The following is a 57,671-nucleotide window of genomic DNA, read 5'->3' as shown; positions in this document are numbered from 1 at the left end:
AAGCAGGCGCAGGAGCTGGCCTTCTTCCCGGTGTGGAGCTACGCCCACCCGAAGGCCGTCGAGCTGGCGGAACGTTTGGCCAACCACGCGCCCGGCGACCTCAACAAGGTCTTCTTCACCACCGGTGGCGGCGAGGCCGTCGAGACCGCGTGGAAGCTGGCGAAGCAGTACCACAAGCTCACCGGCAACCACACGAAGTACAAGGTCATCTCGCGCGCGGTCGCCTACCACGGCACCCCGCAGGGCGCCCTGTCCATCACCGGCCTGCCCGCGCTCAAGGCCCCCTTCGAGCCGCTGGTCCCCGGCGCGCACAAGGTCCCGAACACCAACATCTACCGCGCCCCGATCCACGGCGACGACCCCGAGGCCTTCGGCCGCTGGGCCGCCGACCAGATCGAGCAGGAGATCCTCTTCGAGGGCCCCGAGACGGTCGCCGCGGTGTTCCTGGAGCCGGTACAGAACGCGGGCGGCTGCTTCCCGCCCCCGCCCGGGTACTTCCAGCGCGTGCGCGAGATCTGCGACAAGTACGACGTGCTGCTCGTCTCGGACGAGGTCATCTGCGCCTTCGGCCGCCTCGGCACGATGTTCGCCTGTGACAAGTTCGGCTACGTCCCGGACATGATCACCTGCGCCAAGGGCATGACCTCGGGCTACTCCCCGATCGGCGCCTGCATCATCTCGGACAAGCTCGCCGAGCCGTTCTACAAGGGTGACAACACCTTCCTGCACGGCTACACCTTCGGCGGCCACCCGGTCTCCGCCGCGGTCGGCATCGCCAACCTCGACATCTTCGAGAAGGAGGGTCTCAACCAGCACGTCCTCGACAACGAGGACGCGTTCTACCAGACCCTGCGCAAGCTGCACGACCTGCCGATCGTCGGCGACGTCCGCGGCAACGGCTTCTTCTACGGCATCGAGCTCGTGAAGGACAAGGCCACCAAGGAGACGTTCAACGACGAGGAGACCGAGCGCGTCCTGTACGGCTTCCTCTCCAAGGCGCTGTACGAGAACGGCCTGTACTGCCGCGCCGACGACCGTGGCGACCCGGTCGTCCAGCTCGCCCCGCCGCTGATCTCCACCCAGGAGACCTTCGACGAGATCGAGGGCATCCTGCGCCACGTCCTCACGGAGGCGTGGACGAAGCTCTGATCCCAGGAAACCCATGGAGCTGCTTACGGCTCCACAGGGACCCATAGTGTGATCGAGTGATCAACACCGGCCCCGGGGGCGCCCGTTCGAGTGAGAACGGACGCCCCCGGGCCGCGTCTTTTCCAGGCAGCACGGCCTGGATCCCTAGCGTGCCCAGTGACCGATCGGCCCCGCCTTCGTTCCCCCGTACGGGGGAGGCAAACTGATCTGAACCGAGGTGTACGTGATGGTGGCCCCGCCGGACAACGACGTGCTGTGGGCACGCGCCTTGCACGTCACGCACAACGGCTCACCCGCGCTCACCGGCGTATCGCTCGGTGTCCGCGAGGGCGAGATCCTCGCCGTCACCGGCCCGCGCGGCAGCGGCAAAACGACTCTTCTGCGCTGTCTCTCCGGCCAGCTCCTGCCCCAGCAGGGCGAGGTCTGGTTCAACAGCGCGCCGGTGCACACGATGAGCCCGGCCATCCGCGAGCGCCTGCGCCGCGACCGCTTCGGCTGGATCGACCCGGAGCCGCACCTCGTCCCCGAGCTCACCGCCCGCGAGAACGTCGCGCTGCCGCTGATGCTGCGCGGCTCGTCGCACCGGGCCTCCAAGGCAGCGGCCCAGGAGTGGCTCGACCGCCTCGACATCGGTGACTGCGCGCGCAAGCGGCCGCACGCGCTGCTCCAGGCCCAGCGACAGCGCATCGCCATCGCCCGCTCCCTGGTCACCATGCCGTCCGTGATCTTCGCGGACGAGCCGACGGCGCCCCTGCACCGCGCCGACCGCGCCCACGTCCTGCGCACACTGACGACCGCGGCCCGCTCGCACGGCATCACGGTCGTCCTCGCCACGCACGACGCGGAGATCGCCACCCTCGCCGACCGCACGATCACACTCCTCGACGGACGCCGCGTGAACACGGTGCATCTGCCGGAGGCGGGTGGGGGTGTGGTGGGGGATGCGGGGGTTGCAGGGGGAGCGGGGAGAGCGGGGCACGCAGGGAGAGCGGGGGAAGCAGGGAGAGCGGAGGAAGCGGGGCAAGCAGGGAGAGCGGGGGAGGCTGAGGGGGGCGGGCAGGCAGAGCAGGCAGGACGGGCCGGGCAGGCAGAGCAGGGCGAGCAGGCAGGGCGGGCAGGGGATGACGCCGGTGCCGGTGCCGGTGCCGATGCCGACACCGCCTCCGCTTCCACCCCCGCCTCCGCTTCCTCCCCCGCTGGCGCCTCCGCCTCCGCTGGCGTTTCCACCCCCGCGGGCACCTCCGCCCACGCGGGCACCTCCGCCCCCGCTGGCGCCCCCGCTGGCGCCTCCGCCTCCGCTGGCGCTTCCGCCTCCGCTGGCGCTTCCACCCCCGTGGGCGCCTCCGCCCCGGCTGGCGTTTCCACCCCCGCGGGCACCTCCGCCCACGCGGGCACCTCCGCCCCCGCTGGCACCTCCACCCCCGCTGGCACCTCCACCCCCGCCGGCGCCTCCACTCCCGCTAGCGCCTCCACCCCCGCTAGCGCTTCCGCCCCCGCCGAGGGCGAGTCCGACGACGCGGAAGGCCGGGCCGCGTGCTCGCTCTCCGTCTAGCCCGCGGGGCCCACCCCCTGGTCCAGCTGCGCAGGCTGCTCGTGGCCGCGGCCTCGGCCGGCACCGGCTTCCTGCTGCTGTGCACGCTGGGGTACGCGATGGGCCACCCGGACGCGTCCGGCGGGGCCGCGCTGCGGCTCGCCTGGTGCGTCGCCCCGATCGCCGCCACCGTGTACTTCGCCTCCACCGTCGCGCGCACCGACCCGGCGACGAAGCCGCGCTCCGGACTCTCCGCCGTGGGGCTCGGTCCCGCCAGGCTCACCGTGCTCGCCACGATCTCCACGGCCGTGGCCTGCACGCTCGGCTCGATGGTCGCGCTCCTGTTCTTCCTGCACCTGCGCGGCGATCTGACGGGCCTGCCGTTCGACGGCGCCGCGTCCGAACTGCTCGCCGCCGGGCAGCCGTTGCCCCTCGCCGCCGCGCTCACCCTGCTCTCCGTGGTGCCGCTGGCCGCCTCCGCCGCGAGCGCGGCGGCCCTGCGGCCCCGGACGACCGAGCGCCGCGGCAAGCCGGGGAGCGAGCGGAAGGAACCCGCGGACCCGGACGCACCCGCCGCCCCGCCGAGCGGGCTGCCGTGGGGCATCGCGCTCCTCGCGGCGGGCCTCGCCGTCGAGGCGTACGCGAGCCGCGCCTCCGGCACCTCGAATCTGACGCTGCCGGGCGGTCTGACCGGCAGCCCCGCGGGGGTGCTCGCCGGCTGGGCGCTCACCGCGGTCGGCCTCGCCCTCGCGGGACCCGGCCTGACGTATCTGTGCGGGCGGATCCTGCAGACGGCAAGGCCCGGGGCGATGCGGCTCCTGGCCGGGCGTGGGCTGCAGGAGGAGGCCCGGCGGATCGGGCGACCGCTCGGGGTGCTCTGCGTGGTGGGGTCCGCGGCGTACGCGGCGCTCACGCTCTACTCCGGCGACCGGCCGGCCGTCGGTCCGCTGACCGCGCTCGGCTCGCTGCTGGTCGCGGGCTGCGCGGTCCTCACCCTGGCCACGGCCGCCGTCGAGGCCAAGCACGCCCGCTCCGAGACGACATCGGCGCTGCTGCAGCTCGGGGCGCCGACGTCGATGCTGCGCGGTACCGCCGCGCTGCGGGCGGGCGCGCTCGCGGCCGTGTTCGGGCCGCTGACCTGGGTGGTCGCGCAGTTGGCGGCACTGCCGCTGACAGGCTGAGGAGCCTTCGCCCCACCCGTGGGAAAAAAGTTCCGCGAGGGGCGATGAGTTCCGTATCGAACGTGCGTCTACCCCTCCGTAAGCCACGGAACGACGCACGCACCAGGCGAGATCCGCGCAGACTCGCGCAGAACTCGCTCGGCCGTCGCGTGCGCCTCACAGCATCGGGAGACACTCATGTACCAGCAGATGATCTTCGTGAACCTCGCCGTGAACGACGTCGACAGCTCGAAGAAGTTCTTCACGGAGCTCGGCTACGCGATCAACCCCCAGTTCACGACGGACGACTGCGCCTGTGTCGTGATCAGCGACACGATCGTCGCGATGCTGCTGAGCAAGAAGCACTACCAGCAGTTCACCGAGAAGCAGATCGCGGACGCGCGGACGACGAGCGAGACGCTGCTCTGTCTGAGCGCCGAGAGCCGCGAGAAGGTCGACGAACTGGTCGACAAGGCGGTGGCGGCGGGCGGCACGGCGGGCAAGACGCAGGACTACGGCATGATGTACGGCCGCGCCTTCGACGACTTGGACGGCCACACCTGGGAAATCATGTGGATGGACCAGTCCGAGGTGCAGGGCTGAGGTACGGGGCTGGGGCCCACCCTCCAAGGAGCATCCCTAGCATGGCCGAATGCAGCCAACTCCGGAATCCACCTCCGTGCCCACTGCCACCCCCTCCTTCGCCCATGGGCCGTCACCCCGACTCCCCGGCGGCGACCGCGAGATCGAGTCGCTCGCGGAGTTCGACGAGATCGCCGCGGGCGGCTCGCTCGCCGGATGCCGCGTCCAGGCCATAGACCTCATGGCGCGTACGTCCGTGCTGCGGGCCTGCGACGCCACGGGCGCGGTGTTCCTCGGGTGCGCGATGGAGCAGAGCGCGGTGGACGCGATGCGGACCGCGGGGGCGCTGGTGTTCCCGCCCGTCCCCGGCCTGCCGTTCGACCCGTACCGCGGTCTTCTCTACACGCCGGACGAACTCTTCTCCGGACTGTCCGAGGGCGGGTACGAGGCGACTCCCGACGCCGGCGCGTACGCGTGGTTCCAGGAGACCAAGGCGGACGGCGACGTCTTCTCCTCGATGCTCCGGGCGATCCACGACGACTCGATCTCGGACGCCCTGGACGAACTGCTGGTCAGCGCGCGGGTGGTGGGCGTGATGGGCGGTCACGCGATGGCCCGTGGAACGAAGGAGTACGAGGGAGCCGCCCGGCTCGGCCGCTCGCTGGCCCGAGCCGGGTTCACGGTCGCCACGGGTGGCGGACCTGGCGCGATGGAGGCGGCGAACCTGGGCGCGTACGCGTCCGTCTTCCGCGACGAGATGCTGGACGAGGCGCTCGAACTCCTCGCGAAGGCCCCGTCCTTCACCCCCTCGGTCACCGAGTGGGCGAGGGCGGCCTTCGACGTGCGTGAGAGGTGGCCGTCCGGTGGCGCGTCGGTGGGCATCCCGACGTGGTTCTACGGCCACGAGCCGCCGAACGCCTTCGCCACGCACCTGGCCAAGTACTTCGCGAACGCCACCCGCGAGGACGGCCTGCTGGCCCGCTCGAACGCGGGCGTGATCTTCCTGCCGGGGGCGGCGGGCACGCTGCAGGAGATCTTCGACGCGGCAACGCCGAACTACTACGAATCCCGCGGCGAACCAACTCCCATGGTCCTGGTAAACCACACGCACTGGACAAGGGACCTCCCGGCGTGGCCGCTGCTACAGGCACTGGCACGGGGCCGCACGATGGAACAAAGGATCGCTCTGGTGGACAGGGTGGAGGAGGCCCCCTCAGCACTGACATCCCTAACGACAACTGACTAAGCGTTTAACACCCACCCACCCGATGACCGCACCAACGCCCCACCCGCCGCACCGACGGCCCACCCAGCCCATCCGACGCACCGACGGCTGATCAAGCCCGTCCGGCGTTTGAGGACGAACTCGGCGAAGCCGGTGACGACGGCCACCATGACCCCCGCGCGCAAACGCCCACCCGCCCGAGAACCCATCCAGCCCGTCCGGCGTTTGAGGACGAACTCGGCGAAGCCGGTGATGGCGCCCACCAAGGCTCCCGCCCGCAACGCCCACCCGCCCGAGAACCCATCCAGCCCGTCCGGCGCTTGAGGACGAACTCGGCGAAGCCGGTGACGACGCCCACCAACGCCCCCGCCCGCGAACCCGCCCCACCCCACCCCCAAGGCCCCCGCGCCGAGCGGGTTTTCGGGAAGGGGCGGGGTTGGGGAAAAATCACCCAAACGACGCCCGCTCCAACCAGAATTCCATCAACCCCCGCTCCCCCAAAACCTCCACACCCCCACCGTCCAACCCCCGCCGCCGATAAAACGCAAGCAACACCTCAGTCAACGGCCCCCGCACAGCAACCGACGCCTTCTCATGCCCCCGCCGCCAAGCAAACCCCTCCGCCCCGAACTCGATAAGCCACTCAGCCTCCAACGACGGCACCGCATCAGTAGCGTGTAGATGAATGCTGCGCCCGTCCCCGACCACCGCAGCACACAACTCCCCAGCCGAATCCCCCACCTCACTCCGCTGCACGAACTGCACAATCTCCAGCCACTCGTCAATCGCATCGGCGGCAACATCCGCCGCAACCACATACGGCACCCCCGCCGCAATGGCCGCATCGGCCCGGTGCACAGCCACCTCATGCGTCATGCGACGCGCCCAGAACCCGGCATGGTGCTGATCGGACCAGGACCACACCGGGGTGTCGGCGTCCACACCGCCCCACGCAGCCGCGACAAGCTCGGCGGTCTCCGCGAGCCACGCGTCGAGAGCGGCGGGATCGTCCCCCTCCGGCCCGCGGATCCCGGGAACGTCCTCCTCCGGAATGTCCTCCGTGGCACGGGTCGCCACCAGCCGCGCGGCCCACCGCACGGCGCCACCCACATGCCGGGCGAGGTACCCCAGCGTCCACTCGGGACAGGTCGGCACGGTGGCCGACAGATCCGCCCCGGCCAACGTCTCCCTCAACAGGCCGAGCTGTACGGTGATTTCGGCGCAATGGCGGTCGTACTCCAACGTCGTCATGCGCCAGACCCTGGCAGACCCCCGCGCACCGCACACCTCATTAACGCCCACCCCCATGGCGGGCCCCCCTCCCCTCAGCCCAAAACCACAACATCCCCCACGTCAAACACAACCCCCACCGACTCCCCCACCCCAGGCGCATCCCGCAACGCACAGGCCGCCTCAAGCCGCGGCCCCGTCCGAGGCTCCAGATGGACGGCGACATGCGTACCCCGGAACGTACGCGCCGTCACCACACACGGCAGCCCCTCATCGACGGGCACCAACCGCACCCCGGCCGGCCGCACCAACAACCGGCACCGCCCACCTTCCCCGCCAGCGTCCCCCGGCACGGGAGCCGGCACCGGAACCGGCACCTTGCCCCAGGCGGTATCGGCCACCTCACCCACCACCGTCGCGTCGACGACGTTATCGAAGCCCAAGAACCGCGCCACGAACTCGTCCGCCGGCTGCCGCCAGACCTCGAGCGGCGTGCCGGACTGGGCGATCCGCCCATCCCGCATCACCACGACCCGGTCCGCAAGCGCGAACGCCTCGCCCTGGTCATGCGTGACCGCAAGGACCGTCGTACCCAACTCGTCGAAAAGCTCACGGAGTTCGACGACAAGGCGCTCCCGCAGCGAACGGTCGAGCTGCCCGAGCGGCTCATCGAGCATCAGCAGCCGCGGCCTCGGCGCAAGCGCTCGCGCGAGAGCGACCCGCTGCTGCTCGCCGCCCGAGAGCGAGGCGACGGCCCGCCGCTGGGCCCCCGGCAGCCCGACGAGTTCGAGCAACTCGGCGACCCGGTCGGCCTGTTCGCCCCGCGAAGCCCCGTGCATCCGCAGCCCGAAGGCGACGTTGCCGGCCACGTCGCGCTGCGGGAACAGCTGGTGGTCCTGGAACATCAGGCCGACCCCACGCTTGTGCGCGGGCACGCCTCGCTGGTCACGGCCGTCCAGCAGGACCTGCCCGCCGTCGAGCTCCTGCAGCCCGGCGACCGCGCGCAGCAGCGTCGACTTGCCGCTGCCGCTCGGCCCGAGCACGCAGACGATCTCGTGCTCGTCGACCGCGAGACCGACGCGGTCGAGCACGGCCCGCCCTCCGAACCGCACGGTCGCATCCACCAACGTCAACAACCCCGCACCCGCACCCCCACTCAAAGCACCAGCACTCACACCCATCAGAACTCCCCAGTCGTCCGGTCGGTACGGAGCCGTTCGAGCAGCAGCAGCGACACCGCGCACACCACCATCAAGATCGTCGAAAGTGCCATCGCCTGCCCGTAGTTGAGCTCCCCGGCCCGCCCCAGAAGCCGCGCCACGGCGACCGGAAGCGTCGGGTTGTCCGGCCGCGCGATGAAGACGGTCGCGCCGAACTCCCCGAGCGACACCGCGAAGGCGAACCCGGCGGCGATCAACAGCGCCCGCCGCACCATCGGCAGATCGACCTCACGCCAGGCCCGCAGCGGCGACGCCCCGAGCACGGCGGCCGCCTCACGCAGTCGTCCGTCCACCGCGCGCAGAACGGGAAGCATGGTGCGTACGACGAAGGGCACGCCCACGAGGGCCTGCGCGAGCGGCACCAGGATCCACGTCGACCGCAGGTCGAGCGGCGGTTCGTCCAGCGTGATCAGGAAACCGAAGCCGACCGTCACCGCGGACACCCCGAGCGGCAGCATCAACAGCGCGTCGAAGCCGCGCACCAGGCGCCCGGCCTTGCGGGTGAGGGCCGCCGCCGCGAGCCCGCCGATCACCAGGGCGATGGCGGTGGCGGCGAGCGCGTACTGGAGCGAGTTCCAGACGGCGTCGATCGGCGGGACGAGGAACGCCCCGCCCTCCGCGGACGTCAGCTCCCTGAAGTACGCGAAGCCATAACCGCCAGGACCGCTCAGCGACCGCTCGATCAGCACGCCGAGCGGCAGCAGGATCAGTGCGGCGACCGTCAGCACGACCCCGCCGAGCAGGGCCCACTGCCCCGCGCCGCGCGGCCGCCTGGCCACGGCGGCGGCGTCGACCAACCGCAGCGCGCTCTCGCGCCGGCGCACGGTCCACGCATGCACGGCGAGGATCAGGCCGACGGCCGCGAACTGCACGATCGTCAGGACGGCGGCCGTCGACAGGTCGAGCAGCTGGGCGGTCTGTCGGTAGATCTCGACCTCGAGCGTCGAGTACGCGGGCCCGCCGAGGATCTGTACGACGCCGAAGGAGGTGAACGTGAACAGAAAGACCATGAGAGAGGCCGCGGCGACCGCGGGCCCGAGCGCGGGCAGCGTCACCGTCCGCCAGGCGGTCCACCGCGAGGCGCCGAGCATCCGCGCGGCCTCCTCCTGACGCGGGTCGAGCTGCGACCAGAGCCCGCCGACCGTCCGTACGACGACGGCGTAGTTGAAGAAGACGTGCGCGAGCAGAATGGCCCACACGGTCGTGTCGAGCCGTACGCCCCACATCTCGTCGAGCAGCCCGCCCCTGCCGAGCAGCGCGAGGAACGCCGTCCCGACGACGACCGTCGGCAGCACGAACGGCACCGTGACGGCCGCCCGCAGCACCTGCTTGCCCCTGAACTCGAAGCGCGCGAACACATACGCGCCGGGGAGCGCGATCAGCAGCGTGAGCGCGGTCGAGGCGAGCGCCTGCCAGGTGGTGAACCACAGCACGTGCCGCACGTCGGACTGCCCGATGACGTCGGCGATCCGCCCGAACTGCCACTGCCCGCCCACCTTCAGGCCGCGCGCGACGATCGCGGCGACCGGATAGGCGAAGAAGACCGCGAAGAAGGCGACGGGCACGGCCATCAGGCCGAGCCGCGCCGCACTCCCTCGCGCCAGCCCCGTACGGGACTGGCGTGACTTCTTTACTTCAGTACGAGCGAGGTCCACGACTTGACCCACTGCTCACGGTTGTCGGCGATCTTCTTCGGATCCATGGTCTGCGGGTCGTCGATCTTCACCCCGTGCTTGACGAACAGCTCGGGCAGCTCGACGTTCTCCCGCACCGGGTTCACGAACATGTTCAGCGGCATGTCGCCCTGGAACTTCTCGCCGATCAGGAAGTCGAGGAGCGCCTTGCCGCCCTTCTCGTTCTTGGCGTTGGCGAGCAGACCCGCGTACTCGACCTGCCGGAAGCAGGTGCCCTTCGCGACGCCGGTCGGCGCCTCCTTGGGCTGCGGCTTGGCGTAGAGCACCTCGACGGGCGGCGAGGAGGCGTACGAGACGACGAGCGGCCGGTCGCCCTTGGCCTTCTTGCCGCCGGCGGACCCGGAGAACTCCTCGTCGTAGGCCTGCTCCCAGCCGTCGACGACCTTGACGCCGTTGGCCTTGAGCTTCTTCCAGTAGCCCTGCCAGCCCCCGTCCCCGTACTCGGCGGCCGAGCCGAGCAGGAAACCGAGACCGGGAGAAGAGGTGGCGGCGTTCTCCGTCACCAGCAGATTCTTGTAGGCGGGCTTGGTCAGATCCCCGAGGGACTTCGGCGGCGCCAGCTTCTTGTCGGCGAAGTACTTCTTGTCGTAGTTGACGCAGATGTCGCCGCTGTCGACGGGCGTGACCCGGTGCTTGTCCCCGTCGACCCGGAACTCCGACTCGACCTTCTCCGAGCCCTTGGCCTCGTACGACTGGAAGAGGCCGTTGTCGAGCGCGCGTGAGAGCAGGGTGTTGTCGACGCCGAAGAAGACGTCTCCCTGCGGGTTGTCCTTCGTCAGGATCGCCTTGTTCACGGCGGCGCCCGCGTCCCCGTCCTTGAGGACGTCGACCTTGTAGCCGGAGCTCTTCTCGAACGCCTTCAGCACGTCCTTGGAGACACTGAAGGAGTCATGGCTGACCAGCGTGACGCGCTTGGAGTCGGCGGCCTTGTCGCCGCTGTCGGACGAGCCGCACGCGGAGAGCGCGACAAGTCCGATGGCCGCCGCGACCGCGGTGACCGTGACCTTCTTGGTGGTGCTCACTGAGTTCATTCCTCCTGGAGTGACCAGGAAGAGACGCGGCCCTGCCCGCGGACCGGAGGGTCCGCGGGCAGGGCGCAACAGCTTGAGTGGTGTCCGAACTTCCTACCCGGAATGACCCGGGCAAGGTTCAGAGGGTCTGCGGCCAACCTGTCCTTGGCTGCCGCACTCTCAGCGCTGTGGCGCTCCCCTGTCGGAATATGAAGATGTGTTCCGGCTATGAAGTTGCGTTCAGTTGTGTTCCGGCCAGACTAACGCTCGGAAGCGGCGAGCTGACCGCACGCCCCGTCGATCTCCTGGCCACGGGTGTCACGAACCGTGACAGGTACCCCATGAGCGGCGATGGCGTTCACGAAGGCCTTCTCGTCCTCCGGCCGCGATGCCGTCCACTTCGAGCCCGGCGTCGGGTTCAGCGGGATCAGGTTCACGTGGACGGGCTTGTTCTTGAGCAGCCGCCCGAGCCGGTCACCGCGCCAGGCGTGGTCGTTGATGTCCCGGATCAGCGCGTACTCGATGGAGAGGCGGCGCCCGGACTTGGCGGCGTACTCCCAGCCCGCCTCGAGCACCTCGCGCACGTTCCACCGCGTGTTGACGGGTACGAGGGTGTCGCGGAGCTCGTCGTCGGGCGCGTGCAGCGAGATGGCGAGCCGGCACTTGAAGCCCTCGTCGGCGAACCGGTGGATGGCGGGCACGAGCCCCACGGTCGACACGGTGATGCCACGCTGCGAAAGGCCGACGCCGTCCGGCTCGGGGTCGGTGAGCCTGCGAATGGCCCCGGTGACGCGGTTGTAGTTGGCGAGAGGCTCACCCATGCCCATAAAAACGATGTTGGAGAGCCGCGCGGGCCCACCCGGGATCTCCCCGTCCCGCAGCGCACGCATCCCGTCGACGATCTGATGCACGATCTCGGCGGTGGACAGGTTCCGGTCGAGCCCGGCCTGCCCCGTGGCGCAGAACGGACAGTTCATCCCGCACCCGGCCTGCGACGAGATGCACATCGTCACGCGGTCCGGGTAGCGCATGAGCACGGACTCGACGAGCGTGCCGTCGAACAGCCGCCACAGCGTCTTGCGGGTGGTGTCGTCGTCGCAGCTGATGTGCCGCACCACGGACATCAGCTCGGGAAGCAGCGCCTCTTGGAGCTTCGTGCGCGAACCGGCGGGAATGTCGGTCCACTGCTCCGGGTCGTGCGCGTACCGCGCGAAGTAGTGCTGCGAGAGCTGCTTGGCGCGAAACGGTTTCTCGCCGACAGCGGCAACGGCTTCCTTGCGCTCGGCGGGCGTGAGGTCAGCGAGATGCCGCGGCGGCTTCTTGGCTCCACGGGGCGCGACAAAGGTGAGTTCTCCGGGTACAGGCATGGTCCACCCAGTGTCGCAGACATACGGCAAGGGGCCCGCCGCCCTGTGGACGACGAGCCCCTGGTGTGCGAAGACGCAGGTCAGCCGGATCCTACGAAGATCACGAGGAGCAGCCAGACCACCGGTGCCGTCGGCAGCAGGGAGTCGAGGCGGTCCATGATGCCGCCGTGGCCCGGCAGCAGCGTGCCCATGTCCTTGATGCCGAGGTCACGCTTGATCATCGACTCGCCGAGGTCCCCGAGCGTCGCGCTCGCGGCGACCGCGAGGCCGATGAGCAGGCCCTGCCACCACGTGCCGCCGTCGATCAGGAACTCCATGCACAGCGCGCCCCCCGCCATCGCGAACGTCACCGCTCCGACCAGGCCCTCGCGGGTCTTGCCGGGGCTGATGCGCGGGGCGAGCTTGTGCTTGCCGAAGCGCCAGCCGATCGCGTACGCCCCGGTGTCGCTGACCACGGTCAGGAGCAGGAACGTGAGCACCCGCATCGCGCCGTCGTCGGCGGTGAGCATCATCGCCACGAACGTCGCGAGGAACGGGACGTAGAACGCCGCGAAGACGCCCGCCGTGACGTCCTTCAGATAGCCCTCGGGCGGCTCGGTCATCCGCCAGACGAGCACCGCGAGCGCGGTGAGCGCCATGGCGACCCAGGCGCCCTCGGGCCCGCGGACGTACCCGGCGACGACCATCGCGGCGCCGCCCACCGCCAGCGGGACCAGCGGCGCCTTGATCTCCTTGCGCTCCTGGAGCCGCGAGGTGAGTTCCCAGAGACCGACCACGACGGCGACCGCTATGACGCCGATGAAGACGGCCTTCACGATGAAGAGCGACGCGACGATCACCGCGCCGAGCCCCACGCCGACTCCTATGGCCGCCCCGAGATCACGGCCCGCGCTCTTCTTCTGCGGCGCTTGAGGCGCCTTGGGCGCTTGAGGCGCTCGCGGCGCCTCGGGGGCGGGCTGTGATGCGCTGGGCATGGGCTCCCGGGGTACTTCAGGCATGTCAGGCACGATGGGCATGGGCTGCGTCTCTGCTGGATACAGGGCGTCATGCGCATCGTACGCGGGACCTGCCGGGGCAGCCCCTTGAGCAGGGCCCTGGTCGGGCGGCCCCCAGTACCCGGCTCTGGGAGGCGCCCCCCAGGAAGAGTCGTTCACGGATCGGATTCCTCAGTCCTCAGACCACGAGCCCTCAGACCTCGAGCAGCTCGGCTTCCTTGTGCTTGAGCAGCTCGTCCACCTGAGCGACGTACTTCGCGGTGGTGTCGTCGAGCTCCTTCTCCGCGCGCCGGCCCTCGTCCTCGCCGATGTCGCCGTCCTTGATCGCCTTGTCGATCGCTTCCTTGGCCTTGCGGCGGATGGAGCGGATCGAGATCTTGGAGTCCTCGGCCTTGGTCTTGGCGACCTTGATGTACTCCTTGCGGCGGTCCTGCGTCAGCTCGGGGAACGTCACCCGGATGATGTTTCCGTCATTGCCGGGGTTGACGCCGAGGTCGGAGTCGCGGATCGCCTGCTCGATGTTGCGCAGCGCGCTCTTGTCGAACGGGGTCACCACGGCCATCCGCGGCTCGGGCACCGAGAACGAGGCCAGCTGATTGATCGGCGTAAGGGCGCCGTAGTAGTCGGCCACGATCTTGTTGAACATCGCCGGGTGCGCACGGCCTGTGCGAATCGCGGCGAAGTCCTCCTTGGCGACCACGACGGCCTTCTCCATCTTCTCCTCGGCCTCGAGGAGGGTCTCTTCGATCACCACTTGCTCCTGCGTGTTGTGAGTGGGCTGGGGGCGCCCCCACACGGTGAAGTAGGGGGAGTCCATGGGGTGTCGGCTGCGTCGCGTCTCTTTCCCTGCACCGTGTCCGACCGGCAGGGCTTTGTCCATCCCTCGTGGCCCTCGGTGGGCTCGGGGGGCGCCCCGGATCAGGCGCGGGTGCCCTCGTCGCCCACGAGTGTGCCGATCTTCTCACCCTTGACGGCACGCGCGATATTGCCGGAGGAGAGCAACTCGAAGACCAGGATGGGCAGCTTGTTGTCGCGGCACAGCGTGATCGCGGTCATGTCGGCGACCTTCAGGTCGCGGGTGATGACCTCGCCGTAGCCGAGCGCGTCGTACTTCACCGCGTCCGGGTTGGTCTTGGGGTCGGAGTCGTAGACCCCGTCGACGCCGTTCTTACCCATGAGCAGGGCCTCGGCGTCGATCTCCAGGGCGCGCTGGGCCGCGGTGGTGTCGGTGGAGAAGTACGGCATGCCCATGCCGGCGCCGAAGATGACCACACGGCCCTTCTCCAGGTGCCGTACGGCGCGCAGCGGGATGTAGGGCTCCGCGACCTGGCCCATCGTGATGGCGGTCTGCACGCGGCAGTCGATGCCTTCCTTCTCCAGGAAGTCCTGGAGGGCGAGGCAGTTCATGACCGTGCCGAGCATGCCCATGTAGTCCGAGCGGGCACGGTCCATGCCGCGCTGCTGGAGCTCCGCGCCACGGAAGAAGTTGCCGCCGCCGATGACGGCCGCGATCTGGGCTCCGTCCCGGACGACCGCGGCGATCTCCTTGGCGATCGCGTGCACCACATCGGGGTCGACGCCAAGGCCGCCCCCGCCGGCGAATGCCTCACCGGAGAGCTTCAGCAGGAAACGACCGGGGACTTTATCGTCGCCGCTGTTTGTGTCGGCCTTGGTGGTCATGGAGTTCTCGCTTCTTTTTGCTCGGCGCACATACGAAGAAGGCCACTGCCGGTGGGGTGTCGTTCGCATCCCATGCTCGGCAATGGCCTCCTCGTCAGATCCTGCGGTCGTACGTCGCGTACGCGTGGGTACGCGGGCGACCGCTGTCGACCCTAGCGGGGTCTACCGTCGATCGCGGTACGGACTCAGATGCCGACCTTGATGCGCGAGAAGCGCTTCAGGGTGACACCGGCCTCGTCCAGGACCTTCTGGACGGACTTCTTGTTGTCGAGCGCGTACGGCTGACCGAGGAGGGTGGCCTCCTTGAAGAAGCCGTTGACGCGACCCTCGACGATCTTGGGCAGCGCGGCCTCGGGCTTGCCCTCGGCGCGGGTGGTCTCCTCGGCGACGCGGCGCTCGGACTCGACGACCTCGGCCGGGACGTCCTCGCGGGAGAGGTACTTCGGCGCGAAGGCGGCGATGTGCTGGGCGATGCCCTTGGCCAGGTCGGCGTCGGCCTTGTCCAGCTCGACCAGAACACCGATCTGCGGGGGCAGGTCGGGCATGGTGCGGTGCATGTACGCGGTGACGTACGTGCCCGCGAACTGGGCGAAGCGGTCCAGGACGATCTTCTCGCCGAGGTTGGCGTTGGCCTCGTCGACGTACGCCTGGACGGTCTTGCCGGCCTCGATCTCGGAGGCGAGCAGCGCGGCGATGTCGGCGGGCGACGTCTTGGCGATGTGCGCGGCCAGCGAGTTCGCGACGGCCTGGAACTTCTCGCCCTTGGCGACGAAGTCCGTCTCGCACTTCAGCTCGACGATCACGCCGGAGGTGTTGTCGTCGGCGATGAGGGACACCACGGCGCCGTTCTCGGCGGAGCGGCCCTCGCGCTTGGCGACGCCCTTCTGGCCCTTGATGCGCAGGGCCTCGACGGCCTTGTCGACGCTGCCGTCGGCCTCGTCGAGCGCCTTCTTGCAGTCCATCATGCCGGCGCCCGTGAGCTCACGGAGCTTCTTGACGTCAGCGGCGGTGTAGTTCGCCATGATCCTGAAATTCTCTTTCGGAGGTCTGAAAGATCTACGGGTGAACGGCGGGGGCCTGTGGGCCCCCGCCGTCAACTACCGAACCTGTGAAGGTCAGGCCTGCTCGGTCTCCGCGGCGGGGGCCTCGGCAGCAGCAACCTCGGCGGGGGCCTCGGCCTGCTCGGCGTCGGCGGCCTTCTCCGTCTCGGCGGACTTCTGAACCTCGGCCTCGGCCTCGGCGGCCTTCGGCTCGTCGGCCTTCTTCTCGCCCTCGAGCAGGTCGCGCTCCCACTCGGCGAGCGGCTCGCCGGCGGCCTTCTCGCCCGGCTTCTGGTCGCCCGTGGCGACGCCGGAACGGGCGATGAGGCCCTCGGCGACGGCGTCGGCGATCACGCGGGTGAGCAGGGTGACGGAGCGGATCGCGTCGTCGTTGCCCGGGATCTTGTAGTCGACCTCGTCGGGGTCACAGTTGGTGTCGAGGATGGCGACGACCGGGATGTTGAGCTTCCGGGCCTCGCCGACCGCGATGTGCTCCTTCTTGGTGTCCACGATCCAGACGGCGCTGGGCACCTTGGACATCTCGCGGATACCGCCGAGGGTCTTCTCCAGCTTGGCCTTCTCGCGGGAGAGGACGAGCAGCTCCTTCTTGGTGAGGCCGGACGCGGCCACATCCTCGAAGTCGATCTGCTCGAGCTCCTTCAGGCGCTGCAGGCGCTTGTAGACGGTCGAGAAGTTGGTGAGCATGCCGCCCAGCCAGCGCTGGTTCACGTAGGGCATGCCGACGCGGGTCGCCTGCTCGGCGATGGCCTCCTGCGCCTGCTTCTTCGTGCCGACGAACATGACCGTGCCGCCGTGGGCGACGGTCTCCTTGACGAACTCGTAGGCGCGGTCGATGTACGACAGCGACTGGAGCAGGTCGATGATGTAGATGCCGTTGCGCTCCGTGAAGATGAAGCGCTTCATCTTCGGGTTCCAACGACGGGTCTGGTGACCGAAGTGGACGCCGCTTTCCAGCAGCTCCCGCATCGTGACGACGGCCATGGCCGTACTCCTTGGTGTTCTCGGTTGTGCCGCGTCCGCCGGATGGCAGACGCGCCTGACGCCCGCGATGCGCCGTGCCGCAAAGGACCGAGAGGCGCTGGCACCTGGCTTTTCATGGCCTGGTGTCGGGGCGTGCGAAGTCGACCCGGTGACCCGGATCGCCACAAGAAGTGTACGGGACCCGCGAGGCAGCGGGTGACGCCGATGTCCACAAGCGGCTGGTCATCCACAGATCCGCGCCATGATCCCCGCGGGCCGGCCCGGCGCGGGACGGTTCTGGCATGTCTCACATGCGAAGAAACCTGAGTGCTGTTCCGCGTCCGCTGCTGGGTCTCGTGCTGCTGTGCGTGGCCCTGATCACCGTGGCGGGGGTGCCCGCCGGGGCTGCCGAGGAGCCGGTGCCGAAGGTGCCGAAGGTCGGCCGCGCTTGGCCGGTGGGGGTGCGGCCCGCTGTCGTACGGGGCTGGGAGCCGCCGGCGACGGAGTACGGCCGGGGACACCGGGGCGTGGACCTCGCGGCGCCACCGGGCTCGGTGGTCCGGGCGGTGGCCGCGGGCAGGGTCTCCTTCGCGGGCCGGGTGGCAGGGCGGGGAGTGGTCGCCGTGGAGCTGACGGGCACCGGCGACCCGCCCCTGCGCACGACGTACGAGCCGGTGCGGGCCACGGTCGAGAAGGGCGCCGAGGTGGCGGCGGGCGGAACGCTGGGGGTGCTGGAACCGCCCCGCGCCCACTGCTCGGGCAGCTGTCTCCACTGGGGGCTGCTGAGGGCCGAGGCGTATCTGGACCCGCTGTCGCTGATGCCGCCGTGGCTGCTGCGACGCGGGGCCGCCCGCCTGCTGCCGGTGATCGATGTGCCGTTCCCGCGGCCGTACCCGCCGTGGGCGGGCGTTCTGCCGGGCGGGGCAGGGGGCCTGGACGCCCCGCTGCCGGGCATTGTCGTGCGAGGCCTCAGCCCCGGACCCCTCGCAGGGCCATGGCCACGGCTGCTTCGGTGATGGCGGACGGGTCCTCGGCGGCGCCCAGCTCGATGCGCCGCACCGCCGCGTCCACGACACCCTGCAGGAGCATCGCCGCGAGCCGTGGCTCGTCGTGCCCCAGCTCGCACAGCGCCTCGCCGATCATGGCGACGAGCCCGCCGTGCGCGGCCCGGATCTTCTCGCGCGCACCCGCGTCCAGCTCGGCCGCGGAGATCGCGACGACGGCCCGGTGGCGGCGGTCCCCCACCAGGTCGAGCTGACGCCTGACGTACGCCTCGACCTTGCCCTCGGCGGAGTCGGCGCCCTCCATCGCGGCGGACACCTCCGCCGCCCAGACGGGGAAGTCGACCTCGCACAGCTCCTCCACGACCGCGGCACGCGACCGGAAGTACTCGTACACGGACGACCGCGCGAGCCCCGTGCGTTCAGCGAGGGCGGGGAAGGTCAGCGCCTCCGTACCGCCCTCGGACAGCAGGGACCGTGCGGCGTCCAGGAGGGCGCCGCGCTGCATCGACCGGTGCTCGGCCACAGAGGCCGCTCGAATCCTTGGCACGCCCTCCACTCTACGGACGTGACCGCGCGGACGGGAGTCGATGCACTCGGCAGAACCGCACGCCCTGGTCGCACGGCACATGCCCGGGGCAGGGACGATTCAGCGCTTTCAGCGGCCGAAACTCGCCAGCTTCGCCCGCAGCTGGAGCACCGACTTCGTGTGGATCTGGCTCACGCGGCTCTCCGTCACGCCGAGCACGTTGCCGATCTCGGCGAGCGTCAGACCCTCGTAGTAGTAGAGCGTGACGACGGTCTTCTCCCGCTCCGGCAGCGTGTTGATCGCGCGCGCGAGCAGCCGCCGCAGCTCGCGGTCCTCGGCGACCTCCACAGGGTTGTCGGCCGCGGTGTCCTCGAGGGTGTCCATCAGGCTCAGGCGGTTGCCGCCCTCGCCGCCGACGTGCAGCAGCTCCTCGAGGGCCACCACGTTCGCCAGCGACAACTGGCTGAAAATGGCGTGCAGTTCCTCGATGGCGATGCCCATCTCGTGGGCGACCTCGCCCTCCGACGGAGTACGCCGCAACTGCGCTTCGAGCGTGGCGTAGGCCCGCTCGACGTTGCGTGCCTTCTGCCGCACCGACCGGGGGATCCAGTCGAGCGCGCGCAGTTCGTCGATCATCGCGCCACGGATGCGGGTGATCGCGTACGTCTCGAACTTGATGGAACGCTCGATGTCGAACTTCTCGATCGCGTCGATCAGACCGAACACCCCGGAGGACACGAAGTCCGCCTGCTCGACATTGGGCGGAAGGCCCACGCTGACCCGGCCCGCGACATACTTCACCAGCGGCGAGTAGTGCAGGATCAGCTGTTCGCGCAGCCGCCCGTCCCCCGTGTCCTTGTACGACCGCCACAGCTCGTCCAGCGACGAGGGGGCGGGGGGCCGCTCCCGCTCTCCGCTCCGGGCGGCGGGAGGAGCCGCCGCCCGATCGGACCCTGAGGTGTGCTGGGGCATTTGTTGCCTTGAGCCGTTCTGCCGTGAACCGGTGAGGTCGTGCGGGCCGATGGATGCGCCCGCGCCCGCGAGGTGGTGAGTGTGCGTGAAGTGAATGAGGTTGTCCGTCTGCTTGCCTGTGGTTGCCTGTCCGCGTCGGAATCCTTGTGAGCGTAGCGTGACTGAAGAGTCGCAGTGTGCGAACAGCGGGGGATCCCGCGTACGCAGATACGTTCCGCTGGGCGCCCCACCGAGTACCCTCCGTCGCCGTCCGTGACGAGCTTGAAGCGTCAACTGCGGCCGCTCCCAAGGCCATCGGGGGTTCATCCAGACGGCCGAACACGGTCGGTCACGAACCGCCTCCCTCCGGCGAGACCGACACAATCGCCTGGCGTGTCAACTGCCAGCCCTCGCCGTGTCGTTCGACGAACCCGAGAGAGCGCAACTCGTACAACCGACCGATCGCCAGGTCCACCACCGTGCCCGCCCCGAGTGCGATCTCCCGGGGCGACGCACTCCCCCGGCCGGGCACCGCCGCCAGGACGCGCGCGGCATCCGGGGCGAGCAGATCGCGCGGCACGACGGGTCCGCGCCGCTCCGGGGCCAGCTCGCCCATGTCGCCCACCAGCTCGACGACGTCCGCCGCGTCGGTCACCAGGACTCCGTCCCGCCGCAGCAGTTCGTGCACCCCCGCCGAGAGGCCGCTCGTCGCGGGGCCCGGCACCCCCATCGCGAACCGTCCGAGCTCCTGGGCACTGCGCGCCGTGGCGAGCGCACCACTGCGGTAAGCGGCCTCGACGACGACACTCCCCCGGGTGAGAGCGGCGATCACACGGTTCCGCAGGATGAACCGGCTCGGCGTGGGATGGTCCCCGGGCGGCAACTCCCCCACCAGCAGCCCCTGTTCCGCGATCCTCCTCAGCAACTCGGCGTGACCGCGCGGATAGGCCTGATCGACCCCGCAGGCGAGCACCGCGACCGTGGCCCCACCGGCCCCCAGCGCTCCCCGGTGCGCGGCACCGTCCACCCCGTAGGCGCCCCCCGACACGACCACCCACCCCCGCTCGGCAAGACCCGCGGCGAGACCGGCCGCCATGTGCGCCCCGTACTCCGTGCAGGCCCGCGCGCCGACCACGGCCACCGACCGCAGCGCCCATATCCGCAGGCTGGGCTGCCCCCGCACCCAGAGCCCCACGGGCCGAGCGTCCCCGAGGTCGTCCAGCTGGGCGGGCCACTCCGACTCCCCCGGACACACGAAGCGCACCCCCGCGTCCCGTGCCACCGCCAGGTCCCACCCAGGCCGTGCCTTCGCGGCCCGCGCCCGCAGCCCTTCCCACCGCACCGGAGTCACCCCGGCCAACCGCTCCTCCCCCTCGACCAGCCGCCGCACCACTTCCGCGGCCCCGGTCTCGCGCAACCACCGTCCGCCCACCGCGTCCCCCGGTTCCAGAATCCGGGTCAGGGCGGCCCTCGCCAGCCGCTCCTCCTCCGGGGCGCCGCCCTGGTCCGAGGTCATGTCACCGCCCCGATCGCCATCGGCACTCCCCGCGAGATCCCCGTACGCAACTGCAGTGCCAGGGCGACGTCCTGCACCCCGGGCCGGCCCCGTCCAGCGAGGTCGGCGACAGTCCAGGCGACCCGCAGGACGCGGTCGAGCCCCCGGGCGGTCAGGAAGCCACGCTCCAGGTCGAGTTCGGCGGCGTCCAAAGCGCCCGGCTCCGCGGGCCATCGCGTGCGCAGCGCGTGTCCCGGGACCTCGCTGTTCGTGCGCCAGCCGGTGCCGGTCAGCCTGGCCGCGGCCCGCTCCCGGGCGGCGCGCACCCGGTCGGCGACCGTCTGCGTGGAGTCCCCCGGAGTGCCGTGCCCGGCCAGCTCGGAGCGCGTGACGGGCTCCACCTCGACCTTCAGGTCGACCCGGTCGAGCAGCGGTCCCGACAGCCGCGCCTGATAGCGGCGGATGACGGACGCCGGGCACTCGCAGCCGTCACCCAGCAGGGTGTGCCGGCCGCAGGGACAGGGGTTGGCGGCGAGCACCATCAGGAACTTCGCGGGCAGGCGCACCACTCCCGCGCTGCGAGCGATCACCACGTGCCCCGATTCCAGGGGCTGGCGCAAGGAGTCCAGGGTCTGGCCGCTGAACTCCGGCGCCTCGTCGAGGAAAAGCACCCCGCGGTGAGCCAACGACACCGCCCCCGGTCGCGCGATTCCCTTGCCGCCGCCCACCAGCGACTGCATCGTCGCGGAGTGGTGCGGCGCGCAGTACGGCGCGGTGTCCACCAAGGGCTTGCCCGGTGGCAGCATGCCCGCCACGGAGTGGACGGCCGTCACCTCCAGGGACTCCTCCCGGGTCAGCCGGGGCAGGATCGCCGGCAGCCGCTCCGCGAGCATCGTCTTTCCCGCGCCCGGCGGTCCCTGCAGAAAGAGGTGGTGTCCGCCCGTCGCCGCCACCTCCACGGCGGTCCTGGCCGAGGTCTGGCCGACGACATCGGCGAGGTCGAGGGCGAGGGCGTCGTCCAGACCGCCGCTGAGCCCTGTGCCCACACCGGTCCCGGGCACGCAGAGCCCCGCGAGCATCGGGTCCGGACGCCCGGGCTCGTCGGGCTCCTCCTGGGGCACCGGCTCGTCGGTCAGCACGGCGATCAGCTGCCGCAGGCTGCGCACCCCGAGGATCGAGATCCCCGGCACCAGCGCGGCTTCCGCCGCCGTGCACTCCGGGACGACGACCTGCTCATAGCCCGCGTCGGCCGCCGCGAGGACCGCGGGCAGCACTCCCCTGACCGGCCGCACCCGCCCGTCGAGCCCCAGCTCGCCGATCATCACGATGTCGGTGAGGGTCCGCGGATCGATGCGCTCCGCCGCGCCGAGCACCGCGCAGGCGATCGCGAGATCGAAGCCGCTGCCGCCCTTGGGCACCGACGCCGGGCTGAGGCCCACCGTGAGCTTCTTCTGGGGCCACTCCGCTCCGGAGTTGACCACCGCGGCCCTGACCCGGTCCTTGCTCTCCGTCAGGCTCTTGTCCGGGAGTCCGACCAGCGTGAACGCCGCGACGCCCGGCTCCAGGTCGGCCTGCACCTCGACGACCACGCCCTCGACGCCCACCAGAGCCACGGAACACGTACGCGCGAATCCCATCAGGCCACCCCCCGCGCGTGCTCCACGACCGGTGCCCCGCGGCGTGGGATCAGGACGCCGACGAGATCGATCCGCACTCCGCCCGGCGGTGGGCCGCCACGTTCGTCGATCCAGCGCTCGGCGAGACGCCGCAGCCGCTCCGCCTTGGCCTGGCCCACGGCGGCCATCGGGTGCTGATAGATCCCCGAGCCGACCAGGGCGGCCCTGCGTGTCTTGACCTCACAGACGACCAGCGCTTCGCCGTCCATGGCCACGATGTCGATCTCGCCGGTCCTGCCGCCGCGCCAGTTGCGCTCCAGAACCGTCATCCCGGCTTCGCCCAGCCGCCGCGCGGCCAGATCTTCGCCGTACCGCCCGAGTGCCCCACGTGCGTTCATGTCGGAACCACCTCCGACACCCACACTGGGGCTCAGCCCGAAGCGCTGTGGATCTTGGTGGACGACTCACGCGTTGTGGAAAACTCGCTCACCCGTGACGGTGAACCGCGTGGCGAACCGAGCCGTGGTGGTGAACCGAGCCGTGGTGGTGAACCGAGCCGTGGTGGTGAACCGAGCTGTGAACTCAGCCGCCCGGCAGCTCGAGGTCGCTCTTGTTGAGCTCCTCGATGTTTACGTCCTTGAACGTGAGGACGCGCACCTGCTTCACGAACCGGGCGGGCCTGTACATGTCCCACACCCAGGCGTCCGCCATGGACACCTCGAAGAAAACCTCACCCTGGACCGAGTGCACCTGCATCTCGTAGTCGTTGGTGAGGTAGAAGCGCCGTTCGGTCTCGATCACATATTTGAACAGACCGACGACATCGCGGTACTCCCGGTAGAGCTTCAGCTCCATCTCGGTCTCGTACTTCTCGAGGTCCTCGGCGCTCATGGCATGTTCCCCTTCAGCCTTGCGTCCCCCTATTGTGCGTCAGCCCCTGGAGCCTCTACACGATTTCCGTGTCGAGGGTCTCGGGCCGGCTCGGGGGACCCTCGTCGAGCAGCCTGCGAAGCAACTCGGCGAGCCTGGTCGGATACACCGTCTCATGTGCCTCGGTCAGTTCCTGGCACGTCCACCATCGCGCTCCCGCGACACTCCGCCGTTCCAGCTCCGTCAGCCCCGCGGCCCGCGTGTACGTCTGCGACGTACGCGCCAGGAAGTACCGCTCGTCCTGGTCCCAGCGCCGTCCGGCGAAGGGGAAGGAGCAGAACCGCTGCCACAGGGCGGGGCCGAGCTCGACCTCGGTGATGCCCGTCTCTTCCATCAGTTCACGCAGCGCGGCCTGTTCATGCGTCTCCTCGCCTTCCAGACCGCCGCCCGGCGTGAACCACCAGTCGTCCGACGTGTCCTCCGGCTCATGGCCGTGCAACAGGAGGATGCGGTCCTGCGGGTCCAGGAGCACCACCCGTGCGACCTTGCGCAGCGCTTCCGGCTCCAGACGCGGCCGGGACTGGTGCGGCGGCTGCGGCTCCTCAGCCGACATGGGCGCTCTCTCCCGACCGGTCGCGGCTCCGCGGACGCTCGCGCCCGCGCCCGCGCCGAAGCCGCTTGGCCACCGGGCCGTACGCCGCGCCGCCCAGGACGAGGACGGCGCCGGCCACCACCGCCCACACCATGAGCCCGACGGGCCCTGGCTCGGAGATTCCGCCCGGCATGTCCGCGAAGCCCTCGGGACGCTCCAGCGTCCCGAGCCGCTCCGACGGCCAGGCCACCGCGTCGACCCGCCCCTCCACCGCGCCGCGCGGCACGGAGCCGCGGTTGGAGTCCTCCAGGTGCACGGTGGAGTCCAGGGAGCCGCTGCGCTCGTCACCGAGCAGGAAGAGGTTGCCCTTGGGGACCGTGGTGGCCGGGATTCCGGTGGCCGCGGCTCCCGTGCCCTTCGGAAGATACGGTTCTGCGACGGGCTTGCCGTTGACCATCAGCTTGCCGTCGGTGCAGCAGGAGATGCGGTCACCGCCGACGCCGACCACGCGCTTGACCATCGGCAGGTCGCCCCAGCTCGCCTGCCGGAAGACGACGACGTCCCCGCGGCGCACCTCGCTGCCGTCGATCCGCTCGGCAAGGACCCGGTCGCCCGCGCCGATCGTCGGCGTCATCGACCCGGTGGGAACGGTGTAGGGCTGGTACAGGACGGCGCCCCAGACGAAGCCTCCCAGGAAGAGCACACAGCCAAGGGCCACGGCCAGTCCCGACAGCACGCTGCCGAGCCGTCCGTGGCCCTCGTCCGTACGTTGTGTCCTGCTCATCCCAGTGCTCCCCCATTTCGGAGACGACCCCGCGCCCCTACGAACAGGAGCGCGGAAGATCGGCGATCTGGGACGGCACCCTACCCGGCGGTACCTCCGCCAGAAACCCTCGCGGCCTGCGCGGCAGCCACCGTCAGCCGGCGCCGGCGCCAGAGCACGACCGGCACCGCACCCGCGAGCCCGAGGGCCGCCGGCGCCGCGCTCATGGCGGTGTTGATGCCCTGCTGGTCGAAGGTGTCCGGCTTGGGCAGCGTCGCCCAGCGGGTGGGCGGCCAGGCGATCACGATGGCGCGGCCCACGACGTTGTCCACGGGGACGGCGCCGCCGCCGGGCTGGTTCTGGTGGTAGCGGGAGTCCAGCGAGTTCTGCCGGTGGTCGCCCATGACCCAGATCTTGCCCGCGGGGACGGTCACCTTGAACTGGCCGCCCTGGTCGTCGACCGTGCACGGGGTGTTGCCCTCGAAGACGTACGGCTCGTTCAGCGCCTTGCCGTTGACCTTCACCGGGCCCGTGCCCTTGCACTCCACCGTGTCGCCGCCGACCGCGATGACCCGCTTGATCAGGTCCTTCTCGTCGGCGGACGGCATCAGGCCGACCCAGCCGAGGACCCGCTGAAGCGCGTTCGGATCGGGCGTCGGCTCACCGTCCAGCCAGTGGCCGGGGTCCCTGAAGACGACGACCTCGCCGCGCTCGGGCTCCGAGCCGAACCACGGGGTCAGCTTGTCGACCAGGACGCGGTCGCCCTTCTGGAGCGTGTTCTGCATCGAGTCCGAGGGAATCGAGAACGCCTGCACCAGGAAAGTCTTGATCACCAGGGCCAGGATCAGCGCGATGCCGATGAGGAGGGGAAGCTCCTTCCAGAAGGAGCGGGGCTTCTTCGCCTCCCTGGTCTGCTTGCCTTCCGGCTCGCCGGGCGCAGGACCGGCACCCGCCGTGTCACTCCCGGGGCTCACGCCGTCCGCCGCGGCCTCCGGCTCGTCTGAACGCCCCGGCTGTTCTTCGGGCCCACCGTGTCCGGACCGTGCGCCGACCGCCACATCCCCCACATCCACTCCTCAGTCCGTGCCGCTGCCCGCTCCTGATGCGATGCAGGCCCACCACTCCCATAACGAGCGGGAGTTCCGCAGGGGTCGGGAGTCCGGTCAATCCGTGTCGATCGCCTGGGGCCACCCTATGCGACGGGCCAAGGGCGGTGTCCGACCCCGCACGCGCGTCGGGCACCGACGCGTACGTCTCGGGCTCCTCCAGTTTGCGCCAGTGGTCGAAGGGCCAGGCGATGACGAGCGCGCGGCCCACCACGCTGTCCTCGGAGACCGTGCCGCTGAACTTCTCGGTGCGGTGGAAGCGGGAGTCGGCCGAGTCGGAGCGGTGGTCGCCCATGACGAAGAGCCGGCCCTCGGGGACCTTCACCTCGAACTCGAAGGACGAGGGCTCGTCCCCCGGGTTGATGTAGGGCTCGGTGAGGGGGACTCCGTTGACCATGAGCTTCTTGTTCTTGTCACAGCACTTCACGGTGTCGCCGCCGACGCCAACGACGCGCTTGATCAGGTCGCGTTCGTTGTCGGAGGGAAGCAGTCCGATGAAGGCGAGGCCTTCCTTGACCTGCTTGACGCCTACGGGGTCGTCCTTCTTCTTGGTCTGCTCGTCCTTGAGCCAGTTGCCCGGGTCCTCGAAGACGACGACGTCGCCGCGCTCCGGCTTGGCTCCGAACCACGGGGTGAGCTTGTCGACGAGTACGCGGTCGCCGATCTTGATCGTCTGTTCCATCGAGCCCGAGGGGATCACGAAGGCCTGCACCAGGAAGGTCTTCAAGACCAGGGCTATGAGCAGCGCCACGCCTATGAGGAGAGGTATCTCCTTGATCGCCGAGCGCTGCCTGCGCCGCTTGACCTTCCGCGCGAGCTTGCGCCGCTCGGCCCTGCCGGGCAGTACGGGACCGGTGGTGGGCCGGGAGCCGGTGGGCAGCCGGGTGTCGGCTCGGTGACTGGCGGCGCGTGTACGCCCGCGGTTACCCATGCGCGCCGCCTGGTGCCGGCACGCGCGCGTAGCTGTCGGGACGCTCCAGGGAGGTCCAGTGTCCGATGGGCCAGGCGATCCAGTCGGCCCTGCCGATCACGGAGTCGACGGGGATCATGCCGCCGCCGGGCTGCCCCAGGCGGTCGCGGGAGTCACTGGAGTCGCTGCGGTGGTCACCGAGGAGGAACAGGCTGCCTTCGGGGACGACCGCGACGAAGCGCGCCTTCGAGGGGGCGTCCCCCGGGTACAGGTACGGCTCGTCGACGGGCTCGCCGTTCACCTTGATCCTCCCCCGCTTGTCGCAGCAGACCACCCGGTCTCCCCCTACCCCTGCGACCCGCTTGATGTAGTCGGCATCTCCGAAGTAGCCGCTGCCGTCGAAGACGACCGCGTCACCTCGCTGCGGCTCGGAACCGAAACGGTACGCCAACTTGTTGACGAGTACCCGGTCTCCGACCCGGAACGCGGGCTCCATGGAGCCGCTGGGGATCTGGAAGGGCTGCATCACGAAGGTGCTGACGAGGAGCAGGGACACCATGCAGAACAGCAGGGTCAGAGTGACTCTGCCGCCGGGGACCCAGGACACGAACGACACAAAAGCGGAGCGCGACCGGTCCTCCGTCCCCTCGGACTCACCCTCGCGCTCGGCGCTCGGGGAATCCGTGGGTGGGGAGGAGCGGTCGCGCTCCGTGTGCTGTGCTTCGGTGTCCATCGGGGCCAGATGCTATCCGGCCCCGCTGTGGACCCGTGCGTCAGCTCAGTTGTCGCGCTTCTCCTTGATCTTCGCGGCCTTGCCGCGCAGCTCACGGAGGTAGTACAGCTTCGCGCGGCGCACGGCGCCACGGGAGACGAGCTCGATCTTCTCGACGATCGGGGTGTGCACCGGGAAGGTGCGCTCCACGCCGACGGAGAAGGAGACCTTGCGGACCGTGAAGGTCTCGCGCACGCCGGCACCCTGGCGACGGATGACTACGCCCTTGAACTGCTGCACACGGGAGCGGTTGCCCTCGATGACGCGCACGTGGACGTTGACGGTGTCACCCGGGCGGAAGGCCGGGATGTCGGTGCGCAGCGAAGCGCTGTCGACGGAGTCGAGCAGGTTAGCCATGATCGTCTGCTTTCTTCACTGATGCCACAGGTCATCAGCGGGAAGTTCGTGATGAGGATTCGATAGCTGTTCGCGTCGGGCGGGCGTCGTTCCCCCTGTGGCAGGGGCGCGCGCTGGACGTACAGCAGCGGCTTATTCTTCCACGGCCTGGGGGTCTCGCCCAAATCGGCCGTCGGGACCCGGGCGCCACCCCAGGATCGAGAGCATCTCGCGGTCCTTCTTGTCGAAGACTGCAGGGTCGCAGCGCTCGATCAGATCGGGCCTGTTGCGGACCGTGCGCCGCAGCGCCTCGTCCCTGCGCCAGCGTGCGATCTTGCCGTGGTGGCCGCTGATGAGCACGTCCGGGATGCCGTGGCCGCGCCACTGGGGAGGCTTCGTGTAGACGGGGCCCTCGAGGAGGTTGGCCATGGCGCCGGGCGCGAAGGAGTCGTCGCGGTGGGACTCGGCGTTGCCGAGGACTCCGGGCAGGAGCCGGGCCACGGCCTCGGTGATCACCAGGACGGCCGCCTCGCCGCCCGCGAGGACGTAGTCGCCGATCGACACTTCGTAGACCGGCATCCGGGTCGCGTACTCGTCCATGACGCGGCGGTCGATGCCTTCGTAGCGCGCGGGCGTGAAGACCAGCCAGGGCCGCTCGGAGAGCTCGACGGCGAGTTCCTGGGTGAAGGGGCGCCCGCTGGGCGTGGGGACGACCAGGACGGGCCCGTGGGCCCCCGCCTCGTACCCCTCGGCGAGTACGTCGTCGAGTGCCGCACCCCAGGGCTCGGTCTTCATGACCATGCCGGGGCCGCCGCCGTAGGGGGTGTCGTCGACCGTGTTGTGGCGGTCGTACGTCCACTCCCTGAGGTCGTGCACGTTCACGTCGAGCTGTCCACGCGCGCGTGCCTTGCCGACGAGGGAGACGTTCAGGGGTTCCAGGTACTCGGGGAAGATCGTGACGACGTCGAGCCGCATCAGGCGTCGTCCCCCGAGGGCCTCTCGTCCGAAGGCTCCCCGTCCGAAGACTCCTCGCCGTCCCTGGCGGAGGCGATCACCGCGCGGTCGTCGATCAGGCCGGGCGGCGGGTCGATGATCGCCCGCTGCTCCTCCAGGTCGATCTCGGTGACGATCGACTCCACGAAGGGGATCATTACCTCGCTGCCGTCGGGGCGCTCCACGATGAACAGGTCCTGCGAGGGGAGGTGCGAGATCTCCGTGATGCGGCCGACCTCGAGCCCGTCCTTGGTGACGATGTCGAGGTCCATCAGCTGATGGTCGTAGTACTCGTCCTCGTCCTCGGGAAGCTCTTCCGGGTCGACCTCCGCGATGAGCAGCGTGTTGCGCAGCGCCTCGGCGCCCGTGCGGTCGCGTACGCCCTCGAAGCGCAGCAGGAGGCGGCCGCTGTGCACCCGGCCGGTCTCGATGGTCAGCGGCCCCGTGGAGGCGGGGTCGGTGGCGAGTACGGCGCCGGGGCCGAGCCGCAGCTCCGGCTCGTCGGTGCGCACCTCGACGGTGACCTCACCCTTGATGCCATGGGCGCGGCCGATCCGCGCGACTACCAGCTGCACTGCTGTCTCTCCTGACGTGTGCCTACAGACGACTACGGGCCGAGGAAGGCCAAGAAGCCCTCCCCGGCCCGTGCCGGTGCTGCCTTTGGTTCAGTGAACCTGGTCCACGTCGACGAGGTCGACGCGGACACCGCGGCCGCCGATGGCGCCCACGACGGTCCGCAGAGCGCGCGCGGTGCGGCCGTTGCGGCCGATCACCTTGCCGAGGTCATCCGGGTGGACCCGGACCTCGAGCACACGCCCCCGGCGCAGGTTGCGCGAGGCGACCTGCACGTCGTCGGGGTTGTCGACGATGCCCTTCACGAGGTGCTCGAGAGCCTCCTCGAGCATGCTCAGGCCTCGGTCGACTCGGTGGACTCGGCCTTGGCCTCGTCCGCCTTCTTGTCAGCCTTCTTGGCCTTCTGGGTGATGGCCTCACCCTTCGCCTCGTCGCCCTCGAGGCCCTTGGTGAAGGCCTCGAACGCGGCGCGCTTGTCCTTGGGCTCCGCGACGAGCAGCGGCGCGGGGGCCGGAAGGCCCTTGTGCGCCTGCCAGTCACCGGTGAGCTTCAGGATCGCCATGACCGGCTCGGTCGGCTGAGCGCCGACGGAGAGCCAGTAACGCGCGCGCTCCGAGTCGACCTCGATGCGCGAGGGGTTCTGCACCGGGTGGTACAGACCGATCTCCTCGATGGCCCGACCATCACGGCGGGTACGGGAGTCGGCGACGACGATGCGGTAGTGAGGCGAACGGATCTTGCCCAGACGCTTCAGCTTGATCTTGACTGCCACTGGAGTGGTGTCTCCTGGTCTTGACGTGGTTGGGCACAACGAGATGCCACGTGGGGTTGCGGTACTCGGGGTGCCCGATGGACGCGTCAGCCGGAGGCGAGAGGGTTCCTATGCGGCTGTCGAGTACAGCTAGCCATTGTGCCATACGCCGCCGGGGCGTCCGAATCCGGTTCGGACGCCCTCGCGACGCATCCCCAGCTCAGCCCGTCAGCCCGCAGCGGCGCCGACCACTTCCGGGATACGGAAGGGCTTGCCGCAGCCGCCGCAGACGATGGGCGCCTGGGCGAGCACCGAGGGGACCACGCGGACGTTGCGTCCGCAGTCGCAGACCGCCTTGACGCGGACGCCGCCCCCGGAGGAGCCGTGCCGGGCGGCCGGCCCCCGGAAGCTGCGTGCCGTGTCGGCGGCGGTCGCCGCGGTGTGCGCCTTGAGGGCGCGCTGGAGCCGCTCGATCGTCGGGCGGTAACGCTTGCGCGCCTCGGGGTTGAGCGTGACCAGCGAGAAGCCGCTGCTGGGATGCGGCTCCTCGGGGTGGTCGAGGCCCAGTTCCTCGGCGATCGCGAGGAATCTGCGGTTGTGATAGCGGCCCGCGCGTGAGGTGTCGCGTACGCCGCGTGACGCGGCGATGCCATGGACTGCCTCGTGGAGCAGTCGCTCGAAGGAGAGTTCGGCGCCGCAGGCGGACGACGACTCTCCGATCAGGGATTCGGGCGCGGCTAGATCGGGCAGCTCGGGGTGGTGCCGCTGAATATCGGCCCACGCCTGTGCCAGCTCTGCGGCGAGAACAGGTGGTGTCGTGCTCACGTCGTGAACAACGAGCCGGGATGCCCGGGGGTTCCATTCCGGGGCATCCCAAATAATTTGCACGTACCCGTCAGTTGCCATTGATGCGTCCGGACGAGGGCGGGTGCGCTGATCTGCCCAGAAGCCTCGCAGCTCATGGCAAGCCGGTACGTAGTGGCGCGTACGCCCCGGCGCGTAGAAGAAGCGCGCACACCGGGACGTGTGTTGACTCGGCAGGCTGCGAGCCGAGAACGAGCGCTCCAATACCGGAGGCGGCCGCGTCAGTAGGCGCGGGCCACCACGGCGACGTTACCCGGGGTCTCATCGGCGTCCGGCACCGCCCCGTCCTCCGTGACCAGACACCGTACGGACACGGAGTGCTCCGCGAGCTTCGCCTCGCCCTCCGGGCCGAGCGTGGCCCAGGGGATGCGTGCCCAGCCGCCGGCGGCCGTGGCCTCCACGGCCTCCCGCACCGTGGTGACGTCCGAGGTGCGGGACTCCCGCCGTTCGCGGGCCTGGTCCAGGAGCATTTGCTGGCCTTCTTCGAGGAGGGTGGGCAGCAGCGTCGCCAGGGAGTCGATCGCGACCGGTTCCTTGCCGCCCCTGCCGCGCCCGCCGTGCTCGCTGTGCTCGCTCGCGATCCGGCGTGCCACCATCGCGGTGCCGTTCTCCAGGTCGCGCGGGCCGACCTCGACGCGCACCGGCACTCCCTTGAGCTCCCAGTCGACGGCTCGGCGCCCGAAGGGGATGTCCGTGCGGTCGTCGACCTGGACGCGCACGCCGGCGGCCTTGAGGCGCTCGCCGATCTCGCGGACCTCGGCGAGCACCGCGTCGTCTCCCTTGACGGCGAGGACGACGGCCTGGACCGGCGCGAGACGCGGCGGGACCCGCAGGCCGCTGTCGTCGCCGTGCATCATCACCAGGGCGCCGATCATTCTTGTCGTACTGCCCCAGGAGGTCTGCCAGACCAGCTCCTGCTTGCCCTCCTTGGAGAGGTATCGGGTGTGGAAGGCCCTGGCGAAGTTCTGGCCGAGCTCGTGGCTGGTGCCCAGCTGGAGGGCCTTGCCGTCGCCCATCATGCCTTCGAGCGTGAGGGTGTTGACGGCGCCCGCGAAGCGCTCCTTCGCGGTCTTGCGGCCCAGCACGAAGTCCATCGCGAGGACGTCCCGCATGAAGGCTCCGTAGACGTCGCGGTGGATGCGGGCCGCGAAGTCGCGTGCTTCCTCGTACGTCGCGTGGGCCGTGTGGCCCTCCTGCCAGAGGAACTCCGACGTGCGCAGGAAGAGCCGGGGCCGCAGCTCCCAACGGACCACGTTGGCCCACTGGTTGATCAAAAGCGGCAGGTCGCGGTAGCTCTGCACCCACTTGGCGAAGTACTCGTTGACGATCGTCTCGGAGGTCGGGCGGACGACGACCGGCTCCTCGAGCTCCTTGCCCCCGCCGTGCGTGACGACGGCCAGCTCGGGGGCGAAGCCCTCGACGTGCTCGGCCTCCCTGGTCAGGTACGACTGGGGGATGAGGAGAGGGAAGTACGCGTTCTGGGTACCCGTCTCCTTGATGCGGGCGTCCATGTCCTGCTGCATGCGCTCCCACAGGCCGTAGCCGTACGGCCGGATCACCATGGTGCCCCGCACCGGGCCGTTGTCGGCCAGCTCGGCCTTGTTGATCAGGTCCTGGTACCAGCGCGGAAAGTCTTCCGCCCGGGGCGTGAGTACGGGTGCCTTGGCCATGGCGCGCATGGTACGGCGGGCCTCCGGAGCGCGTGAATTGAATTCTTCCGGGGTTTCTCCCGGGGCCTCCCCCGGGGCTTCGTCAGGGGGCGCACGACGGTGGCACGCAAGCATTGCCCCACAACCTCTGGACGCCGCGACGGATGCGGAGTTCTCTGGCATACGGGGGGAGTGCGAGCGCACTGCACGGGGGCGGACGAACCGTTTGAATACGACACTCCAGCAACTCTCGGCGGATTGGGGCGCTTTCGATGTCACCTACACTCGCGCAGCCGCACCTCCCCCGCGCGGGCACGACCCCGCGCGGCGTGGACCGGTGCGCACGCGCGCGTGACTGGGCGGAAATCCAGGAACGGATGCTGGTCCCGCTCTACGAGGCGGTGTACGAACGACTCGACGTGGGCGGCGGGACGCGGCTTCTCGGACTCGGCTGCGGTTCCGGGCTCGCCCTCCTGATGGCGGAATCCCGGGGCGCCTCGGTCACCGGCGTCGACACCGCGGCACCCGAACGGCTCGCCCTGGCGCGCGAACGCCTGCTGCCGGAGACGGCCTCGGACACGGACACCCGGGGTCACGGCGGCACCCGGCTCGTCGAGGGAGGCCCCGCCGACGTCTCGGGGCCGGATGTCCCCCTCTTCAACCTGGTGACCGCGTTCCAGCCGATCGGCTGTGTGGCGGGCGACTCCGAGGGCCTTTCCGGCCTCCTGGAGTCCACCGTCCCGCTGACCGGGCGCGGCACCCCCGTGGTGCTCGCCGGCTGGGGTCCGCCGGAGCGCTGCACGACCTCTTCTGTACTGAAGGTGGCGACCAAGCTCGCCGACCCGCTCCGTAGTACGGGAAGTTGGCGCCCCGCGCTCCGTGACGACCTGGAGGAGGTCGCCCAGCGTGCGGGCCTCAAACCGGACGGCTCGGGACGCGTCGCCTGCCCCTTCGGGTACGCGGACACCGAGAGCGCGGTCCGCGGCCTTCTCTCCACGGGACTGTTCGACGCGGCAGTGGGCGCGACCGACCAGGTACAGGTCGACAAGGAACTGACGGAGGCCCTGCACCCGCACAAACGGCGGGACGGAACCGTGTGGATGCCGAACGTGTTCCGATACTTGATCGCGCGTACGCGGTAGCGGCTAGCTCCCCTCAGGTTCACCCAGCGCCGTCCGGAGCCGATCGAGCAGCACCCTGGCCGCCGGGCTCGCGGGGCCGTCCGTGCGCCAGGTCAGCGCGATCCGGCCACGGAGCCGGGGGTCCGTGACCTCCAGCGTCCGCAGTCCGTAGGCGGCTGCCGTACGGGGTTCCAGGGCCGGAAGGACGGCCACCCCCAGGCCGCGTACGACGAGTTGTACGAGGACCTGCGGGACCGCGGCCTCGAAGGCGATGCGGGGCCGGACGCCGGCCTGCGCGCAGGCGCGGTCGAGAACACCGCGCACGCCGGTGCCGCGCGGCAGGCTGATCAGCGGGCGGTCACGGAGCTCGGCCAGCGGCACACTCGTACGGCTCTCGGAGGTCAGCAGGGGGTCGCCGGGGAGCACGACGGCCACCAGTGGTTCGTCGATCACGAACTGCGCGGAGACACCCGGCGGGGGTGCCCCGTCCGCGAGGCCGAGCAGGGCGATGTCCAGTTCGCCGCGGCGCAGCGCGGCCAGCATGCGGTCGGACGCGTCCTCGGTGAGGGCGATCTCCACCTCGGGGTGGGCGTCATGGAAGTCGGCGAGGACGGAGACCACGTCGAACTCATGCGTGGCGGCCCCTGACACGAGTCCCACCGTCACCTGCCCCCGCAGCAGTCCGGTGAACTCGTCCGCGGTGTGCCGCACGCCCTCGACCGCGGCGAGCGCGGCCCGCGCGAACGGCAGGACGGCCTCCCCCACCTCCGTCAGGGTCACCGACCGCCCCGAGCGGTCGAGGAGTTGCTGGCCGAGCTCCTTCTCCAGCTGCCGGACCTGGGCGCTCACGCCTGGCTGGGCCAAGTGCAGGCGGGCGGCGGCGCGGGTGAAGTTGGCTTCCTCCGCGACGGCGACGAAGTACTGGAGCTGGCGCAGTTCCATAACTGGGCATGCTAGCGGCGAGAAGATCCAGCTCTTGGACTTATGGCGAGGTCGTCGACACCCTGGAGCAGTGGACATCAGAACCGCTGTCGCCGCTGAACGCCGTGATCTCGCCGCCCTGCTCGACGACTTGTCGCCCGCGCAGTGGGACGCGCCGACGCTGTGCGCCGGGTGGCGGGTCCGTGAAGTGGCGGCCCACATGTCGCTGGGCTTCCGATACTCGCTCCCGAGGACGCTGGCCGAACTGGTCAAGGCACGCGGGAGCCTGCACCGGATGACGGACCGGTGCGCCCGCGCGGACGCCGCCGCCCACTCGACCGACCGCCTCGCCGCCTTCCTCCGGGAGAACGCGGACCACCCTTGGCAGCCGCCCTTCGCCGGGATCGAGGGAGCGCTCGGCCACGACGTGGTGCACGGTCTGGACATCTCGGTGGCCCTGGGGCTCGATCGCAGGGTTCCCCTGGACCGCATACGCGTCCTTCTTGAGAAGGTCACGCCCAGGAGCACCAAGTTCTTCGGGGCGGACGTCGGTGGCGTACGGCTGTGCGCCGACGACCTCGACTGGAGCTACGGCACCGGGGCGCCGCTGACCGGCGCCGCGCAGGACCTCCTCCTGGTCCTGTACGGCAGGAAGCTTCCCCGAGGTCTCCTGCGAGGGGAGCCGCACGCCCGATTCGTCACCGGACCCGTCTAGTCGACGTTCTTGGTGAGGCGTGTGATCCCGGCGACCCGGTAGGCCGCCTCCTCCTCCAGTGTCTCGTTCTCCAGGAGCGCGGCCGCCAGGTCGTCCAGTTGCCCCCGGTGGTCCCTCAGTTGGCGGCAGGCGCTCTCGTAACACTCGTCGACGATCCGGCGCATCTCATGGTCGATCGTGTCGAGAGTGACGGGGGCGGCCGAGAGGCCGTAGGCCTGCTGGGCGTCGCTCGGCAGCGCCGAGAGCCTGCCGACGCGCTCGCTCATGCCCCAGCGGCCGACCATGCCGCGGGCGATGTTGGTGACCTGTTCGAGGTCGTTCTCGGCGCCTGTCGTGATGACCCCGAAGACGACTTGTTCGGCCGCCATGCCTCCCAGGGCGCCGACGATGCGGCCGCGCAGATACTCCTCCGTGTACGCGTACTTGTCGGCGTCCGGCGTCGACAGCGTGACGCCGAGCGCGCGGCCCCGGGGCACGATGGTGATCTTGCGGACCGGGTCGGCGCCGGGCTGCAGCATGCCGAGGAGGGCGTGTCCGCTCTCGTGGTACGCCGTGCGCCGCCGCTCCTCCTCGGGCATGACCAGCGGCCGCTCGGCGCCGAGCTGGACCTTCTCCAGGGCCTCGGAGAGGTCGGCCTGGGTCACTTCCTTCTGCCCCCGCTTGACGGCGAGCAGAGCGGCTTCGTTGGCGAGGTTGGCGAGTTCGGCGCCGGTCATCCCCGGTGTCGTACGGGCGACCTGGGCGAGGTCGATGCCGTCCGCCATCGGGATCTCACGGGTGTGGATCTTGAGGATGGCCTCGCGTCCGCTCCGGTCGGGCGGGCTGACGGTGACGACCCGGTCGAAGCGTCCGGGGCGGGTCAGGGCGGGGTCGAGGATGTCGGCGCGGTTGGTGGCCGCCAGGACGATGACACCTTCGGAGCCGGAGAAACCATCCATCTCGGTGAGGATCTGGTTCAGCGTCTGCTCACGTTCGTCATGGCCGCCCATCCCGCTGCCGCCACCACGCGCCCGCCCGATGGTGTCGATCTCGTCGATGAAGATGATGGACGGCGCGACTTTCCTGGCCTCGGCGAAGAGTTCACGTACGCGCGAGGCGCCGACGCCCACGATCATCTCGATGAATTCCGACGCGGACGCCGAGAAGAAGGGCACCCCGGCCTCGCCCGCGACGGCCCGCGCGAGCAGCGTCTTGCCGGTGCCGGGCAGGCCGGCCAGCAGCACGCCCCGCGGCATCTTGGCGCCCATCTCGCGGTAGGCGGCGGGGTTCTTCAGGAAGTCGACGACATCACTGAGCTCGCCCTCGACCTCGTCGATGCCCGCCACGTCCTCGAAGGTGGTGCGCTTGTCGCCCGGTTCGAGCTCCACCGGCTTGGGCGGGGCCTTGCGGCCGAGCATGCCGCCCGCGCCGCCACCCATGCCCGAGCTCATCCGCCGGGCGATGAAGATCCACAGGAAGACCAGGAGCAGCATCGGGGCGAGCGAGATGAGTAGGTTGGAGAGGAAGCTGCGCTCCTGGACGACGGGCTCGGCGGTGACGGTGACGTCGTGCTTGGTCAGGTCGTCCCAGAGCTTGTCGTCGGCGAAGGCGGGCCGCTGGGTGATGAACTTGGTGTAGTTCCCCTTCGCGTCACCGGGCTTCTCCTGCTCCTTCTTGAGCTGCCCCTGGATCGCGTCGCCCTTGGAGTAGATCTTCGTGACGTTCCCGGAGTCGACCTGCTTGCTGAACTCCGTGTACGAGATCGTCGGCTCGTCGCCGTCGTTGAAGAACGAGAGGACGAGGTTGGCGATGAGATAGACGATGAGCGCGGTGAGGATGAGCCCGCCCCACCCGCCCGGCATCTTCTTCTTCGGCGGTGGTGTGGGCGCGGGCGGGGGTGCGCCCTCGGAGCGCCATGGCTGGTCGGGCGCCTGGCGCGGCGGCACAGGGTTGCTCATATCCGGACGCTACGACACAAACCGGGGCCGGGCATCCGCTCCGAAAACGCCTGGGGCGCCCCTCTCGGCAGAGGGGCGCCCCAGGCGGCGTACGAGATCGGGCGAGGTCAGCCCATGAACTTCTTGAACTCGTCCGGCAGCTCGAAGTTCTGCCCCTGCTGCCCCGCGGGGAGGTTGAAGGCGCCGCCTTCCTGGGCCGCCTGCTCGCGGCGGGCTGCGGCCTCCAGCTCCTCCTGCTTGCGCTTCATCGGGTTGCCCGACTTCCGCTTGCCCTTGGCCTGCTTCTGCTTCTTCTTCTGCTTGCCGGCGCCGCCACCCATGCCGGGCATACCGGGCATGCCCGGCATTCCGCCGCCCTGGGCCATGCGCGACATCATCTTGCGGGCCTCGAAGAAGCGCTCGACCAGATTCTTGACGGCGCTGACCTCGACGCCGGAACCCTTGGCGATACGGGCGCGGCGGGAGCCGTTGATGAGGGTCGGCTCGTGGCGCTCGGCCGGCGTCATCGACTTGATGATGGCGGCGGTGCGGTCGACGTCCCGCTCGTCCAGGTTGTTGATCTGGTCCTTGATCTGCCCCATTCCGGGCATCATCCCGAGCAGCTTGCTGATGCTGCCCATCTTGCGGACCTGCTCCATCTGGGCCAGGAAGTCGTCGAGCGTGAAGTCCTTGCCCTTGCTGCTCGCCAGCTTGGAGGCCATCTTCTCGGCCTCTTGCTGGGAGAAGGTCTGCTCGGCCTTCTCGATCAGCGTGAGCATGTCGCCCATGCCGAGGATGCGGGACGCCATGCGGTCCGGGTGGAACGCGTCGAAGTCGTCCAGCTTCTCGCCGTTCGAGGCGAACATGATCTGGCGGCCTGTGACCTGCGCGATCGACAGGGCGGCGCCACCACGGGCGTCACCGTCGAGCTTCGACAGGACGACGCCGTCGAAGCCCACGCCGTCGCGGAAGGACTCCGCCGTGTTGACGGCGTCCTGACCGATCATGGCGTCGACGACGAAGAGGACCTCGTCCGGGCTGACGGCGTCGCGGATGTCCGCGGCCTGCTGCATCAGCTCCTGGTCGATGCCGAGGCGGCCGGCGGTGTCGACGATGACGACGTCGTACTGCTTGGTCTTGGCGAACTCGATCGAGTCCTTGGCGACCTGGACCGGGTCACCCACGCCGTTGCCCGGCTGGGGGGCGTAGACGCCGACCCCCGCGCGCTCGGCGACGACGGAGAGCTGGTTCACGGCGTTGGGACGCTGCAGGTCGCACGCCACCAGGAGCGGCGAGTGGCCCTGCCCCTTCAGCCAGAGGCCGAGCTTTCCGGCGAGGGTCGTCTTACCGGCACCCTGCAGACCGGCGAGCATGATGACGCTCGGCGGGTTCTTGGCGAACCGCAGGCGTCGCGTCTCGCCGCCGAGGATGCCTACGAGCTCCTCGTTGACGATCTTGATGACCTGCTGGGCGGGGTTCAGGGCCTGCGAGACCTCGGCCCCGGTGGCGCGCTCCTTGATCTGCTTGATGAAGGCCCGGACGACGGGGAGGGCGACGTCCGCCTCGAGCAGGGCGATGCGGATCTCGCGCGCCGTGGCGTCGATGTCCGCCTCGGACAGGCGGCCCTTGCCCCGGAGGTTCTTGAATGTCGCTGCGAGGCGGTCGGAGAGAGTGTCGAACACGGCGGTCGCGAATCCTCGGGTCGAAGGGGCCCCCGCTCGCGCGGAGCTGAGTATGGGGGAGGGCGGATGGGTCGCCCTCCAGGGTATCTGCACCACCGGGCGCCTGGGCGCGCAGCGTCTGGGCAGAGCTTGTGCACCCCGGGGGGGCGGGTGGCCCCCTCCCCTCGCCGCCCGGCATCGGGCCCGCCGAACGGGCCTCTCCCTCCTACCCGCCCGTTCACCCCGCATCCGACCCCGGACGAACAAGCATTTCCCGCCCACCCACGGACCAGAACCGCACCGCCCCGCACCGACCTAGGGCGCTACCCCCGCAACGCCTCCTCCACAGCCCGAGCCACCCCCGCAGCCCTGTCCCCCGGCAAAGGCGCACCCGACCCCGTCACGTAGAACGCGTCCACCGCGTTCGCGCCCAGCGTCGACACGTGGGCGCTGCGTACCTCCACGCCCGCCGACTCCAGCGCCCGGCCGATGCGGTGCAGCAGGCCCGGTGCGTCCTGGGCCCGCACCTCGATGACCGTCGCGAGGCGGGAGCCCGCCGAAGCCACGGTCACCCGGGGCGGCGGCGCGACCGTGCCCCGCCGCCGTGGGTACGCCGCGTCCCGTTCCGCAAGCCGTGCCGCGATGTCCAGCGAGCCGTCCAGGGCCCGCACCAGGTCCGCCCGCAGCCGCGCGGCCTGCGGCAGGGAGCCGTACTCCGCGGCGACCCGCCAGTCGAGCAGCAGCACCGAGTCCTCGAGACCGGACGGCAGCCTCACCCCGCGCAGCTCCGCGGTCCGCACCGTGAGCCGGTGCATGGCGAGCACCCCCGCGACGGCGGACAGCACGCCCGGCTGGTCCGGCACCGCGATGACCAGCTCCACGCCCAGCGGCTCCGGGTCCCCGGTCGGCTCCTCGGCAGTGACCGCCTCCGTCTGCGCCCGCAGCGCGAGCACCGGCCCGCCCGTACGGAACGCCTCCACCGCGAGGCGCTCCTGCTCCGCGGTGGGAGTGAAGTCCTCCGCTTTCTCCGGCTCCTCCCCGGACAGCACCGCGCCGACCCGCTTCACCAGGTCGGCGACGAGCGAACCCCGCCAGGCGGACCAGGCGGCAGGGCCGGTGGCCAGCGCGTCCGCCTCGGTGAGCGCGTGCAGCAGTTCCAGCGTCCCGGTCGAACCCACCGCGTCCGCGACCGCCCGTACCGTGGCCGGGTCGTCGAGGTCGCGCCGCGTGGCCGTCTCGATCAGCAGCAGGTGGTGTCGCACGAGGGTCGCGAGGACCGCCACGTCGGCCCGGTCGAAGCCGATCCGGGCGGCGACGTCGCGGGCGATGATCTCCCCGGCCTCGGAGTGGTCCCCGGGCCAGCCCTTTCCGATGTCGTGCAGCAGTCCGGCCACCAGCAACAGGTCGGGCCGCCCCACCCGCCGGGTCAGCTCCGAGGCCTGCACCGCCGTCTCCACCAGATGCCGGTCGACCGTCCAGGTGTGCACGGCGTTGCGCTGGGGCCTGCATCGCACCCGCTCCCAGTCCGGAAGGAGCCGGGTGACGAGCCCCTCGGCCTCCAGCGCCTCCCACACCTCGACCGTGGGCCGCCCGGCTCCGAGGAGCGTCACCAGCTGCTCCCTGGCCTCGGCCGGCCACGGCGTGGGCAGCGGCCGCACCGCGGCGGCCATCCTGCGCACCGCGTGCAGCGACAGGGGCAGCCCCGCCTGGGCCGCTGCCGCGGCGGCCCGCAGCGGCAGCACGGGGTCCCGCTCGGGCCGGGCCGCCCGCGCGAGGACGACCTCCCCGTCCTGCTCCACGACCCCCTCGGCCAGCGGCGAACGCTCGGCGACCGCCCCCTTGCCGCCGCCCAGCATCGCCCGCAGCCGAGGCCGCACGGACCGGGACCGCAGCACCCTGCCCACCTCACGCCACGTCACGTCGCTCGCGTACGAGACGGTGCGCGCGGACTCATACACCTGTCGCAGCAAGGTGTCGGCGTCCAACAGGCCGAGTTCGGCGGCGACTTGATCCTGTTCCTGCAGCGCGAGCCGGTCGGTGGCCCGCCCGGTGGTCAGATGCAGCGCGTCCCGCACGTCGAGGAGTCGCCGCCGGGCGTCGGAGAGCCCCTCGCGAGGCGCGTCCGCCAGCCAGGAGGCGGCGACGGCCCGCAGGGCGGTCGCGTCCCGCAGGCCGCCCCGGGCCTCCTTCAGGTCCGGCTCCAGGAGGTAGCTCAACTCCCCCTGCCGCTCGGCCCGTTCCTCGCACAGCTCGCGCAGCTCGGGCAGCCGCTTCGGCGCGAGGTTGCGCCAGTCGGCGAGCACCGCCGTGCGCAGCCCGGCGGTCAGTCCGAGATCCCCCACGACATGCCGCGCGTCGAGCAGCCCCAGCTGCACCTTGAGGTCCTCGCCCGCGGTCCTGCGCGCCTCCGCGGGCGTACGCACGGAGTGGTCGAGCGCGAGCCCGAGATCCCAGATGGGGTACCAGATGCGGTCCGCGAGGGCCGCCACCTCCCCGGCGTCCGCGCTGCCGTCGTGCAGCAACAGCAGGTCGAGGTCGCTGCGCGGCGAGAGCTCTCCCCTGCCGTATCCCCCCACGGCCACCAGTGCGGCCCCCCGTGGCGCACCCGCGGCCGTGAAGAGGCCGGTCAGCCAGTCGTCCGTGAGGTCGGCGAGGGCCGAACGGCGCGGCGGCCCGGACCGCGCCTCCCCTTGAAGGAGGCGCAGCCGGGCCGCCGCATAGCCGCTGGGTCCGGAGTCTTCCGAGTCCGATTCAGTACGTACGTCCACACTCGTCACCCAGCAGCTCCTGTTCCAGTTCCGCTCAGTTGCGCTCAGTTCCGCTCCGGCACCCTTGACCCGCGCGGGCTCAGAGCGCGTCCGGTCCGCGCTCGCCGGTCCGTACCCGGACGGCCGTCTCGACCGGGACGCTCCAGACCTTGCCGTCCCCGATCTTGCCGGTCCGGGCGGCCTTGACCACGACATCCACGAGTTGTTCGGCGTCGTCGTCCTCGACCAGGACCTCGATCCGGATCTTCGGCACGAGGTCGACGGTGTACTCCGCGCCACGGTAGACCTCGGTGTGGCCGCGCTGGCGGCCGTAGCCGCTGGCCTCGGTCACGGTCAGGCCCTGGACGCCGAAGGCCTGGAGGGCCTCCTTGATCTCGTCGAGCCGGTGCGGCTTGACGACCGCGGTGATGAGCTTCATGCGTCAACCCTCTTGTTCTTCTCGGTCGCACCCTTGCCGGTTTCCTGGGCCGGCGGGCCCGGCACAGCTGCGGTACGGGGCGCCGTGCCGCCGCCCGCGCCACTGAAGTCGTACGCGGTCTCGGCGTGCTGCACCTGGTCGATGCCCGAGACCTCCTCGTCCTCGCTGACCCGCATCCCGATGGTCTTGTCGACCAGGAAGGCGAGGATCGCGGAGGCGATCATGGAGTACGCGAGGACGGCGCCGACACCGGCGGCCTGCTTGCCCAGCTGTTCGAGCCCGCCGCCGTAGAAGAGGCCCTTGGCGTCGGACTGGACACCGCCGGTGGCGAAGAAGCCGACGAGCAGCGAGCCCACGACACCGCCGACGAGGTGGACGCCGACGACGTCCAGGGAGTCGTCGTAGCCGAACTTGAACTTCAGGCCGACGGCCATGGCGCAGAGCAGACCGGCGATGGCACCGATGGCGATCGCGCCGAGCGGCGAGCAGGAGCCGCCGGACGGGGTGATCGCGACGAGTCCGGCGACGGCGCCCGAGGCGGCACCGAGGGTGGTGAACGCGCCGTGCCGGATCTTCTCGTAGGCGAGCCAGGCCAGCATGGCCGCGGCGGTGGCGACCTGCGTGTTCAGGAACATCATCGCGCCGACGCCGTCGTCGTTGCCCAGCCACGATCCGGCGTTGAAGCCGAACCAGCCGAACCAGAGGAGGGCGGCGCCGAGCATGACGAGCGGCAGGCTGTGCGGCCGCATCGGGTCCTTCTTGAAGCCGACGCGCTTGCCGATGACCAGGATCACGCCGAGCGCGGCGGCACCGGCGTTGATGTGCACGGCCGTACCGCCCGCGAAGTCGATGACGCCGAGCTCGAAGGCCCAGCCGCCCGTGCCCCACACCCAGTGCGCGACCGGGAAGTAGACGACCGTGGCCCAGAGCGCGACGAACAGCGCCCAGGCGGTGAACTTCACGCGGTCGGCGAGCGCACCGCTGATCAGCGCGGGCGTGATGATCGCGAACATCAGCTGGAAGACCGCGAAGACGTAGACCGGGATGGTGTAGCCGTCCCACAGCTCGGTGAGCCCTATGCCGCTGAGGCCGACATAGTCGGACGACCAGCCGACGAGGCTGCCGTGGTCGGTGCCGAACGCGATGGAGAAGCCGTACAGCACCCAGAGGATGGTGACGATCCCCAGACTGATGAAGCTCATCATCAGCATGTTCAGTGTGCTCTTGACGCGGACCATGCCTCCGTAGAAGAAGGCGAGTCCCGGCGTCATGAGCATCACCAGGGCGGAACAGATGAGCATGAACCCTGTGTTGGCGGCAGACAGCTGCGGGGCGTCTGCGGCGATCGTGATGCCTGGGGGCATCGGCGTCTCCTCGTCGTCGTATGCGGCGCGTGCGGGCGGGGCTAGGGCCTGTCGTCACACTCCCGTCGTCCGCCCGAAGGGCGGGCCGCGCGGCGTCAGGTGCGTGCTCTCGGCGTGCCGGGCGTAGACCCTCGTACTGGACGTACTTGGGTCTGCGCCCGGTGCGGCGAGAGTGCGTGCATGGCGTCGCGCGGCAGACGGGAGTGTGACGACAGGCCCTAGAGGGGGTGGGCCGTTATGCGCCATGAGATTGGCCCAGCGCCGTTTCGGGGGGCGCCCCTCGATGTTTCGCCGCAGTGACGAAGAGGTCATGCGTGTTACGCGTCCATGAACTGCCGGGTCGGGCGGGGCGCGTTTTCCTACCCTGCGCACACAGAAAAAACCGGCCGCGGCGGCCATCCGATTGACTTGGCGTGGGGGAGCCGAGTCGGGCAGTTCGGGATGGACCTCCGCGGCCGGAGTTCTGGCGGGGCCCGTCAGACCGCCTCCGCGGTCTCGGGCATGTCGATGGCGAGCTGGTCGGTGAGCTGCACGACCTCGGCGATGTCGCCGAAGTCCCGCACGGCGGTGTCCACGGTCTTGCGGAGGCGGGTGTTGACCCGCTCGGAGCGCACCTTCTTGGCGATGGTCAGGGCCTGGCCCGCGAGGACCGTGCTCTGCTCGGGCTCGCGCCTGAGCAGGTGAACCGTGGCCATCCCGATGAGGTTCAGTGCGTACGAACGCTGGTGCTCGGAGTCCTTGCCGAAGAGGTCGACGGCGCGCTCCATGACGGGCTCGGCGAGTGAGGCGTACGTCGGGCTGCGTCCCGCGACGTAGGCCAGGTCGCGGAACGAGTGGGCGTTCTCGCCGTTCAGCTCGGCCTCGGAGAAGAAGCGGATCCAGTCGGGCTCGGGCTCGTCGAAGTCGGCGGCGTCGGCGAAGGTGTCCTCGGCCATGCGGACGGCCCGCTTGCACTTGCCGGGCTGGCCCATGCTGGCGTAGGCGCGGGCCTCCATCGCATACAGCATGGCCTGGGTGCGGGGGCTCGCGCAGTCACGGCTGCCGTACTGCGCGAGGTGGATCAGTTCGAGCGCGTCGTCCGGCCGTCCGAGGTGGATCATCTGGCGGCTCATGCTGGAGAGGATGTACGAACCGAGGGGCTTCTCGCCCGCTTCCTTCGCGGCGTGCAGGGCAAGCACGAAGTACTTCTGGGCGGTGGGCTGGAGACCCACGTCGTAGCTCATCCAGCCGGCCAGCTCGGCCAGTTCGCCCGCGACCTTGAAGAGCCGCTTGGACGTGGCCTCCGGCTGCGGCTCCTGCAACAGGTCCGTCACCTCGTGCAGCTGGCCGACGACCGCCTTGCGCCGCAGGCCGCCGCCGCACTGCGCGTCCCACTGCCGGAACATGACGGTCGTGGACTCCAGGAGGTCGAGCTCCGGCCTGGAGAGCCTGCCGGGCCTGCGGGACGGGGTGGGCGGCTCCGGGTCGCCGACCGGCGTCGTCGGCCCCGGCACCAGCCAGCGCTGCATGGGCTCGATGAGGGAGGGACCGGCGGAGAGCGCGAGCGAGGTGCCGAGGAAGCCGCGCCGGGCCAGCATCAGGTCGCTGCGCGAGAACTCACTGATGAGCGCGACGGTCTGGGGCCCGGTCCAGGGCAGGTCGACGCCCGAGACGGACGGCGACTGGTGCGCGGCGCGCAGCCCGAGGTCCTCGACGGCGACCACACAGCCGAACCGCTCGGAGAACAGCTCGGAGAGGATGCGCGGGATGGGCTCGCGGGGGTTCTCGCCGTCCAGCCAGCGCCGCACCCGTGAGGTGTCGGTGGAGATGTGGTGCGCGCCCAACTGCCGTGCCCTGCGGTTCACTTGGCGCGCCAGCTCGCCCTTCGACCAGCCGCTGCGCACGAACCAGGAATTGAGCAGTTCGTTGGGGCGCTTCTCAGCGTTCGCACCACTTCCGCCATTGCCGCCCACTGGAACGCCCCCATCCCTCAAGACACTTACGCGCAGTCCCACGCCAAGCCCTACCAGAATGCCGCGCGGCGCGGCCCTCCGTCCGGAGAACGTCACCCATCGAACAGGAAACCGACTTGCCTCCGGCATACCCACGAGTGCACGGCACTCAGGGTCCGTGCACTGAAAGTAGTCCTACGATCACCCCTCCGGCGAGGGCGATCGCGGAAACGCCACCATTCGCCACCCCTTCGAATGAACTCCCGGGCCGCGACAAGCGATTGACTTGACAGTGGACGACCGAAGGTGGGCGGAAGGGAGCACTTCGGGGCGCGCATGACCGGACGCATGCCCCTTGGGCCACCGGGCGCCGCACAAAAACACAGGGTCACGATCCGATTCCGTCACGTAACCACACCGCGCTCGACCCGTTGGAGGGGGCATGGGCTTCACGATCGGCGGCATCCGGGGAACGGACAAGCCTCGCACCGGTTCACGGCGGCGCGGCCGCACGTCGGACTGCACCGCGGTGGCGGAGTACACCGGACTGTGGGGATGGGCAGCGGTCCCCGGCGCACGCGCACTCGACGGCCGCTGCTCCTGCGGCGCGGCCGACTGCGCCGCCCCCGGCGCCCACCCCCTGGAGTTCGCCCCCGAGGTCCCCGCCGGGGCGACGCTCGACGAAGTGACCGAGGCCTGGGCGCAGTTCCCCGGCGCCGCCGTACTGCTGCCCGTGGGCCGCGCCTTCGACGTCATCGAGGTGGCGGAGGCCGCCGGACGCAGGGCGCTGGTCCGCCTGGAGCGCATGGGCCTGCCGCTCGGCCCGGTGGCCGCCACCCCGGAGGGCCGCGCGCACTTCTTCGTCGCCCCCGGCGCCGCCGCCGAACTCCCCCAGCTGCTCTACCGCATGGGCTGGGACGACGCCGGCATCGACCTGCACGGCCTGGGCCCCGGCACACACATCACCGCCCCGCCCTCCGACCGCGCGGGCCTCGGCCCGGTCCGCTGGCTCCGCGCCCCGGACCTGGACTCGGCGACGCACCCGCCCCAGGCACGGCTTCTCCTCGGGACCCTGGCGTACGTGGCCCATCGCTCACCGGCGTAGCGACCGGCGCCCGCACACGAAATGCCCCACCCCGGCTGCACCCCGGGGTGGGGCATTTCTTCGTGCGCGGCGCCGAGCGCCCGCGTGGCACCGAACGCCTGGTGGCTACTCGCCGATCAGCGCGTCGACGAACGCCTCGGGCTCGAACGGCGCCAGGTCGTCCGCGCCCTCGCCGAGTCCGATCAGCTTCACGGGCACGCCCAGCTCGCGCTGGACCGCGACGACGATGCCGCCCTTGGCCGTGCCGTCCAGCTTCGTCAGGACGATGCCGGTGATGTCGACGACCTCGGCGAAGACCCGCGCCTGCACCAGGCCGTTCTGCCCGGTCGTGGCGTCCAGGACGAGCAGCACCTCGTCGAGCGGCGCGTGCTTCTCGACGACGCGCTTGACCTTGCCGAGCTCGTCCATCAGGCCGGTTTTGGTGTGCAGACGGCCCGCGGTGTCGATGAGGACGACGTCGGCGCCTTCCGCGATGCCTTCCTTGACCGCGTCGAAGGCGATCGAGGCGGGGTCGCCGCCCTCGGGGCCGCGGACCGTGCGGGCGCCGACGCGCTCGCCCCAGGTCTGCAGCTGGTCGGCGGCGGCCGCGCGGAACGTGTCCGCGGCGCCGAGGACCACGGAGCGGCCGTCGGCGACCAGGACGCGGGCGAGCTTGCCGGTGGTGGTGGTCTTGCCGGTGCCGTTCACGCCGACGACCATCACGATGCCGGGCGTCTCCAGGCCCGACTCGGTCTTGACCGTGCGGTCGAGGTCCGGGTCGACGAGCGCCACGAGTTCCTCGCGCAGCAGCGTGCGCAGCTCGTCGGGGGTACGGGTGCCGAGCACGCGGACGCGCTCGCGGAGCCGCTCGACCAGTTCCTGCGTGGGGGCGACGCCGACGTCGGCGGTGAGGAGCGTGTCCTCGATCTCCTCCCAGGTGTCCTCGTCCAGGTGCTCGCGGGAGAGGAGCGTGAGCAGCCCCTTGCCGAGTGCGTTCTGCGAGCGCGAGAGGCGCGAGCGCAGACGGACCAGGCGACCTGCCGTGGGCTCCGGGGTCTCGACCTCCGGGGCGGCCGGCTCCTCGATGACGACGGGGGCCGACGCCGACGGCTCGGCGAGCGGAAGTTCCACCTCCTCGATCGTGCGGCGCGGTTCGTCGCGCGGCGTCTCGGCCTCGTCGCCGACATGCGGCTCGGCCGGAGGAGCGGTGATGGTGGGCGTGGACGACGGGGCCTTCGGCGACAGCTGCTTCTTCTTGCGGCTGCCGATCACGAGCCCGCCGAGCGCGCCGATCACGACCACGGCGATGACTACAGCAAGGATGACGATTTCCATAACCTCCCCAGTATCAGCCATGGGGGCAACACAGGCCCAAGCTGTAGCTTCCTCCAAAGAACATAAGCTCATAGAGGGCACTACTCGGACTAAAGTACGATGGAGCTCTCCGCATCAACGCGCGTAGAGTCCAACGCGATCACCCCCACGGACGGATCGCGGCGTTGCGATCCGAGCGAGAGGCACGGACCCCACCCCATGAGCACCACCGCCGAAAACGAAGGCGCCCTGGAGACACGCGGCCTCGAGCCCGTCCCCGACTCCGAGCGCACCGGCAAGGCCCGCGAGCTGTTCCCCACGTGGGTGGCGGCCAACATCAGCGTCCTGCTGCTCACCATGGGCGCGGGTCTCATCGTGACCAACGGCCTCAACTTCTGGCAGGCCCTGGTCGTCGCCCTGGTCTCGCCCCTTCTCAGCTACGGCCTGGTCGGTCTGATCTCCATCTCGGGCAAGCGCGGCGGCTCCCCCGGCATGACCCTCTCGCGCGCCGTCTTCGGCCAGCGCGGCAACCTCTTCCCCGGCTCGCTCATCTGGATCGCCCGCTGGGGCTGGGAGACGATCAACGCAGTCACGGGCGCGTACGCGATCATCACCGTCCTGGACATCTGCTTCGGCGTGGAGTCCAGCACGTGGCTGACGATCGTGACGCTGATCGCCTTCGTCGCCTGCACGTTCGTCATCAGCGGCCTGGGCCGCAAGGTCCTGCACATCTGCAACACCTGGGCCACGTACCTCTTCGGCGCGTTCAGCGTCCTCGTCCTCGTCTACCTGGTGGCCAACACCCCCTGGTCGGACGTCTTCTCGCGGCCCGCGGGCTCCACCGCGGCCATGGTCGCGGGCGTCGGCGTGATCGCCGCCGGCGGCATCAGCTGGGTCCCCACCGGCCCGGACTTCACGCGCTACCTCCCGCGCAAGGCGTCCAACAAGGCCCTGGTGGGCAACGCCATCGGCGGCGCCGGCATCGTCGTCGTCCCGATGGTCCTGATGGGCGCCGTCATGGCGGTCAGCACGCCGAGCCTGTCGAAGGCATCGGACCCGGTCTCCTTCCTCGGCGAGCTGCTCCCGACGTGGATCGCGGTGCCGTACCTGCTGATGGCCCTGATCGGCATGCTCCTGATCAACTCGATGTCGATGTACTCCGCGGGCTTCACCGCCATGACGCTCGGCATCAAGGTCCCGCGCACGTGGGCGGTCTCGATCAACGCCATCATCAGCCTGATCTTCGGCTACCTCCTGATGAACGTGGCCACCAGCTTCATCGGCTCGTTCATCTCCTTCCTGACGCTGCTCGCGGTCGCCTTCTCCGCCTGGATCGGCGTCTTCGGCGTCGACATGCTGCGCAGGAAGACGTACGACGGCGAGGCGCTGATGGACACCAAGCGCACCAGCGCCTACTGGTACAAGGCGGGCTTCGCCTGGCAGGCCATGACCGCGTGGGCGATTGCCCTGGTGATGGGCCTCCTCTTCACGAAGGTCGACTGGTTCAGCGGCCCGCTCGCCACCTCCTGGATCGGCCGCAACGGCCTGGGCTGGCTGGCCACGATCCTCATCGCCGCCGCGCTGTACGCGGTGCTTCCGCGGACCCCGGCCGTCGAGGCCCCCGAAGGCAAGGGCGGGGACGAGACGGAGCTGGTCTCGGCCTGAGGCCGCTGCGCGGCTGATCCGGACCAACTGCCCACGGACCCTGGTCATCTGACACCGCATCACCTAACGTCCCTCTTCGCCCGCACACGGTGAAGGGGGACGTTCCCATGCCCGTCACAGTCGTACGCCTCAACCTCGTCGATCCGGATGCCACGCCCTCCTCGCTGAGCGATCGCTACAAGGCCGCCCTGGAGATGGCCACGTACGCCGACGACCGGGGCATCTCCACCGTGCAGACCGAGGAGCACCACGGCGTCGGCAACAACTGGCTGCCCTCGCCCTTCACCTTCGCCGGCGCGGTCTTCGGTGCGACCCGGCGCATCGCGGTCACGGTCTCCGCGATCATCGGCCCGCTGCACGATCCGCTGCGGCTCGCCGAGGACATCGCCGTACTGGATCTGCTCAGCGGCGGGCGCCTCGTCACGGTGGCGGGGATCGGCTACCGGCCCGAGGAGTACGAGGCGTTCGGCGTCGACTGGAAGCGGCGCGGCAAGCTGCAGGACGAGCTCCTGCAGACCCTGCTGCAGGCGTGGACGGGCCAGCCCTTCGAGTTCCGCGGCCGCACCGCGCGCGTCACCCCGCGTCCGTACACCCAGCCGCATCCGATGCTCCTGGTCGGCGGCTCCTCGCAGGCGGCGGCCCGCCGCGCGGCCCGGCTCGGCCTGCCGTTCTTCCCCAGCGCCCATCTGCCGGAGCTCGAGGCGTACTACAACGCACGCCTCGCGGAGTACGGCACCGAGGGCTGGACGATGATGCCCGCCGCCGAGACCCCGCTCCTGCACATCGCGGACGACCCGGACCGCACCTGGGCCGAGCACGGCGAGCACTTCCTGCACGAGGCCCGTACGTACGCCTCCTGGCAGTCCAAGGACATCCGCTCGGCGGTGAAGTCGAGCGCGACCACGGTCGACGAGCTGCGCGCCGAGGGCGTCTACCGCGTCCTGACGCCCGACCAGTGCGTGGCGTACGTGCAGGGCGGCGCGGCCAATCTCGTGCTGCATCCGCTCTCCGGCGGGATGCCGGTCGACGAGGGCTGGCGCAGCCTGCACCACTTCTGCGAAAACGTACTGCCCCGGCTCAAGGAGTAGGTCCTTGAACCGGGGCAGCTTCCTCAGAGGAGGGGCAGCGGGGATTAGCCCATCTCCTCCAGGGTCTTGCCCTTCGTCTCCTTGACGAACTTCATGACGAAGGGGATCGAGATCACGGCGAAGGCGCCGTAGATGATGTACGAGCCGGTCAGGCTCCACTCGGACATGCTCGGGAAGGTCTTGGTGATCGCGAAGTTCGCGAGCCACTGGGCCGAGGCCGCCACACCGAGCGCCGCGGCGCGGATGCGGTTCGGGAAGATCTCGCCGAGCAGCACCCAGACCACCACGCCCCAGGAGAGGGCGAAGAAGAGCACGAAGAAGTTGGCGGCGATGATCGCCGTCAGGCCCTGCGCGTCCGGCAGCGAGACGTTGTCGCCGGTGCCGGTGCGGTAGGAGAACGCCCAGGCGCAGGTGAAGAGCGCGAGCGCCATGCCGGCCGAGCCGATGATGGCCAGCGGCTTGCGGCCAATGCGGTCGACGAAGATCATCGCGATGACCGTACCAACGATGTTCACGATCGACGTCTCGAACGAGTACAGGAACGAGCTGCTCGGGTCCTTGCCGATCGACTGCCACAGCTGGTTCGAGTAGTAGAAGATCACGTTGATGCCGACGAGCTGCTGGAACACCGAGAGGCCGATGCCGATCCAGACGATCGGCAGGAAGCCGACCTTGCCGAGCAGGTCCTTGAACGAGGACTTGTGCTCGCGGCGCATGCCCTCCTCGATCTCGGTGACGCGGGCGTCGAGGTCGATCTTGGTTCCCTCGACCTCGCCGAGGACCTTCTTGGCCTCGGTGTTGCGGCCGACGGAGATGAGGAAGCGCGGCGACTCGGGGATCGCGAAGGAGAGCAGGCCGTAGAGGAGGGCCGGGATGACCATGACGCCGAGCATCAGCTGCCAGGCCTCGAGGCCCAGGAGCTTGCCGCGCTGGTCACCGTCCGCCATGTTCAGGATGGCCCAGTTGACCAGCTGGGAGACGGCGATGCCGATGACGATCGCGGCCTGCTGGAACGAGGCGAGGCGGCCTCGGTAGGCGGGCGGCGCGACCTCGGCGATGTAGGCCGGGCCGATGACGGACGCCATGCCGATGCCGATGCCGCCGATGAAGCGCCACATCGTCAGGTCCCACGCCGCGAACGGCAGGGCCGAACCGACGGCGCTCGCCGCGAAGAGGACGGCGGCGATCTGCATGCAGCGGATGCGGCCGATGCGGTCGGCGATACGGCCGGCGATCGCGGCACCGACGGCACAGCCGAGCAGTGCGGTGGCGATGATCCAGCCGAGCATGTTGGCGTCGACGTCGAACCGGTGCTGGATGGCGACGGTCGCGCCATTGATCACCGAACTGTCGTAGCCGAACAGGAAGCCACCCATCGCGGCGGCCGCCGTAATGAAGATGACATGGCCGAGATGGTCCGGCTGGGCCTCTCTGCCGTGGCCGGGCTGCGGCGCCTTCGTTGTGCTGGTCACATGGACTCCTCGGGCCACCGGCAACATCGCCGGGGGTGGGGGTGAGCACTTCAAGTGGCGCACAACTTCACGCCGCCCACCACCTGAAGGTAAAAGCAACGTTGCAGAGACTATGTCTTCAAGTTTCGAAGTCAATACCTGGGTTCCTGTGACTTTCAGGGACTCCTGAGGCGTAGTTCGTTCAAGTCTTGAAGTTATGGAGAAGGGGTGACGAAGGGCACCGGCGAGCGGCTACCGGAGCCGCTGGCTGATCACCTTCGAGACGCCGTCGCCCTGCATGGACACGCCGTACAGCGCGTCGGCGACCTCCATCGTCCGCTTCTGGTGCGTGATCACGATGAGCTGCGAGGCCTCCTGCAGCTCCTCCATGATGCGGATGAGCCGCTGCAGGTTGGTGTCGTCGAGCGCGGCCTCGACCTCGTCCATCACATAGAAGGGACTCGGCCGTGCCTTGAAGATCGAGACGAGCAGCGCGACGGCGGTCAGGGACCGCTCACCGCCGGAGAGCAGCGAGAGGCGCTTGACCTTCTTGCCCGGCGGGCGCGCCTCGACGTCGACACCCGTGGCGAGCATGTTCTCGGGGTCGGTCAGGATGAGCCGTCCCTCGCCGCCAGGGAAGAGCCGCGAGAAGACGCCCTCGAACTCACGGGCGGTGTCCCGGTAGGCCTCGGTGAAGACCTGCTCGACGCGCTCGTCGACCTCCTTCACCACTTGCAGGAGGTCGGCCCGCGTCTTCTTCAGGTCCTCGAGCTGCTCGCTCAGGAACTTGTGACGCTCCTCAAGCGCGGCGAACTCCTCGAGCGCCAGCGGGTTCACCTTCCCGAGCTGCTGGTACGCCCGTTCGGCTGACCTCAGCCGCTTCTCCTGCTCACCGCGGACGTACGGCACGGGCCGGTTGCGCGGGTGTTCCGGGTCATCGGGGAGCTCCTCGCCCTCGGCCGCGGGGGAGGGCGGCACGAGCTGGTCGGGGCCGTAGTCGGACACGAGTCCTGCCGGTTCCACACCGAGTTCCTCCAGTGCCTTGGACTCCAGCTGCTCGATCCGCAGCCGCTTCTCGGCACCGAGTACCTCGCCGCGGTGGACTGAATCCGTCAGTTTGTCGAGCTCCGCCTTGAGGTCACGCCCCTGGCCCCGCTCGGCGGTCAGATCCCGCTCCCGCACCTCCTTGGCCTGCTCGGCGGCGGCACGTTCCTGCTCGGCCCGCACGAGGGACACCTCGACGTGTGCGAGCAGCTGCCGCGCGCCACGGGCCACGGCCTCGGCGACCGCGGCCTCGTGCCGCATCCGGGCCTTGCGCTGCTCGGCACGCGCGCGTGCCTCGCGTTCGGCGCGCGCGGCCCTGTCCAACGAGTCGGCGCGTCCCGCCAGGCCCTTGACCCGCTCCTCGTGCGTACGTACCTGGAGCCTGGCCTCCATCTCGGTCTGCCGGGCGTTGGCCCCGTCGGCGGCCAGCCGGTCACGCACCGAGGTGTCGGGCTCCTCCTCGACCGGAGCCTCCTCGGCCACGGCGAGCCGCTCGGCCAGCTCCTCGGCGTCCTCGACCGCCTTGTCCAGCGCTTCCTGGGCCTTCGCCGCGGCGGCCGCACTGCGCTCGGCCTCGCCCGCCGCGCCACGCGCCTGCCCGGCGAGCGCCCCCAACTGCTGGGCCACGGCGGACTTCTCCCGGTCGGCGGCGCGCCTGCGCTCCCCCAGCTCCTCGACGAGCGCGGCCACCTCCTTGCGCCGCTCGCCGGCTTCCTGCTGGGCGTGCGCCAACTCCTCGCACTGTTCGGCGAGTTGCTCGAGCTCGGCCGCCGCCTCGTCGACGGATGCCTGTACTTCGAGCAGGCTGGGCGCCCCTGCCGACCCGCCCTGCGCGAAGTGCGCCCCGAGCAGGTCGCCTTCGGCGGTGACGGCGGTGAGCTGCGGGTGGGCGTAGACGAAGTCCTCGGCGTCCTCAAGGGTGCCGACGGCGACCATCCCGCGCAGCAGCCGCCGCACCGCGGGCATCAACTCCTCGGGCCCGCGCACCAGTTCGGCGACCATGGGCGGCCCTTGAGCACTCCCCTGACGTACGTCACCGGGGCCGGCGTCCGGCGCCCCCGCGAGGAGCAGCGCGGCCCGGCCCGCGTCCTGCTTGCGCAGCAGCCGGATGGCCTCCGCCGCCGACGCCGGTGTGGTCACGGCGATCGCGTCCGCCGCCGCGCCGAACGCCGCCGCGACCGCGACCTCGTGCCCCGGGGTGATCGACAGCAGCTCGGCCGCGGGACCGAGCAGCCCCGCGAGGCGGTCCTTGGCGGCGAGCAGCGCCCCCGTCCCGTCCTTGCGCCGCAGGCCGAGCGCGAGCGCCTCGTGCCGGGCGGCGACCGCGGCGCGCTTGCGTTCGGCGGCGGTGGCCGCCTCCCGGGCGGCGGTCAGCGCGCCCTCGGCCTCCGTGAGGGAACGCTTCGCCTCGTCGTGCCGCTCGCCGAGCTCCGCGTCACCGGCGTCGAGCCCGTCGACCTCCGCCTTCAGCTGCTCGTACTCCTCCTGGGCGGCGACCGCGCGCTCCCCCGCCTCGTCACGCGCGAGGGCGAGCCGGTCGATCTCGGCCTGTGCGGAGCCCGCCCGCGAGCGCGCCGCGTTGACCTGGCCGTTCAGCCGGGCGAGGCCTTCGCGCCGGTCGGCGATGGCCCGCGCCACGTCCTTGAGGCGGCGCTCCTCGACGGCCAGCTCCCGCTCCAGGTCGGCGCGGTGGCCGACGGTGTCCTCAAGGGCGTGCTCCGCGGCCTCCAGGGCGGCTTCGAGCTCCGCCTCCTGCTCGCGGATCCGCGCGGCCTCGCGCTCCATGTCCTCGGGGTCACGGCCGCGCCGCTCCTCCGGGGGCGCGGCGGTGGCGCTCTTGACCCGGGCGTCGGCAAGGGAGACGGTGCCGCGCACGCGCTCGGCCAGCTGCGACAGCTCGTACCACGTCTGCTGCGCCCGCTGGAGCCGTGGCGTGAGGCGGCGCACCTCGTCCTCGAGCTCCGCCTCCCGCTGGAGCGCCTTCTTCAGCTCGGCCTCGGCGGTGTCCTTGCGCCGCTTGAGCTCCGCCTCGTCGGCCACCTCGGTCCGCAGCGCGTCCCGCATGCGTACGAGGTCGTCGGCGAGCAGCCGGAGGCGGGCGTCGCGCAGGTCGGCCTGGATGACGGCGGCCCTGCGCGCCACGGCGGCCTGCCGGCCGAGCGGCTTGAGCTGACGCCGCAGTTCGTCGGTCAGGTCCTGTACGCGCGCGAGGTTGGCCTGCATCGCGTCGAGCTTGCGCAGCGCCTTCTCTTTGCGCTTGCGGTGCTTGAGGACGCCCGCGGCCTCCTCGATGAAGGCGCGGCGCCCCATGGGGTCGGCGTGCAGGACGCCGTCGAGCTGACCCTGGCCGACGATGACGTGCATCTCGCGCCCGATGCCGGAGTCGGAGAGCAGCTCCTGGATGTCGAGCAGCCGGCAGGTGTCGCCGTTGATCTGGTACTCGCTGCCGCCGTTGCGGAACATGATCCGCGTGATGGTGACCTCGGCGTACTCGATGGGCAGCGCGCCGTCGGAGTTGTCGATGGTGAGGGACACCTCGGCACGGCCGAGCGGCGGGCGCCCGGTGGTGCCGGCGAAGATGACGTCCTCCATCTTGCCGCCGCGCAGCGACTTGGCGCCCTGCTCGCCCATGACCCAGGACAGCGCGTCCACGACATTGGACTTGCCGGAGCCGTTCGGTCCGACGACGCAGGTGATGCCGGGCTCGAACTTCAGCGTCGTCGCCGACGCGAAGGATTTGAAACCGCGCAGTGTCAGGGCCTTGAGGTGCACGCCGCCGGACTCTACCTTTCACTGACCGTTTCACCCAGGAACATGCAGGGCACATCAGGTGTAACGGAATAGGGCCATGCGGCGACAAGAAAGAAGGGACGCCGAAGCGTCCCTTGCAGATCTGGACAAGCGGCTGACATGGGCAGCCTGACCTCATGCGTTAACAGGCATCCCACAGACCGGAGCACGCGTGACGCGAAGAGGCGTTACGCACGGTCGTGTGAGCTGAGCGCCTTGCTGAAGATGGTGGTCAGGTGAGCGCAGGCTCCGCCTGGGGTACGTCGATGCTCTCCAGGAGCGATTCGTGAGAAGCGGCAGCCGCGAGCGCGTCGTTCTCGGCCTGGATCTTCACGAGCTCAGATTCCAGGTCCTGGACGCGTTGCTGGAGCCGTCGCATCTCGGCGAGAAGTCGCGGGTCGGAACCGCCGACGTAACCGAGAAGCGCCTTTGCCATGATGGATGGTCCTCCACAATGAGTGACCGACCGAAGCGGTGTGGGTCGTGAGGGAATCGCACCCGCGGTGCTTGGCACTCGTTGTTCGTGCTGGTTTTGCAGGGCCGTTCTCACATGCCAAACAGCTAAGGTGCGCGGGGCTTCCAGAGTCTCACCAAAAAGTTTGACGGTCAACACGATCACGCCCCGTATTGGCGGGCAACCCGGGGGCCTGCGGCCGTGGAAACGGCGGCGCTGCCTCTGCTGCGGGGCCCTGAGGGCGTGTCGATCATCCTTCACCCGGGAGCCTGCCACGACGGGACGTTCTTGGCAACCACCAGGCGTTTTCTGCCCCGGGCAGTTGCCACGGCCCCACGGGAGCGGGCCCGCGCGACAGCTGTCCGTCAGCGAATCGCGAAGGTGTCGTAGATGCCGCGCGGAGTGTCCCAGATCTCAGTGACGCCGTCGACGCGGCCGGGTGTGTCGCCCGTACGCAGCCAGTCGAGCAGCCCCTGGGCGCCCGCGCGGGGACCCTCGGCGACGACCTGCACACGGCCGTCCTCCAAATTGAGAGCAAAACCACTCAGGCCCCCGATCTCCAGAGCCTTGGCCCGCGTGAACCAGCGGAAACCCACGCCTTGCACCTGGCCACGCACCCAGGCCGTGACTCTGACTTCTTCGTTCATGGGTGCACGCTAACCGGCCAATTGCTCTCGGAGCACTTCGTCCCCATGCGCCATCGCGTACAGTCCCGACACGATGAGCCTCACTCGTATGGGTGAGCCACGTTGACCGCTGAGGACGAGGAAGGCCAGGAGATGGGACGCCACCGACGCTCCGGCGCAGGGGCAGCCGCCACCGGCCGCGCCACTGGGGTCTCCGACACATACGCGGGCGGACATGCCGGCGTCCCGGAGCCCCGCCCCGCCACCGTGTCACATCGCCGCAAGGGCCGTGCCGCCCCGGTGCGCACCGGCCTGCTCGGGGTCTCGGCAGCCGTGGCCATGGGTGCCGTGGCGGTCGCGTCCGGCCTGATCCCGGGCGCCGACAACTACTCCCTGGGCGGTGGCGGCGACTCGAACAAGGTGCGGGCCGCCACGACTCCCAGCGAGGTGTCGCCCCAGGGCGGCGACACGGGCACCGCCGAGCGCGAGACGGCCCCGCCGAGCCGCGGCTCCGAGCGCCCGGACGCCCCGGCCCCCTCCCCCTCGCGGACCACCGAGAAGCCCTCGGCCGAGCCGTCGAAGAAGCCGTCGTCCAAGGCGCCCGCGCCCCGGACCGACGAGAAGAAGAAAGAGACGACGCCCCCGGGCCCCTCGCGCAAGCCCGCCGAGAAGACCAAGACCCCGCCGTCCACCGGTTCGAAGTCC

At 70.3% G+C, this 57,671-nt stretch carries 50 protein-coding genes, 2 pseudogenes and 1 riboswitch (2 of these 53 cut by a window edge); of the genes and pseudogenes, 12 read left to right on the top strand and 40 right to left on the bottom strand.

Translation table 11 applies throughout. From position 1 onward, the window contains the following. The 5 genes and pseudogenes from AB0M70_RS28625 to AB0M70_RS28605 all read left to right on the top strand — a co-directional run. Nucleotides 1-1,149, top strand: partial view of an aspartate aminotransferase family protein gene (locus AB0M70_RS28625; protein WP_363212586.1) — the 3' portion only. It extends 231 nt beyond the left edge of the window; only the last 1,149 of its 1,380 coding nucleotides appear in the window; its start codon lies beyond the left edge, outside the window; it ends in the stop codon at nt 1,147-1,149. 226 nt (nt 1,150-1,375) lie between these two features. Further along, nucleotides 1,376-2,065, top strand: a pseudogene (locus AB0M70_RS28620) (ATP-binding cassette domain-containing protein); the annotation flags it as partial. 617 nt (nt 2,066-2,682) lie between these two features. Then, nucleotides 2,683-3,861 carry a hypothetical protein gene (locus AB0M70_RS28615; protein WP_365824141.1) on the top strand — a complete coding sequence of 393 codons (1,179 nt, stop codon included), beginning with the start codon at nt 2,683-2,685 and terminating at the stop codon, nt 3,859-3,861. Between the two features lie 177 nt (nt 3,862-4,038). Continuing rightward, complete coding sequence (locus AB0M70_RS28610; protein ID WP_365824139.1) at nt 4,039-4,443, top strand: VOC family protein; 405 nt, start codon at nt 4,039-4,041, stop codon at nt 4,441-4,443. Nucleotides 4,444-4,492: 49 nt separating this feature from the next. Beyond that, nucleotides 4,493-5,668 carry an LOG family protein gene (locus AB0M70_RS28605; protein ID WP_365824137.1) on the top strand — a complete coding sequence of 392 codons (1,176 nt, stop codon included), beginning with the start codon at nt 4,493-4,495 and terminating at the stop codon, nt 5,666-5,668. Between the two features lie 426 nt (nt 5,669-6,094). On the opposite strand, the gene AB0M70_RS28600 is transcribed toward AB0M70_RS28605, so the two are convergent. From AB0M70_RS28600 to rpsB, 10 genes are all read right to left on the bottom strand, one after another. Next, on the bottom strand, nt 6,095-6,898 hold the full coding sequence (locus AB0M70_RS28600) for a maleylpyruvate isomerase N-terminal domain-containing protein (RefSeq protein WP_365824135.1): 804 nt from the start codon (nt 6,896-6,898) through the stop codon (nt 6,095-6,097). A 74-nt stretch (nt 6,899-6,972) separates the two neighbouring features. Further along, nucleotides 6,973-8,058 (bottom strand): ABC transporter ATP-binding protein, encoded by a 1,086-nt coding sequence (locus AB0M70_RS28595; RefSeq protein ID WP_365824133.1) that lies wholly within the window; start codon nt 8,056-8,058, stop codon nt 6,973-6,975. Next, nucleotides 8,058-9,752 (bottom strand): iron ABC transporter permease, encoded by a 1,695-nt coding sequence (locus AB0M70_RS28590; protein ID WP_365824130.1) that lies wholly within the window; start codon nt 9,750-9,752, stop codon nt 8,058-8,060. Before AB0M70_RS28590 ends, AB0M70_RS28595 begins: the two co-directional genes overlap by 1 nt. Beyond that, the gene (locus tag AB0M70_RS28585) at nt 9,728-10,822 is read right to left on the bottom strand and encodes a thiamine ABC transporter substrate-binding protein (RefSeq protein WP_365824128.1); all 1,095 of its coding nucleotides are present in this window, start codon (nt 10,820-10,822) and stop codon (nt 9,728-9,730) included. Before AB0M70_RS28585 ends, AB0M70_RS28590 begins: the two co-directional genes overlap by 25 nt. Before the next feature lie 72 nt (nt 10,823-10,894). Beyond that, nucleotides 10,895-11,012: riboswitch (TPP riboswitch) on the bottom strand. Between the two features lie 49 nt (nt 11,013-11,061). Further along, nucleotides 11,062-12,168 carry a 23S rRNA (adenine(2503)-C(2))-methyltransferase RlmN gene (gene rlmN, locus AB0M70_RS28580; RefSeq protein ID WP_363212577.1) on the bottom strand — a complete coding sequence of 369 codons (1,107 nt, stop codon included), beginning with the start codon at nt 12,166-12,168 and terminating at the stop codon, nt 11,062-11,064. 80 nt (nt 12,169-12,248) lie between these two features. Continuing rightward, entirely contained in the window at nt 12,249-13,322 is a 1,074-nt protein-coding gene (locus AB0M70_RS28575; protein ID WP_365824125.1) for a phosphatidate cytidylyltransferase, read from the bottom strand. 34 nt (nt 13,323-13,356) lie between these two features. Continuing rightward, a complete protein-coding gene (gene frr / locus AB0M70_RS28570) occupies nt 13,357-13,914 on the bottom strand; it encodes a ribosome recycling factor (protein ID WP_365824123.1) in 558 nt (185 codons plus the stop codon). Nucleotides 13,915-14,081: 167 nt separating this feature from the next. Next, nucleotides 14,082-14,843, bottom strand: a complete 762-nt coding sequence (gene pyrH, locus AB0M70_RS28565) for a UMP kinase (RefSeq protein WP_365824121.1) — start codon at nt 14,841-14,843, stop codon at nt 14,082-14,084. Nucleotides 14,844-15,028: 185 nt separating this feature from the next. After that, entirely contained in the window at nt 15,029-15,865 is an 837-nt protein-coding gene (gene tsf / locus AB0M70_RS28560; RefSeq protein ID WP_365824119.1) for a translation elongation factor Ts, read from the bottom strand. A 93-nt stretch (nt 15,866-15,958) separates the two neighbouring features. Continuing rightward, nucleotides 15,959-16,885 carry a 30S ribosomal protein S2 gene (rpsB, locus tag AB0M70_RS28555; RefSeq protein ID WP_365824117.1) on the bottom strand — a complete coding sequence of 309 codons (927 nt, stop codon included), beginning with the start codon at nt 16,883-16,885 and terminating at the stop codon, nt 15,959-15,961. A gap of 290 nt (nt 16,886-17,175) precedes the next feature. On the opposite strand from rpsB, the pseudogene AB0M70_RS28550 reads away from it, so the two are divergent. Next, nucleotides 17,176-17,748: pseudogene (locus AB0M70_RS28550) on the top strand (M23 family metallopeptidase); the annotation flags it as partial. 85 nt (nt 17,749-17,833) lie between these two features. On the opposite strand, the gene AB0M70_RS28545 reads toward AB0M70_RS28550, so the two are convergent. The 18 genes from AB0M70_RS28545 to proS form a co-directional block, all read right to left on the bottom strand. Next, nucleotides 17,834-18,391: a helix-turn-helix domain-containing protein gene (locus AB0M70_RS28545; RefSeq protein WP_365824285.1), complete on the bottom strand. Its 558-nt coding sequence runs from the start codon at nt 18,389-18,391 to the stop codon at nt 17,834-17,836. Nucleotides 18,392-18,523: 132 nt separating this feature from the next. Next, nucleotides 18,524-19,366 (bottom strand): RNA polymerase sigma factor WhiG, encoded by an 843-nt coding sequence (gene whiG / locus AB0M70_RS28540; RefSeq protein WP_365824115.1) that lies wholly within the window; start codon nt 19,364-19,366, stop codon nt 18,524-18,526. 328 nt (nt 19,367-19,694) lie between these two features. Continuing rightward, the gene (dprA, locus tag AB0M70_RS28535) at nt 19,695-20,861 is read right to left on the bottom strand and encodes a DNA-processing protein DprA (RefSeq protein WP_365824113.1); all 1,167 of its coding nucleotides are present in this window, start codon (nt 20,859-20,861) and stop codon (nt 19,695-19,697) included. Continuing rightward, nucleotides 20,858-22,477 carry a YifB family Mg chelatase-like AAA ATPase gene (locus AB0M70_RS28530; RefSeq protein ID WP_365824111.1) on the bottom strand — a complete coding sequence of 540 codons (1,620 nt, stop codon included), beginning with the start codon at nt 22,475-22,477 and terminating at the stop codon, nt 20,858-20,860. Before AB0M70_RS28530 ends, dprA begins: the two co-directional genes overlap by 4 nt. Further along, nucleotides 22,477-22,854, bottom strand: a complete 378-nt coding sequence (locus tag AB0M70_RS28525; RefSeq protein WP_363212539.1) for a YraN family protein — start codon at nt 22,852-22,854, stop codon at nt 22,477-22,479. The genes AB0M70_RS28530 and AB0M70_RS28525 overlap by 1 nt, the downstream gene beginning before the upstream one ends. Nucleotides 22,855-23,038: 184 nt before the next feature. Continuing rightward, nucleotides 23,039-23,347, bottom strand: a complete 309-nt coding sequence (locus AB0M70_RS28520) for a DUF2469 domain-containing protein (protein WP_003965949.1) — start codon at nt 23,345-23,347, stop codon at nt 23,039-23,041. 55 nt (nt 23,348-23,402) lie between these two features. Then, nucleotides 23,403-23,939, bottom strand: coding sequence for an NUDIX hydrolase (locus tag AB0M70_RS28515; protein WP_365824109.1), 537 nt, complete (start codon nt 23,937-23,939; stop codon nt 23,403-23,405). Next, nucleotides 23,929-24,702, bottom strand: a complete 774-nt coding sequence (gene lepB, locus AB0M70_RS28510; RefSeq protein ID WP_365824107.1) for a signal peptidase I — start codon at nt 24,700-24,702, stop codon at nt 23,929-23,931. The genes AB0M70_RS28515 and lepB (AB0M70_RS28510) overlap by 11 nt, the downstream gene beginning before the upstream one ends. An 80-nt stretch (nt 24,703-24,782) precedes the next feature. Beyond that, nucleotides 24,783-25,748: a signal peptidase I gene (gene lepB / locus AB0M70_RS28505; protein ID WP_365824105.1), complete on the bottom strand. Its 966-nt coding sequence runs from the start codon at nt 25,746-25,748 to the stop codon at nt 24,783-24,785. Further along, nucleotides 25,639-26,718, bottom strand: coding sequence for a signal peptidase I (gene lepB, locus AB0M70_RS28500; RefSeq protein ID WP_365824103.1), 1,080 nt, complete (start codon nt 26,716-26,718; stop codon nt 25,639-25,641). Before lepB (AB0M70_RS28500) ends, lepB (AB0M70_RS28505) begins: the two co-directional genes overlap by 110 nt. Further along, a complete protein-coding gene (lepB, locus tag AB0M70_RS28495; RefSeq protein WP_365824101.1) occupies nt 26,711-27,430 on the bottom strand; it encodes a signal peptidase I in 720 nt (239 codons plus the stop codon). Before lepB (AB0M70_RS28495) ends, lepB (AB0M70_RS28500) begins: the two co-directional genes overlap by 8 nt. 45 nt (nt 27,431-27,475) lie before the next feature. Beyond that, entirely contained in the window at nt 27,476-27,826 is a 351-nt protein-coding gene (rplS, locus tag AB0M70_RS28490; protein ID WP_160507458.1) for a 50S ribosomal protein L19, read from the bottom strand. A gap of 132 nt (nt 27,827-27,958) precedes the next feature. Then, entirely contained in the window at nt 27,959-28,780 is an 822-nt protein-coding gene (trmD, locus tag AB0M70_RS28485; protein ID WP_365824099.1) for a tRNA (guanosine(37)-N1)-methyltransferase TrmD, read from the bottom strand. Continuing rightward, a complete protein-coding gene (gene rimM / locus AB0M70_RS28480; RefSeq protein ID WP_365824097.1) occupies nt 28,780-29,373 on the bottom strand; it encodes a ribosome maturation factor RimM in 594 nt (197 codons plus the stop codon). Before rimM ends, trmD begins: the two co-directional genes overlap by 1 nt. Before the next feature lie 90 nt (nt 29,374-29,463). Beyond that, a complete protein-coding gene (locus AB0M70_RS28475; RefSeq protein ID WP_030361979.1) occupies nt 29,464-29,703 on the bottom strand; it encodes an RNA-binding protein in 240 nt (79 codons plus the stop codon). A gap of 2 nt (nt 29,704-29,705) precedes the next feature. Continuing rightward, complete coding sequence (gene rpsP, locus AB0M70_RS28470) at nt 29,706-30,143, bottom strand: 30S ribosomal protein S16 (protein WP_365824094.1); 438 nt, start codon at nt 30,141-30,143, stop codon at nt 29,706-29,708. Between the two features lie 207 nt (nt 30,144-30,350). Then, entirely contained in the window at nt 30,351-30,947 is a 597-nt protein-coding gene (locus tag AB0M70_RS28465) for a hypothetical protein (protein WP_351165389.1), read from the bottom strand. A 260-nt stretch (nt 30,948-31,207) separates the two neighbouring features. Beyond that, entirely contained in the window at nt 31,208-32,656 is a 1,449-nt protein-coding gene (proS, locus tag AB0M70_RS28460) for a proline--tRNA ligase (protein ID WP_365824092.1), read from the bottom strand. Nucleotides 32,657-32,907: 251 nt separating this feature from the next. On the opposite strand from proS, the gene AB0M70_RS28455 reads away from it, so the two are divergent. Further along, nucleotides 32,908-33,777 carry an SAM-dependent methyltransferase gene (locus AB0M70_RS28455; protein WP_365824090.1) on the top strand — a complete coding sequence of 290 codons (870 nt, stop codon included), beginning with the start codon at nt 32,908-32,910 and terminating at the stop codon, nt 33,775-33,777. Nucleotides 33,778-33,780: 3 nt separating this feature from the next. On the opposite strand, the gene AB0M70_RS28450 is transcribed toward AB0M70_RS28455, so the two are convergent. Next, nucleotides 33,781-34,698: a LysR substrate-binding domain-containing protein gene (locus AB0M70_RS28450; RefSeq protein WP_365824088.1), complete on the bottom strand. Its 918-nt coding sequence runs from the start codon at nt 34,696-34,698 to the stop codon at nt 33,781-33,783. Nucleotides 34,699-34,768: 70 nt separating this feature from the next. Here AB0M70_RS28450 and AB0M70_RS28445 point away from each other — a divergent pair, with 70 nt between their 5' ends. Beyond that, nucleotides 34,769-35,392 carry a maleylpyruvate isomerase family mycothiol-dependent enzyme gene (locus AB0M70_RS28445; RefSeq protein WP_365824087.1) on the top strand — a complete coding sequence of 208 codons (624 nt, stop codon included), beginning with the start codon at nt 34,769-34,771 and terminating at the stop codon, nt 35,390-35,392. Here the strand turns inward: AB0M70_RS28445 and ftsH are convergent. The 6 genes from ftsH to AB0M70_RS28415 all read right to left on the bottom strand — a co-directional run bounded on the left by ftsH (nt 35,389) and on the right by AB0M70_RS28415 (nt 45,471). Next, a complete protein-coding gene (ftsH, locus tag AB0M70_RS28440; protein WP_365824086.1) occupies nt 35,389-37,329 on the bottom strand; it encodes an ATP-dependent zinc metalloprotease FtsH in 1,941 nt (646 codons plus the stop codon). The two genes, AB0M70_RS28445 and ftsH, sit on opposite strands and share 4 nt — an antisense overlap. 107 nt (nt 37,330-37,436) lie before the next feature. Then, nucleotides 37,437-38,990, bottom strand: a complete 1,554-nt coding sequence (ffh, locus tag AB0M70_RS28435; protein WP_365824084.1) for a signal recognition particle protein — start codon at nt 38,988-38,990, stop codon at nt 37,437-37,439. A 302-nt stretch (nt 38,991-39,292) separates the two neighbouring features. Then, nucleotides 39,293-41,746, bottom strand: coding sequence for a [protein-PII] uridylyltransferase (locus AB0M70_RS28430; protein ID WP_365824082.1), 2,454 nt, complete (start codon nt 41,744-41,746; stop codon nt 39,293-39,295). A gap of 70 nt (nt 41,747-41,816) precedes the next feature. Next, nucleotides 41,817-42,155: a P-II family nitrogen regulator gene (locus AB0M70_RS28425; RefSeq protein WP_249587501.1), complete on the bottom strand. Its 339-nt coding sequence runs from the start codon at nt 42,153-42,155 to the stop codon at nt 41,817-41,819. Next, complete coding sequence (locus AB0M70_RS28420) at nt 42,152-43,519, bottom strand: ammonium transporter (protein WP_365824080.1); 1,368 nt, start codon at nt 43,517-43,519, stop codon at nt 42,152-42,154. The genes AB0M70_RS28425 and AB0M70_RS28420 overlap by 4 nt, the downstream gene beginning before the upstream one ends. A 476-nt stretch (nt 43,520-43,995) precedes the next feature. Beyond that, nucleotides 43,996-45,471, bottom strand: a complete 1,476-nt coding sequence (locus tag AB0M70_RS28415; RefSeq protein WP_365824078.1) for a hypothetical protein — start codon at nt 45,469-45,471, stop codon at nt 43,996-43,998. A gap of 421 nt (nt 45,472-45,892) precedes the next feature. Here AB0M70_RS28415 and AB0M70_RS28410 point away from each other — a divergent pair, with 421 nt between their 5' ends. After that, a complete protein-coding gene (locus AB0M70_RS28410; protein ID WP_365824076.1) occupies nt 45,893-46,555 on the top strand; it encodes a bifunctional DNA primase/polymerase in 663 nt (220 codons plus the stop codon). Nucleotides 46,556-46,660: 105 nt separating this feature from the next. On the opposite strand, the gene ftsY is transcribed toward AB0M70_RS28410, so the two are convergent. After that, entirely contained in the window at nt 46,661-47,869 is a 1,209-nt protein-coding gene (gene ftsY, locus AB0M70_RS28405; protein WP_365824074.1) for a signal recognition particle-docking protein FtsY, read from the bottom strand. 198 nt (nt 47,870-48,067) lie between these two features. Between ftsY and AB0M70_RS28400 the strand changes: the two genes are divergently transcribed. Together AB0M70_RS28400 and AB0M70_RS28395 are read left to right on the top strand one after the other, a co-directional pair. Continuing rightward, entirely contained in the window at nt 48,068-49,513 is a 1,446-nt protein-coding gene (locus AB0M70_RS28400) for a cytosine permease (RefSeq protein ID WP_365824072.1), read from the top strand. Between the two features lie 107 nt (nt 49,514-49,620). Continuing rightward, nucleotides 49,621-50,601 carry an LLM class flavin-dependent oxidoreductase gene (locus AB0M70_RS28395; RefSeq protein WP_365824070.1) on the top strand — a complete coding sequence of 327 codons (981 nt, stop codon included), beginning with the start codon at nt 49,621-49,623 and terminating at the stop codon, nt 50,599-50,601. Between the two features lie 44 nt (nt 50,602-50,645). On the opposite strand, the gene AB0M70_RS28390 is transcribed toward AB0M70_RS28395, so the two are convergent. From AB0M70_RS28390 to AB0M70_RS28375, 4 genes are all read right to left on the bottom strand, one after another. Then, nucleotides 50,646-52,073 carry a sugar porter family MFS transporter gene (locus tag AB0M70_RS28390; protein ID WP_365824068.1) on the bottom strand — a complete coding sequence of 476 codons (1,428 nt, stop codon included), beginning with the start codon at nt 52,071-52,073 and terminating at the stop codon, nt 50,646-50,648. A gap of 231 nt (nt 52,074-52,304) precedes the next feature. Then, on the bottom strand, nt 52,305-55,868 hold the full coding sequence (gene smc / locus AB0M70_RS28385; RefSeq protein WP_365824066.1) for a chromosome segregation protein SMC: 3,564 nt from the start codon (nt 55,866-55,868) through the stop codon (nt 52,305-52,307). A 250-nt stretch (nt 55,869-56,118) separates the two neighbouring features. Next, nucleotides 56,119-56,322, bottom strand: coding sequence for a hypothetical protein (locus AB0M70_RS28380; RefSeq protein WP_135333243.1), 204 nt, complete (start codon nt 56,320-56,322; stop codon nt 56,119-56,121). A 383-nt stretch (nt 56,323-56,705) separates the two neighbouring features. After that, entirely contained in the window at nt 56,706-56,987 is a 282-nt protein-coding gene (locus AB0M70_RS28375) for an acylphosphatase (RefSeq protein ID WP_361838089.1), read from the bottom strand. Between the two features lie 132 nt (nt 56,988-57,119). On the opposite strand from AB0M70_RS28375, the gene AB0M70_RS28370 reads away from it, so the two are divergent. Then, nucleotides 57,120-57,671 carry the 5' portion of a CAP domain-containing protein gene (locus AB0M70_RS28370; RefSeq protein ID WP_365824283.1) on the top strand. It continues 387 nt past the right edge of the window, so only the first 552 of its 939 coding nucleotides appear in the window; its start codon is at nt 57,120-57,122; its stop codon lies beyond the right edge, outside the window.

Origin of the sequence: Streptomyces sp. NPDC051214 (assembly GCF_040682375.1) — a bacterium.
Lineage (GTDB): Bacteria > Actinomycetota > Actinomycetes > Streptomycetales > Streptomycetaceae > Streptomyces.
This window is presented reverse-complemented; position numbering and strand designations above follow the sequence as displayed.

Coding starts and splice junctions, on each gene's coding strand:
- dprA (WP_365824113.1), bottom strand. CDS start 20,861: ATGACCTCGGACCAGGGCGGCGCCCCGGAGGAGGAGCGGCTGGCGAGG.
- rlmN (WP_363212577.1), bottom strand. CDS start 12,168: ATGCCTGTACCCGGAGAACTCACCTTTGTCGCGCCCCGTGGAGCCAAG.
- AB0M70_RS28400 (WP_365824072.1), top strand. CDS start 48,068: ATGAGCACCACCGCCGAAAACGAAGGCGCCCTGGAGACACGCGGCCTC.
- rpsB (WP_365824117.1), bottom strand. CDS start 16,885: ATGGCCGTCGTCACGATGCGGGAGCTGCTGGAAAGCGGCGTCCACTTC.
- lepB (WP_365824103.1), bottom strand. CDS start 26,718: ATGGGTAACCGCGGGCGTACACGCGCCGCCAGTCACCGAGCCGACACC.
- AB0M70_RS28525 (WP_363212539.1), bottom strand. CDS start 22,854: ATGAACGCACGTGGGGCACTCGGGCGGTACGGCGAAGATCTGGCCGCG.
- AB0M70_RS28520 (WP_003965949.1), bottom strand. CDS start 23,347: ATGAGCGCCGAGGACCTCGAGAAGTACGAGACCGAGATGGAGCTGAAG.
- trmD (WP_365824099.1), bottom strand. CDS start 28,780: ATGCGGCTCGACGTCGTCACGATCTTCCCCGAGTACCTGGAACCCCTG.
- rplS (WP_160507458.1), bottom strand. CDS start 27,826: ATGGCTAACCTGCTCGACTCCGTCGACAGCGCTTCGCTGCGCACCGAC.
- AB0M70_RS28475 (WP_030361979.1), bottom strand. CDS start 29,703: ATGCTCGAGGAGGCTCTCGAGCACCTCGTGAAGGGCATCGTCGACAAC.
- AB0M70_RS28420 (WP_365824080.1), bottom strand. CDS start 43,519: ATGCCCCCAGGCATCACGATCGCCGCAGACGCCCCGCAGCTGTCTGCC.
- AB0M70_RS28600 (WP_365824135.1), bottom strand. CDS start 6,898: ATGACGACGTTGGAGTACGACCGCCATTGCGCCGAAATCACCGTACAG.
- whiG (WP_365824115.1), bottom strand. CDS start 19,366: ATGCCCCAGCACACCTCAGGGTCCGATCGGGCGGCGGCTCCTCCCGCC.
- proS (WP_365824092.1), bottom strand. CDS start 32,656: ATGGCCAAGGCACCCGTACTCACGCCCCGGGCGGAAGACTTTCCGCGC.
- AB0M70_RS28610 (WP_365824139.1), top strand. CDS start 4,039: ATGTACCAGCAGATGATCTTCGTGAACCTCGCCGTGAACGACGTCGAC.
- lepB (WP_365824101.1), bottom strand. CDS start 27,430: ATGGACACCGAAGCACAGCACACGGAGCGCGACCGCTCCTCCCCACCC.
- ftsY (WP_365824074.1), bottom strand. CDS start 47,869: ATGGAAATCGTCATCCTTGCTGTAGTCATCGCCGTGGTCGTGATCGGC.
- ftsH (WP_365824086.1), bottom strand. CDS start 37,329: ATGAGCAACCCTGTGCCGCCGCGCCAGGCGCCCGACCAGCCATGGCGC.
- pyrH (WP_365824121.1), bottom strand. CDS start 14,843: ATGACCACCAAGGCCGACACAAACAGCGGCGACGATAAAGTCCCCGGT.
- AB0M70_RS28425 (WP_249587501.1), bottom strand. CDS start 42,155: ATGAAGCTCATCACCGCGGTCGTCAAGCCGCACCGGCTCGACGAGATC.
- AB0M70_RS28395 (WP_365824070.1), top strand. CDS start 49,621: ATGCCCGTCACAGTCGTACGCCTCAACCTCGTCGATCCGGATGCCACG.
- AB0M70_RS28410 (WP_365824076.1), top strand. CDS start 45,893: ATGGGCTTCACGATCGGCGGCATCCGGGGAACGGACAAGCCTCGCACC.
- AB0M70_RS28375 (WP_361838089.1), bottom strand. CDS start 56,987: ATGAACGAAGAAGTCAGAGTCACGGCCTGGGTGCGTGGCCAGGTGCAA.
- AB0M70_RS28530 (WP_365824111.1), bottom strand. CDS start 22,477: ATGGGATTCGCGCGTACGTGTTCCGTGGCTCTGGTGGGCGTCGAGGGC.
- AB0M70_RS28455 (WP_365824090.1), top strand. CDS start 32,908: ATGTCACCTACACTCGCGCAGCCGCACCTCCCCCGCGCGGGCACGACC.
- AB0M70_RS28380 (WP_135333243.1), bottom strand. CDS start 56,322: ATGGCAAAGGCGCTTCTCGGTTACGTCGGCGGTTCCGACCCGCGACTT.
- lepB (WP_365824107.1), bottom strand. CDS start 24,702: ATGAGCAGGACACAACGTACGGACGAGGGCCACGGACGGCTCGGCAGC.
- AB0M70_RS28585 (WP_365824128.1), bottom strand. CDS start 10,822: ATGAACTCAGTGAGCACCACCAAGAAGGTCACGGTCACCGCGGTCGCG.
- AB0M70_RS28450 (WP_365824088.1), bottom strand. CDS start 34,698: ATGGAACTGCGCCAGCTCCAGTACTTCGTCGCCGTCGCGGAGGAAGCC.
- AB0M70_RS28515 (WP_365824109.1), bottom strand. CDS start 23,939: ATGTCGGCTGAGGAGCCGCAGCCGCCGCACCAGTCCCGGCCGCGTCTG.
- tsf (WP_365824119.1), bottom strand. CDS start 15,865: ATGGCGAACTACACCGCCGCTGACGTCAAGAAGCTCCGTGAGCTCACG.
- AB0M70_RS28605 (WP_365824137.1), top strand. CDS start 4,493: ATGCAGCCAACTCCGGAATCCACCTCCGTGCCCACTGCCACCCCCTCC.
- AB0M70_RS28595 (WP_365824133.1), bottom strand. CDS start 8,058: ATGGGTGTGAGTGCTGGTGCTTTGAGTGGGGGTGCGGGTGCGGGGTTG.